This is a genomic window from Terribacillus saccharophilus, assembly GCF_002272075.1.
Taxonomy (GTDB): Bacteria; Bacillota; Bacilli; order Bacillales; family Amphibacillaceae; genus Terribacillus; species Terribacillus saccharophilus_A.
The window spans coordinates 1-56,643 of sequence record NZ_NPBJ01000016.1 but is presented as its reverse complement, the minus strand read 5'-3'; the positions used below and the strand labels follow the sequence as shown (position 1 = coordinate 56,643).

The following is a 56,643-nucleotide window of genomic DNA, read 5'->3' as shown; positions in this document are numbered from 1 at the left end:
TGTTTTATCGAATGCTACAGCTTTTACTCGTCCGAGTGTTTCCAGATGCGAACCACCTTTGACTAATATCCCGTTTCTTGCTCCTTTCGAGATAGCTGATAAGGTTGCTGGCATGACCGATGCTACCAGTGCACATGGAGAGGCGACGACAAGCAGGATCATGGCACGGTAAAATGACTCGGTAAATGACCAATTTGTTATAAAAGGTGGAACCAGGATGACGAGCAGAACTAACAGCAAAACAGTTTTGACATAGGGGCCTTCGAATCGCTCTATGAAATGCTGTGCGGGTGATTTTTGTTCCTGAGCCGTTTGCACCATCGTGATGATGCGTTGGAACAATGTTTCATCTGAGGGCTTTGTGACACGTATTTCCAATACTGCACTGCTATTGACAGTGCTGGCGAAAACTTCATGTCCTTCTGTTTTTGTTACTGGTATACCTTCTCCGGTAATGGCACTTTCGTCAATGCTTGTCGTTCCTTTTAAAATGATTCCATCAGCCGGAATACGTTGTCCAGGCAGTACGAGTATACGATCATCGACTTGAAGCTGATCAATAGAAATTCTCTCTTTCCTACCAGCGATTAATCTGGTTGCTTCATCTGGCTGTAGGGTTAGCAGTGCACGTAATTCCTGACTACTTCTATTCTCTGTATAAGTTTCTAAAGCACCAGAAAGGGCGAAAATGAAAATAAGCAAGGCACCTTCCAGCCAATGGCCGATAAAGCTTGCCCCTATAGCCGCGAAAATCATCAGCATCTCTACATTAAGTTTCCGTTCCGTAATAGTTTCTGTAATACCTTCCTTCGCTTTAAAGAATCCTCCGATGAGATATGCTGCAGTATAAAGAAAAGGTGCAGCTTCTGTTCCGTGGAAAGTGAAATAGGTGATGAGAATAAGGGCACCACTAACTAAAGCAGCAATTAGTTCTAAATGTTTTTTCATATGTTTATACCCTCCCTAGAAATATATATGTAGCTTGTTTATAATTATTATAATTTAATAGTAATTTCACTATATTCTATTGCTAGATTAAAATCAATATAAAAAAATAATAAATTTTATATAGATATATAACAGTTTAGAATTAAAAGTGAAACAGTTCAGAAAAATATTGAAATAGTGGAGATTACCTGTTATCTTTTAGGATATATTAAAATAAAACAAGGGGAGAGTGTGTGACTTCGTGAAGAAAAGATTAGGTATTATATGTAGTTTATTTGTAATTGTGCTTCTTTTGGGAGCTTGTGGAACAAATGGTGACAGCAACTCTGAAAGCGCTGGCAATGATAAGACGTGGGAAAAGATTCAGGAGTCAGGTAAACTCGTTGTTGGTACATCTGGTACATTATTTGCAGCTTCTTATTATCCTGATGGTTCTGATGAGCTTACAGGATATGACGTGGAAGTAGTTAGGGAAATTGCAAAGCGTCTGGATTTGGAAGTGGAATTTAAGACTTCCGACTTCAATAACATGCTTGCTTCTGTACAAAACGGAAGAATTGATGTAGCAGCAAATGATATTGAGATTACTGATGAAAGAAAAGAGCAATTCGCTTTCTCGGAGCCGTATAAGTATTCCTATACATCCATGATCGTACGGAAAGATGATTTGTCTGGTATTCACAGCTTGACGGATTTAAAAGGAAAACGTGCTGGAGGAGAAGCTTCAACAAATCACAGTAAGGTTGCAGAGCAGCTTGGAGCAGAGGTTGTGACATATAGCAATGCAACAAATGATGTGTACTTGCGTGATGTGGATAATGGAAGGACAGACCTAATCATTAATGACTTTTATTTGCAGTCTTTGGCATTGCAGGCTTTTCCTGATTTCAACATCATGATTCACCCGGATTTCAAATTTGACCAAATTGAACAAGGTGCGATTCTTTCGAAAGATGCCCCAGAGCTTAAAAAACAAATGGACAAGGCTCTTGACGAAATGCGGGAAGATGGTACATTGTCTAAGTTGTCAGAGGAATTCTATGGCGGAGCGGATGTTTCACAGAAGCCAGATGAAGAATTACCAACAGTAGATGAATTGCTGGAACAAGAAGGCAATAAGTGATTCGAAAAAGGAGAAACATTATAATGAAGAAACGATTACTTGTATTTTGCAGCTTGCTGGCTGTGCTTGTTTTAAGTGCTTGCGGTTCTTCTAACGATGATAGTGCTGAGCAAGCATCGGAAGATAAAGTATGGGAAGCTATTCAAGACTCCGGAAAAATTACAGTTGGAACGTCTGGAACTTTGTATCCGGCAAGCTATTATCCGGAAGGTTCGGATGACATTACTGGATATGATGTAGAGGTAATCAAAGAAATCGCGAAACGTCTGGATTTGGAAGTGGAATTCAAGACTTCTGATTTTAATAACATGCTCGCTTCGGTCCAAAACGGACGAGTTGATCTTGCTGCCAATGATATTGGTGTGACGGATGAGCGGAAGGGAAAATTCGCGTATAGTGAACCGTACAAGTATTCCTACACAACAATGATTGTCCGTAAAGATGACCTTTCCGGCATCAATTCATTAGAGGATTTGAAAGGTAAAAAGGCTGGCGGTGAGGCAACGACTGGCTATAGTGAAATTGCTGAGGAATTAGGTGCTGAAGTAGTAGCGTATGGGAATACAACAAATGATGTTTATTTACGTGATGTCGATAATGGACGTACAGATTTAATCATCAATGATTATTATCTTCAATCCTTGGCGCTGCAAGCATTCTCGGACTTCAATATAACGATCCATCCTGATTTTAAATTCGATGAAACAGCCAATGCTGCAATTATGCCGAAGGAAGCAACGGAGTTAAAGAAACAAGTGGACAAGGTTCTGAGTGAAATGAGGGAAGACGGTACGTTGACGAAGCTATCCGAGGAATTCTTCGGTGGTGCAGATGTTTCAAAGCAGCCGGATGAGGATATTCCAACAGTGGATGAGGTATTGGAACAACAGCAGGAAGAAGAGAAATGATACCATTTGAGCTGGTGGATATCGGCAAATTTTTTGATGCGGAATTAGCTTGGGAGAACCTTCCTTTCATACTTGAAGGATTGCCAATGACGATAGCAGTTGCTTTCGCTGGTATGGCTATGGGACTGCTTCTCGGGTTTTTCCTTGCGATTGGTCGAAGTTCGAGATTCTTTCTCCTTCGATGGCCTGCACGGTTTTATATTTCCTTTATGCGCGGGACGCCGATATTGGTGTTTTTGTTCATCCTGTATCAAGGATTACCAGTTGTACAGATTAGGCTGGATGCTTTTACCTGTGCTGTTCTTGCTTTCGGATTGAATAGTGCGGCTTATATTGCCGAGGTAAACAGAGGGGCGCTGAACAGTATTGCTTATGGCCAATGGGAGTCCTCCTATGCGCTTGGTCTTAACTACTGGCAGACATTGACTCGGGTCATTGTCCCGCAAGCAGCGCGAGTAGCAATGCCGCCGCTTACAAATGTATTCCTTGATTTGGTGAAAGCAACGAGTCTGGCAGCAGTCATTACGGTGCCGGAAATGTTCCAAAAGGCGCAGATTGTAGCTGGCCGTACTTTTGACTCCATGACAATGTACATTACGGTGGCGCTTGTATATTGGCCGCTTTGTATTATTATTTCTTATTTCCAGGAACGTCTGGAGAAGCGATTCTCCCGATACATCAATTAAAAAGGGATGTGCCCAGTGGGCGCATCCCTTTTTACTGTTCCGCTACAACAGCATGTTTGGTGAAAATCGCGTGAACGAGCAGTGTTGCAAAGATACCAGCGAAAATGACCGTCATGATGAAAAAGAAACTGAGATGTGGCATTTTCTCGATAAATACCCCACTGATGTAAGGTCCGCCAAGACTCCCGATACTAAAGGTTATACTGCAAAGCAAATTGCCTGTCGGAAGCAAATGCCTAGGAGTTAAATCTGTCATATAGCTTATCCCAAGCGAGAAGGTGGACCCTAAGGACATACCAGCTGCAAATAAACAGATGAACAGGGCAATATAATGCTGTTCTGTAAATGCGGCAGTTCCAAAAAAGACTGTCCCAAGAAGTATTACCGTCAAAAGTGTGTACTTCCGTCCAAATTTATCGCTGAGCATACCAAGCGGTATCTGAAAAACGATTCCGCCAATGGCGAATCCGGTAAGCAAGATGGATACTTCCGACACACCGATGTCCTGGCGTAAGCCATAGATAGGAAAGCTTCCGTTCAAAGAAGATTCCAAGAAGCCATAGCCAAGCGGCGGCAGGAAAGCGACCCATGCATATTTCAAGGTCGAGCCGAACCGCTTCAGAAGTCCTTGCTGCTGTGCGGATTGTGTGTTTTCTTCCGTTGGAAACTCATTCCGCAGCTGGAAAAGAGTGACCCAAGCGATCAAACAAAGAGCACCAGATAAAATGAATGGCAAAGATTCTGAAACTTTAACAAGTGAAGTCATAAGCGGACCGACAGCAAAGCCAATTCCAAAGAAAAGTCCATAAATCGAAATATTCCGACCTCGTACTTTTTCAGGCGATGATGATGTAATCCATGTCTGTGTGCCGAAATGAAGGGCATTGTCACCAATACCAATCAACAGACGCAGAACAAACCAGAACCAAAATGACTTCCATAATGGAAAAGCGAGAAGTGCTACGACGACGATTAGCCCACCTGCCATAATGACTGGCCGATAACCGAATTTACGCAACGGAGCTTCCATGAATGGCGATACAAGTAAGATACCGATGTAGATGGCAACTGCATTAAGACCATTCATAGATGAGGAAAGGCCATCCTGTTCGAATATGATGGCAATCAGCGGAAGCAGCAGCCCTTGGCTAAAACCGGAGACTGCGACAATACTGACTAAAATCCAAAAACTGTACGCATTTCTCATATGTCTATTACCCCTGTATGTAAGATGATTTCCCAATCCTACTGTATAGTTTTTCCTTGTTTTGGTCAATCGGACTGATTAGGTTAGAAAATTATACAAGAGGGAATACAATGCATAAAGAATTCGCAAGGGGATGAGGAAATTGAAGCTGACAATGAAGCAGCATGGATTTCGTATCGAACTACCACATCAAACTTTGGATATAGACGGAAATGAGCTATTCGGTATCCGGCCTTATCAGCTAATGGTTTCCTCGATAGCAGGCTGCAGTGCGTCTGTTTTTCGTAAAATCATGGATAAACAGCGGCTGGAAATTGATGATATGGAAGTGTCAGCAGAAGTAGAGCGGGATGAAATGGCAGCAAACCGTATTTCTAGGATCACGTTGACTTTCGTTGTACGCGGTTTTCATCTGGACAAAGAGCAGTTGGAGAAGAACCTCCAGCTTGCACACAACAACTGTTCAATGGTGCAAACAGTTAAAGATAGTATCGAGATCGAAGAAAGATTGGAAGTAATTCATTTGAACCATTATTAAATGTATAGGATAGCCCCTGACTTCAGATACTAGGAAAAAATCTGAAAGGCGGGGCTTTTCTTTATGAAATATGCTAGAATCCTCATAGCAATCATGGCACTGGCTTTGCTGACTCTTCCTTTCTCCATAGCCGGGAAAGCTGAGAATGTACAGAAGAAAGATACGGAAATACCAAATCATGTATTGAATATTTCGAAGGAAAATACTTATCCGAACTCAAACAAGGATCAAATTGTACTAGAACCTAGTGAGCTTGTCAGAGAACTAACGGAAGACAGTGCTATTGTCATCCAGAATCCAGAACTGATTCGAATACTCAATGAATCGACGCTGAAACCATCTCCACTTGCGATTGGGTACCGAGGCATGATTTATATGGGGCATTGGCCGCTCGAATACCAGTCTGCAGAAACAAATATCAACTGGCAGTATCAAAAAGTGAATACGAACCAGCTAAGCAATGCAGGTGGAGAATCGGCGAAACAAATGAATTATGAACAGCAGGAAGAGCGCTACGTGAAAGGCGGGCTTACAGCTGAAATCGATAACCCTAGAGATATCAAGCTGATGATGCTGCAGCAGGCTCAGAAGAACACAAAGCTTCCGCTTTCCTTCCAAACAGTAATAGGAAAAGGCACGAATAAGGAAAATGCATACGGTGTGCCTTTGAATAAATCCGGTATTCTTACTGCGTACGCACCGGCAGTTAATGAAAAAGGTACAATCACTTTCGGGGAAGTTTATCTTGAGTTAAAAGGATCAAGAAAGCAGATTGTTGTTAAAAATGTTACCAAACAGGGAATTGGAGCTTGGATTCCGATTCAAGATCATCTGTCTTTCACCTTCAACGTACAATAACGAACAGTGCTGTGGTATACTGGAGCCAGATAATGCGGTAAAGGGGTTTTATCTTTGGCAACGAGTAAAGTTGATGATTTGAAGCAGCGTCTGTCTGCATTCATGGATTATTTGGATAGTATCGAACCGGAAGAGACTTCTTTAGAGGAAATTGATGAAATGCTCCGGATGCTCGATGAAATGGAAAATAAACTAAAATAAGACCGTGCTGATGCGCGGTCTTTTCTATTTTTTACACCGCATAGGTGACGTCGATTTGGCACAATCTATCCGTAAGGAGAGTGTGCCATATGCGATGGAAATCAATAATGCTGCTGTTATGTCTGCTGCTGGTCACACCATCGTTTGCATCTGCAGAAAGCCCCGTCAGCTATGGGTGGGGATTTGTTAAGAGCAAGGATGGCAGTATACCTGAAATCGGCAAATACGGGCAGCTTTTGAATGAATATCACAGCTATTATCTAGATGATTCTGGTGAGAAAACAGTATATATCACATTTGATAACGGCTATGAACAAGGTTATACAGGAGATATCCTGGATGTATTGAAGAAGCACGATGTCCCAGCTGCTTTCTTTATTACAGGTCACTATGTATCATCAGCGCCTGATCTGGTTAAAAGGATGGTCGACGAAGGACATATTGTCGGTAATCACTCATATCATCACCCAGATCTGACGAAGGTTTCTAAAGAAAAGATGCAGCGGGAGCTTGAGATGCTGGAGGATGCTGTGGCGGATTTGACGGATCAGGACGATATGCACTATTTGCGGGCACCCCGCGGTACTTTTAGTGCCCGTTCACTGAAATGGTCTGAAGATCTTGGCTATACAAATGTATTCTGGTCACTTGCCTATGCAGATTGGAAAACTGGCGAACAGAAAGGCTGGCAGTACGCATATGATCAAGTGATGGCCCAAATGCATCCAGGAGCAGTTGTCTTACTGCATTCTGTATCCGAGGATAATGCTATTGCATTGGAAAAACTGATCATTGAATTGAAGAAGCAAGGGTACTCCTTCCGTACGCTGGATGACTTGGTCAAACAAGATATCCTACCGAAAGCCATTACGCAATTTTAAGCTGATCTAAATAGGATCAGCTTTTTTATTTTGTTTGGATGATAGCATGAACAATTTCCATGAAGTAGTCATGCCATGTTTTTTTAGATGTGTCCTTCATCGTTTTCCCCTTTCTGCAAATAACTGCGCAGCCATGCCACTTCAGCTAAGGCTTTTTGGTCAAAGCGTACATCACCGGGTTTGTTACCTTCTGCCAAGACATAATGTTGAAAAGGAATGCCAAGAAAGTCGAATATCTGATGAAACTGTAAGATCAAAGGTAAGCCTTTGATGCGTGGTCGATCACCGCCGACTGCTAATATGATTGCTTCCCTTGGTTTTTGATTTATGAAAGCAGGCTGTCTGAAAACATGACTAAGTCGATCGAGAAGCACTTTTAGCTTTCCTGGTATACCGAACCAATAAATCGGTGCAGCAATAACGATTACATCGTGCTCTAGCAGAAAATCCAGTAAGATCTGTGTACTCTCATCAAGCGATGCTGGTATAGGCTCATGACGGAAATCTTCAAAGTCTGTCAGAGATAATTCTGTAATATCAAGTATTTTGTGTGCCGTACCTTTTATAAGTATGTCAGCAAGTTTTCTGCTGTTGCTTTTTGTACGGCTACTGCCAAGTATCAATCCGATGGACAAGCAACCACGCCCTTTCCAATATTTATATAAAAAGTGTATACTGCACTCATACATAGGAAAAGCTGAATAATTTGATTATTATGATCGGAAAAAGCGATTTAGGGAGTGTGTGCTTTGCAAATAAACAATTTGAAGACCTTTGCTGTAGCGGCAGAAACACTTAATTTCACCAAGACAGCTCAACTGCTCGATTACGCTCAGTCGAGTGTGACCGCACAAATTAAAGCGCTGGAAAAGGAATATGGTGTAGACTTATTTCAGCGTCTTGGAAAGAGGATTTATTTGACCGAAGCGGGAATGAAAATGCAGAGCTATGCTAAGAGAATGCTGGCTTTGCATGAGGAAATGCGACAGGAATTTGAAGAGGAGCAAGAGGAGAAAGGTACACTTCTAATCGGCGCATGTGAGAGTCAATGCATCTACCGATTGCCTGAGCTCCTTCGCTTTATTCGCAATCAGTATCCGCAGGTACAGGTCATACTGAAACCTGTTCCATCTAGTAAAACCTCGGAAAAGATGCTCCAAGAAGGTGAGTTGGATTTAGCCTTTATTATGGAGCGGGACGACCAGCATAATGGTTTATTGGAGGCAGTCTCTCTATTTCAAGAGAAAATCGTTCTGATAAGCTCCCCAAGCCATTCGCTTGCAGTTCACCCTTCCAATAGCCTGGCGGAGGTGATGCAGCATCCTTTGATCTTGACGGAGAAAGGCTGTGCTTATCGAACGGAATTGGAACAGGCATTACAAAATCAGAGTTTGCATCCAGAAAATATAATTGAATTCGGCAGTATAGAAGCCATCAAACAATGCGTAATGGCTGGTTTAGGTTTATCGTATTTGCCTCTCATGACAGTGGAGAAAGAATTGCAAACAGGTGAATTGAGCGCTGTACATCTGGATGAACCGATCACCCAGCCTACTACGAAGCTCCTTTGGCATAAGAATAAGCGCTTGTCGAAAGTGATGCATGATGTAATTGATTTTGCAATAAAACAAATAGGATAGGAGATGCTACTGATGTGGGAAAAACAGCTTACAGGAACACATACATACGATTATCATTATTTGATGAAAAGATGGAGTATGGATCAGCTGAATGTTGTTGATACAGAAGAGCATTTGATGAAGCTTCCTGTTGTATTAGGGGATGGTTCGCAGCATATTGTCGTGCTCCAGTTCAGCGGAAAAATCACATCCCCTGTTGTTAAAGTGTCTTCTGCAGATTCTTCAAGGCAGGAGGACATACTAACTTGGGTGGAAAACTGGCTCCAATGGGATATTGATCTTGCAGGGGTAGCCGCTCATTTTGTCGGTTCTGATTTGGAGCGGCTTTTTTATGCACATGCAGGAACGCCTATCGTAAAAGATACTGATTTATATTATTGTTTGATGAAAACAATCATCCATCAGCAACTGAATTTGAAGTTTGCTTACACACTAACAAATCGTTTCGTGGAAGCATTCGGAACTAAAGAGGATGATATCTGGTTTTATCCCTCACCGGAGAGAATTGCTTCCCTCGAGTATGACGACTTAAGAAAGATGCAGTTTTCGCAGAGAAAAGCTGAATATGTCATTGATACAAGCCGCCTTATGATAGAAGGAAAGCTAGATCTCGCACAGCTTGCTGCTTTATCTAATGAGGAAATAGCTGCAGAGCTAACGAAGATTCGGGGGCTTGGAAGCTGGTCTGCGCAAAACTGGATGTTGTTTGGGTTGGGACGTGCTGATTTATTACCAGCTGCTGATATCGGGGTACAAAATGCGCTAAAATTCTATGACGAACTCGCAGAAAAGCCTACGCCATCAGCAATACATACGCGGGGAGAAGGATGGGCTCCTTACCGCAGTTATGCGACTATGACGCTTTGGAGAAGTATTGAGACCTGATACTAATATCAAGTTTTATAATTTGGTAACAATTATTGCTGGGAAGTCGTGCTTTCGTCTGCTATAATTAGTGCATTAGTTAAAACAGGCAGCCATTTAGGAGGCGTAAGTATGGAAAGAAAAGATTTGATTGCACCAGAGCAGTACAATATCGTTGATGAAATGGAGCGTTATGTTACAGATGAAGAACGTAAAGCGCTCATTTGGATGGACGAGGCGGGTAATAAGAAGGAAGTAACGTATAAAACGTTATTTCAGGATGTAAACCGCACAGGTAATGTTCTGAAAGAACTGGGCTTGGAAAAAGGAGATGCAATACTTGTAATGGTACCGCGTGTCGTTGAGGCGTATCATATCTATGCAGCAGCCTTGAAGCTTGGACTTGTGATCATCCCTAGCTCCGAAATGCTGAAGACGAAGGATTTGCAATACCGTATCGATCACGGAAAAGTAAAGAGTATTATCAGTTTCTATAAATTTACTGAGCAATTCGAAGAGATTGAGAATCAAGATAGCTTAATCAAACTTGCAGTTGGTGGTACGGTCGAGGGCTGGAAAGATCTCGGGGAGCTCAAAGAGACAGCTTCAGCTGAACTGGAAACGGTAGAGACATCTAGAGAAGATATTGCATTAATGTCCTATACAAGTGGTACGACAGGTAATCCGAAAGGTGTAGTCCACACACATGGCTGGGGATATGCACACCTACGGACAGCTGCAGAAAACTGGCTGTCTGCTTCCAAAGGAGATATCGTATGGGCAACAGCTGCACCAGGCTGGCAGAAATGGGTATGGAGTCCATTCCTTTCTGTTTTAGGAACTGGTGCAACAGGCTTCGTATACATGGGTCGATTTGATGCTAAAACTTATCTTTCTCTACTAGAGGATTATAAGATTAATGTACTTTGCTGTACCCCGACAGAATATCGTCTCATGGCAAAAGTAACTGATCTTGGAAGCTACAACCTGAGTGCTTTGCATAGTGCAGTATCAGCCGGTGAACCATTGAACCGTGAAGTAATCGATGTCTTCCAGAAACATTTCAATATCATTGTACGTGATGGCTATGGACAGACAGAGAGCACATTGCTGCTTGGTATCATGAAAGGTATGGAGCCAAGACCAGGTTCTATGGGAAAACCGACTCCAGGTAATGAAGTGGTTGTAATTGATGAGGATGGTAATCGCGTTAAAACAGGTGAAGTTGGTGACATCGCCTTGAAACTCGACAGTCCTGCATTGTTTAAGACATATTTCCGTGAACCTGAACGCCGTCAGCAAGCCGAACGCAACGGCTACTTTGTTACTGGTGACCAAGCTTCTGTTGATGAAGATGGCTACTTCTGGTTCGAAGGCCGCAGTGATGATATCATTATCAGCTCTGGTTATACAATCGGGCCATTCGAAGTAGAGGATGCTCTAGTAAAACATCCGGCTGTAGCAGAATGTGCTGTTGTAGCAAGCCCGGATGAAATCCGCGGTAATGTTGTTAAAGCATTCGTCATCCTGCGTGAAGGTGTAGATGAGAACGAACCAAATCTTGTGAAGGAATTGCAGACGCATGTAAAGAACACAACTGCGCCTTACAAGTATCCTCGTAAGATTGAGTTCGTCAAAGATTTGCCGAAGACTTCTTCCGGTAAAATCAGACGTGTCGAACTGCGTAATCAAGAAAAACGAAATGCAAAATAATTAGAAGCATCGCCTTAATTAAGGCGATGCTTCTTTTGTTTTTCTTTCTTATTAGTTTTAAATACCTTTTCTAAAAAAAAATAAGAAATGAAAGCATAACACTTGAAAGTCAAAGAAGGTCAGACTATAATAAAGTCACAAGGTCAAAGATAGTCAAAGTCAAAATGTGACGCTTGACCAAATAAACTAATCTAACCTATTGGGGAGGTAATTGTATTATGAAATGCCAACATTGTGGTGAACGAGAAGCTAACGTGAACTTGTTAATGCAATTCAATAACCAAAAACAGCAATTACAGCTCTGCCATACTTGCTATAATGAAATGAAAAATATGTCAAAAAACCCTGCCGGTTTCGCTTCCAATGGCGGAACGATGGATGACTTCTTTAAAAATATGTTCGGCGGAGCACAATCCGGCTTCCAGGCTGGTGCAAACAACCAAGCACAGGCTGGCGGCAATGGCCGAGGACGCGGAGGATTGCTTGACTCACTTGGTAAGAACCTGACAGATGGCGCGCGTGCTGGTCTAATTGATCCAGTCATTGGCCGTGAACAAGAGGTCAAACGTGTTATTGAGACGCTGAACCGACGCAATAAGAATAACCCAGTTCTAATCGGGGAACCAGGGGTAGGTAAAACAGCAATTGCAGAGGGTCTAGCTTTACAGATTGTCGAAGGCAATGTTCCTGTGAAGCTGCAAAACAAAGAAATTTACTTGCTTGATGTTGCTTCACTAGTTGCGAACACTGGTGTGCGCGGTCAGTTCGAGGAAAAGATGAAACAGCTTATTTCCGAATTGCAGCAGCGTAAGAATGTCATTCTGTTCGTGGATGAGATTCATTTACTAGTCGGTGCTGGTACTGCGGAAGGTTCCCAAATGGATGCAGGTAATATCTTGAAACCTGCACTTGCTCGCGGTGAGTTGCAGCTGATTGGTGCAACAACCTTGAAAGAGTACCGTCAAATCGAGAAAGACGCTGCACTTGAACGCCGTTTCCAGCCGGTTATCGTAAAAGAACCGACAGCAGAGCAGGCATTGGATATCTTAAAAGGATTGCAGGAGAGATACGAAGCGTATCATCAAGTCTCTTATACAGAAGATGCCGTCAAAGCGAGCGTGAGCTTGTCTCAACGTTATATTCAGGACCGCTTCTTGCCGGATAAGGCGATTGATTTGCTCGATGAAGCTGGATCCCGTATCAACCTGCTTACGGTAACGACTGATGAAGATGCAATTCAAACTCGTCTTGCCCAAATTGCGAAAGAGAAAGAAGAGGCAGCAGGACGTGAGGATTATGAACGTGCTGCATACCTTCGTCAGGAAGAAATACAGTTGGAACAAAAGCTCGAGGAACCAAAAAACGAAGATAAAGCCAAAGTGACGGTTGAGGTCATTCAGCAGATTGTGGAAGAGAAAACGGGGATTCCTGTGACGAAGATTCAATCTGAGGAACAGAATAAGATGAAAAACTTAGCAGCTAACCTGTCCAACAAGGTTATCGGACAACAACAGGCAGTTGATCGGGTTGCCAAAGCCATCCGCCGCAGCAGAGCTGGATTAAAATCCAAACAGCGCCCAATTGGTTCCTTCCTCTTCGTCGGACCGACTGGTGTTGGTAAGACAGAACTTACCCGTGCGTTGGCGGAAGAAATGTTCGGCACACGCGAATCCTTCATCCGTTTGGATATGAGTGAGTACATGGAACGTCATTCTGTTGCGAAACTGATCGGTTCTCCTCCAGGATACGTTGGACACGAAGAAGCAGGTCAGCTTACAGAGCGTGTACGCCGTAATCCTTATACGATCGTCCTATTGGATGAGATTGAGAAAGCACATCCGGATGTACAGCATATGTTCCTGCAAATTATGGAAGACGGTCATTTGACTGACAGCCAAGGCCGTAAAGTAAGCTTTAAGGAAACCGTCATTATCATGACAAGTAACGCTGGAACAGGAGATAAACAGATTTCTGTCGGCTTTACGAATTCCAGCAATGAAGCTGTATCCGTTATTGAAAAGCTAGGCGCTTACTTCAAACCAGAATTCTTGAACCGTTTTGACTCTATCATCAGCTTTGATGCATTGAAAGAGGAAGACTTGGTACAAATCGTTGAGCTTATGCTTACTGAGTTGACGAAAAACATGGAAGAAGAAGGCTACCAGCTTGAAGTAACAGAAGCTGCGAAGCACTTCCTTGCGAAAAAAGGATATGATCCTCGATTTGGTGCACGTCCATTGCGCCGTGTCATCCAAGATCAAGTAGAGGATAAAATCACTGATTATATCCTTGAGGAAGAGAATGTAAGCAGTATGGTAGTAGATTTGGTTGACGAACAAATTACTGTAGTAAGTAAATAATAAAAAAGAGACTCATGCTCTTGGGCATGAGTCTCTTTTTTATGCAGTATGCTGGGAACTGCTAGTACGGATGAAAAGCCAGCTTATTATATAGGAAATGATCGCGATTGCGCATATCAATCCGAATGCAGGTAGTACAGCTAAGTCCTGCATCCATGTGAGCAAGTCGATTAGACGCTCACGGCTGGCTAGAGTAATAGTTACTCCGATTAAAACAATGCCTCCTAGTATCGCCCCTCCAAGAAATCCAAATTTATATACGACGATCCCCAGTAAAAGTCCAGCAGCAAAGAAAGATAATAGGAAAGCAAAATCTAGCGGTAAACTATACAGAATACTTTTCAGATCGGTGCTCGCACCGATCGGGCGGAGGATTTGGATATTTGTTATATTGGCTGCCTGAATTACAGCGTTGAATACCAATTGCACAGCGACAAGGAAAATGACCATGACGGAACTGATTAATAATATAAAGATACCGACAGCCGTATGATAACTTTTTCTGGTGATGCCTCTTTTTATAGCGAATGGGAGGCTTTCTTGAATTGTTTTGAAGCCGAATATGATCATGAAGATATAAGCCGGTACTGTAATGGTAATATACATCTTATCCACGACGGCAAAAGCAAGAATGGATAAGATAGTGATGCTGAACAGCAGGATAGAGCAAAAAATGGTAACTGTACGTCTGCTATCGACAACAAAGAAATAGAGTAAAGCCTGTATTTGTTTCATCATGCGCGAGCACCTCTTTTTTCTGTTAGATGAACCATCATATCTTGCAGCGGGACTCCCGAAACTGCCAGGTCCCCAGTTAAGGCAGGTGCTTCTGTAGATAGAAAGTATGCTTGTGACGTTCCAGCAAAACTAGTTTCTTTGATGACTTGTTTACCGTTTGTAAAAGTTTTGACCTGTGCTGCTGGCCCAGAGATGCAAAAACTTTGAGCTCTAAGTTCGTCTGCACTTTTATGCAGGAGGATACTGCCTTTATCAAAGATGATTACTTCTTCAAATAAATTACTGACTTCATCAATTAAATGAGTGGATAGTATGATTATTCTAGGGTCGCTCTGGAATTCTTCGAGCAGTACTTCGTAGAAATAAGCGCGAGATGCTGCATCCAGTCCAATATAAGGTTCATCCAGCATCGTAACAGGTGCTTTGCTTGCCAGTCCGACAATGATACCGAGAGCAGATTCCATGCCCTTTGAGAGGCTTTTTACGCGGAGTTTTTTATTTAGGTCGAATCCATCCAGAAGGTCAGCAGCGAGATCCTTATCCCAATTGGAATAGAGCATTGATGCGAATTTCAGCACTTGGTGAACAGTTAAATCCTTTTTGAAGTTATCTGCTTCTTTGATCAAACAGATATTTTCTGTAACAGCGCGGTTATCGAAAGGTTTCATACCATTTACGTGTAATTCTCCGCCAGACGGCTTGTCGTAACCAGCTAGAAGCTGCATGAAGGTAGTTTTACCAGCACCGTTTCTGCCAAGCAGACCATAGATTTTTGGCTCTGTAATTTGTAGGTCGATTCCTTTCAAAGCTGTGGCAGTTTTGTATTCTTTAATCAGTTTATCAGCTATAATCGTCATTTTTACTCTTCCTCCTTGAGCATACGGATAATTTCTTCCTTGGGGATATGGAGCTTACTAGCTTCTTGTTTCATTGGAACGATATATGCATTGAAAAACTGCTGTTTCCTCTTTTCAAGCAGAATGTCATGAGCTGTTTCTGTGACGAACATACCGACGCCTCTTTTCTTGAATAATATACCTTCGTCTACAAGCTGATTGATTCCTTTTCCTGCTGTGGCCGGATTTATCTTGTGGTGTTGAGCAAATTCATTGGTGGAGGGCACCCGTTCTCCAATTTGAATGGAGCCGTTGAGGATGGCGTCTTCTAGTTGTTCTTTGATCTGGATAAAGATCGGCTTTGAATCATCAAGCATACATATGCTCCTTTAAAGTTCTAGGGTAGTTGGTTCATTACTCATGTAACTAACTATATAACCAGGAGAAAGGGAAGTCAACCAGAATTTGGAGAAAATAAAAAAACAGTGCAAATGCCTGCACTGTTCGTCAACTCAACTTATTTAATTGGTCAATCCCATTTGAGGAAATGGATAATAGCGGAACTTTACTTCTCCGATGACTGTGCTTTGCGGGATTAAGCCGAACATCCTGCTGTCCTTGCTGTTTCTGCGATTATCTCCCATGACGAACAGGTACCCATCCGGAATAGTATCTTCTCCTATAACATCACGAAGCTTGAAGTTATTTGTAAATAACGCATCTTCCTGCATAGCGTTTTTCATTTCTTTCAGGTAGGGTTCTGCATGTTTCTTGCCATTTACATAAAGGACATCATTTTTGTATTCGATCTTGTCTCCGGGAACCCCGATTACCCGCTTTACATAGCTTGCATCCTGATCTGGAGCGTGGAAAACAACTTCATCGAAACGATCGATGTTACCGACGCGGCTAATGAGGATCTTGTTTTGATCTTCTAAAGTTGGAGCCATTGATTCACCATAGACGGTACTAGGGAAATAAAAATAAGAGCGAAAAATGAATAGGGCGATTATAGCGATACCTATCGGCAGCAGCACGGCTAAGAGCGTGCGTCTAGCTTTCAGGGAAAGCACCTCCTTTTGTACTAGTGTAACATATGCGAAGAGCACATAGAAAAAACCGGAGTTATCTTAACTCCGGTTTTACAAACAGTTTATACTGATAAGGAATTTTTGGATTTAGCGGCAAATGCTGTCTTTGCCAAATAGTTATAGTAGCCATCTGTGTAAGGATGGATGGAACCTTCCTGCCAAGGTTTTTCTTCTCCGCAGAAATGGACAATCGATGGTGTTTCCCTTACTGTCCGAAGCACTCGTTCTTCCTTGAGTGATTTCGCTTTATATTCTTTCAGGATGACATGTGTCTGGGCATTCCATTTCGGATGAAGCATGAGCCAATCATTCCATAGGATGGCGTTTAGGGCATCCTGATCATGCCAAGCTAGCTTATCCGGGTTTTCGTTGATGAATGTCAGCACCTTATTCGTAATATTACTGTCACGCCAAGCCTTCATATCAATTAGGATCAGACCGGAGTTAAAATAACGATCTTCTTTTGTGATTCCCATTTTCTCCAGTCGGCGGTGTTCCCCATAGTCTCCGACAGCTGCAACAATATTGCCTTCCATATCGGTCTCGAAAAGTTTTTTGACATCATCCAGTACCAGCATATCGCAATCAACATACAGCGTCCGTTCAATAGCTGGATCCATCATTTCAGGTATGGATATACGATAGTAAGCCGCTTTTGAAATATGGCGGCTGGCAATTGCACCTCCGTAAGCATCCAAATTTACATCTAGGAAATCAAGCGGTGTATTGTAGGCAGCTGCAGTTTCCTTCAGCAGCTGTTTCTTCTCTTGGCTAATTCCTCCATCGATGATTGAAATAACAAAATCCTTAGGGTTTGAAGTGTTTTCAAGTAAAGAACTCAATGTCATACCCAAGTGCTGTGCGTAGTTGTCATCTGTCGATGATACAATATGCATTTTCTTCTCCATTGTTCTTCTCATCTCCTTACTGCATATATAGCCGGTTGGAGATGAGACTAAACACATGTAATGCAATTGTAATTAATTTGATATGAAATAATTATTCTTTGGCCTCATCATCATTTTTCTTGCTGTTTTCTTTCGCTTCCCAATCTTCCAAAAGCATGCCGTAAACATTGTGATTCACATAACCATAAACAAGCTTTTCTGCTTGACGAATTGTTCCTTCAAGAGTGAAGTTGAGTTTTTCCGGAATTCTTCTGCTTCGTACATTTCCGATGGCTGAACGGATTTCCACCCGGTTCAATCGAAGTTCAAGGAAGGCATAGTCCAAGGATTTACTTACTGCTTTTTGCATCAGGCCAAGACCAGTGTACTCTTCTCCCAGCCAATACCCTAAGCTAGTAGATCGATTCTGCCAGTCAATCTTATGAAAGCCGATTACTCCGGCTAAAGCGCCCTGATACCAGATGCCTGCTGTAAATCCGTTATTTGATGCGAACTGATCCAGCGTATGCTGGATGAATTGTCTGCTGTGCTCGACGGACGTGTTCTGATCTACCCAAGGCAGCCATTGCCGCAAGTGCTCACGGGAACTGTCGATCAGCTGATACAGCTTGTCGCTGTCCTGTGGTTCCAAAAGCTTCAAATAAGTGGCTGAGTCAATGCGATGTGTAAACATGATTCGTCGCTCCTTTCAATTGATATTAGTATAGCATGTCCGATCGATTGTTAAAATTAGGAGACAAGTATTGGTGCATACGAACTGTAAGCGGACTGCATCCTATGAAAAAGGGGGCGGAACGCAATGAAGAAACACATGATTTTTATATGTATTTGCCTGATGCTTTGCTTCCCGATGCATACAGCAGCTGAAAGCGGGAGCGGCATTTGGGACTATATTTTTTCGCAGACCGACGAAGCAGGGAAGCTGCAGGTGCATTTTCTTGATGTCGGTCAAGGTGACAGCATGCTAATACAAACACCATCACATTATAATATTCTCGTAGACGGAGGAGACGGAGAGTCAGGGGAGAAGGTGATATCGGAGCTTTCTGCCAGGGGAGTAGAGAAATTGGATCTGTTAGTAGCTACTCATCCGGATATCGACCATATCGGGGGACTTCTGCCGGTACTGGAGAAATTCAAGGTGAAGCAAGTACTGGATAGCGGTAAGCTGTATACAACGAGGACGTATCAGCGCTATACCGAGATTCTGGCGGAAAAAGAAATCCCGGTTACCATCGCCAAGGAAGGTTCCTATATAACGGTTGACCCGCTTCTGTCTATTCAAGTATTAAATGCTAATCATCCAAAAGCAACGAACAATCAGGCCTCGATCGTTTTGCGGCTGACATATCGTACGGTCGATTTTCTGCTTATGAGTGACGCTGAATCACAGCAGGAGTATACGATGAAACATAATTATGAAGTGGAATCGGAGGTCTATAAGGTAGCACATCATGGTTCCCGGACAAGCAACACATTCGCTTTCCTGAAGAAAGTGAAGCCTGATTATGCAGTTGTTTCCTATGGAAGAGATAATCAATTAGGGCATCCGACGAAAGAGGTCGTACGTAATCTGCAAAAAGCAGGAGCTGTGCTTTATGCAACAGCTAAGGGCGGCACAATCAGTATTGAAACGAATGGACTTTCCTGTCAGATTAGCAGCGAGAAGCCTAATCCAATCTTCCGTAAAAAATAAAAAAGCGAATCCAATTTGGATCCGCTTTTTCGTATTAGTTTGTTTGATCTGCAAGCTTCACGAGTGTGTTCGCAAGCGGTCTCTTGTTTTCTTCATCAGCAGCTAGCCACAGCTGTTTGAGTAAATACTCCTCACGGTTGCGAGGTTCCTCTTTATCCGCTAAATAATCAGCTACACGCTGAGCGGCTTTTGTCAAAGCTTCTTCACTTAGGCCGAGGCGTTCACCTTGTTTCACTTTATTTCCTAAATAATCTTGGAAGTTCTGGAAATTGTTCAGAATATCGTTCTTATCTTCTTGGGATAGGTTTTCCACAGCATTCTGTGCGCGATCTTCATGTGCCATTTTCATTACCTCCTCTTGTTGAGTTAGTAATGTATTCCCAATTTGCACATTGACAAACAATATATCGATAAAATATATCATATGTACTAGATTAAGAAGATATTACTCCGCATATGTCTTTCGGAAACCATAAAATGGACGGAATTTCTTCTGTTCATAATACGATTTCGATGTACTTGTCGCCAGCATCTCCATTCGCGTCGAAGGGAAGAGATCATGTGCAGCTTGAAGCAGCTTGCCGCCAACCCCTTGTCCGCGCAGCTTTCCATCGACGAGCAGCTCAGCAACGAGAAGGGTGATGACTTGGTCTGTGATACAACGAATATAGCCGCATATTTCACCGTTATGCAATGCAACAAGAGCAGGGGACGATCCTTTCATAGCTTGATCGAAACGAGAAGGATCAGCTGCAAGGGTAGTCCAGCTCTCATCTTTCAGCAAGTCGGTGATTGCAGCCAAATCTTCTGTCTCGTATGGGCGTATCGTCACCATCATTCTTCCTCCTTTTTCGTCCCTTTTGGCATAGTGCCGAAGACAATGCCCAACATACATCCTACAGCCAGTCCAACAGTAGGGCTCTGAAAAGCGATTCCAAAAAGAATGGCAGTGATGATGCCTACTGTAAATGCCAATGGATAACGGAAAGGTTTCTTATCTTTAGATTGCTTCAATTCATATCCCACCTTGTCTTTGTAATACAAGTATAGCATGGATGATGGCTGACTTTGGAAGGAATAAACATTGCGTATCATGTGAGATTTTGTTACATTAAACTGTATGTGTATACTGAAGTAATGGAGGTTCAATATGCAGGGTTTAAACGATTTTATGAGCACGATTGGTGATGGAATCACTAAAATCGTGACAACTTCTAGTGATTTATTATGGTCAAGTCTACTTATTATTCTATTAATCGGTCTCGGAATCTACTTTACAATCCGACTTGGTTTTGTGCAATTCCGGATGATACCGGAAATGATCCGTCTGCTTGGTGAAAGTGGTAAAGGTAGAAAGACAGGGGTAAGTTCCTTTCAGGCTTTTTGTATTAGTACGGCAGCGAGGGTTGGTACAGGTAACCTGGCTGGTGTAGCACTTGCAATCACTTTGGGAGGACCGGGAGCGGTCTTTTGGATGTGGCTGATTGCTTTAATTGGTTCTGCTTCTGCATTTGTGGAAAGTACGCTTGCACAGATTTATAAAACAAAAGAAGGCAGTACTTTTCGAGGCGGTCCAGCTTATTATATGCAGAAAGCATTGCGTGCGCGTTGGTTAGGCATCATTTTTGCGGTTCTTATTACGATTACATTCGGTCTTGCATTTAATTCTGTTCAGGCGAATACAATCACAAATGCATTCGAAAGTTCCTTTGGACTAAATAAAAACATAATGACAATTATTTTGTGTCTCATAACAGCTGTCATTATATTTGGCGGCGTCAAATTAGTCGCTAGATTATCAGAAATTATTGTTCCTGTTATGGCTGGAGCTTATATTTTGATTGCGCTTGTCGTTATAATAATGAATATAAAAGAACTTCCTGATGTGTTTGCACTCATTTTCACAGATGCTTGGGACGGAACGAAACAGTTGGCAGGAGGAGCTATAGGTGCTGCCATGCTGCAAGGGATTAAGCGAGGCTTATACTCCAATGAAGCAGGTATGGGTAGTGCACCTAATGCAGCTGCATCTGCCACTGTCTCACACCCAGCAAAACAAGGATTAATACAGGCAATGGGGGTATTCGTCGATACGCTGATGATCTGTAGTTCCACTGCATTTATCATTTTGCTTTCAGGTTTGTATAAGTCCTCTGAAAGTGATGGAATCGTATTAACTCAGGAAGCACTTCAGTCCAGTGTTGGTCAATGGGCAGGCACATTCCTAGCTGTTATCGTTCTGTTATTCGCATTCAGTTCTGTTATTAGTAACTATTATTATGGGGAATCGAATATCGAATTTATCAAACGTAGTAAAGTTTGGATATTTATTTATCGCTTGGCAGTTGTTGCAATGGTAGCATTCGGTTCACTAGCTAGCCTGGATTTTGTTTGGACACTAGCTGATTTATTCATGGGCTTGATGGCTATTTTGAACTTGATTGTTATTGCACTCTTGAGTAATACTGCTGTTAAGGCTTTACGCGACTATAAGCGTCAGCGTAAAGAAGGTAAAGATCCAGTATTCTATGCAGATAGCATTGAGGGTCTTCGCAATATTGACGCTTGGCCTAAAAAAGGTGAATCAACCGAATGAAGATAAACAGCCCATCATGAAAGGGCTGTTTTTTCTTATATCTAACTTCCAAACACTTAAAATAGTTAAGTAATTGGATTCGGTATATGGAAAAGGACTACAATAGACGTAAGCTAATTTTTGACAAGGAGATGTTGGTATGAAAAATAGATCCTTGCTATCTCTTGTATTCGGTACTATCAGCCTGTTCTTTTCCTTGTATGGAATCTTTTTTGGTATCATCGGGTTTGTCCTTGCCATACAAATAATTAGAAAAGACACTAATCCAGAGACCGGACGTAAAATGGCAGTAGGGGGCCTGGTTACCAGTGTCATCGGAGCCGGCTATCAGATAGTAGCTATACTTATTCTTCTCCTGACTGCCTGAACAGAAGCAAAAAGAATGCAGCATATCGCTGCATTCTTTTTTTGTAACTTTATTCAATTCCTCGCCGTATAACAGGTATCTTACTTTCTGGAGGAAATTGATGAACGCATTGTTAATATATGCCCATCCGAACCATGCATCACTTAACTATGCCTTTTTTGAGGCAGTGCAGGAAGGTATCAAACATAATCCTGCCATCAATGAAGTGGACACAATTGATCTGTATGAAGAGGACTTCAATCCAGCTTTGGTTTTCCATGAAAAAAAGCGCCGCCGAGATATGCATATTGATCCGGATTATGAAATGTATCGCGAGAAAATTAAGCGAGCTGATTTGCTTGTGTTCATTTATCCTATCTTCTGGGGAAGGCCGCCGGCTATGCTGCTTGGATTCATCGATCAGAATTTCTCAGCCAACTTTGCTTATCGGCACGAAGGTCTGCTGCCGGAGGGATTGCTGAAAGGCAAGCAGGCAGTTTGTGTTTCCACAATGAAAGGCCCTGGGTTTTACAGTCGATTCTATTTAGGAAATGCACATAAGATATTGATGAAACGAGCGTTGTTTAAATTTGTAGGAATCAGCAAAGTGAAAATCTTCGAATTCGGCGGCATGGAGAAAAAGAACGGAAAACAGAAAAAATATCTAAGCCGTGTTCGAGCGTACTTTCGCAAGCTAGCTAAATAGGCAGTTGTTCCAATTCATAGTATTTATTTCTCACATCCTGTATCTCATTAGCGGCTAGACTGCGGCTGATTTGTTCCAGCAAGGAAGCAAATGTGTGATCATCGATACGCTCAGCTTGCTGAGCTATTCGGGCAGATCCTGCTTCCAAAACTCCTTCGGAAACATTGCCGATTTGATAAATTCGGAAGTATTTCTGAATCTCTCGGATGGCAGTTTCTTTATATGTCACTTGCCATTCATCATAAGTTGGCATAATTCATACAACCTTTCTATTCAACAAGAAGCTATGTCCTGTTATACTGTCTATGGTATCATGCGACTTGGAAGGGAAGAAAGCAAATGTTACGGAAAATAAACGCTCTGCTCGCTATCATAGTCATTGCACTCGGCATCTATCGATATATCGACCAGGATTATGAAGTGAATCCTCAGCTAATGCTGCCGCTTTTGTCTATTATGTTTCTATTATTCTCAATTGAGTCTATTTTAAATAAGAAAAAGCTGATGACGGGAGTTTATTTGATTGTCTTCGTTATTGCAGCAAGTGCAACTGTCATGATTTTTACACAGACTTAAAAGTCTTCTCCTTATAGGAGAAGACTTTTTTGTTTATCATTGACAGGGAGAGTGTATTTTACATATAATACAATTAACAATTAACATAATGTTAATTAAAAGGAGATTAACATATTGAAGTCGAATAAAGAAGAGAAACCTTATGATGTTAGTCGATATCGTACCCCTGATGGTTATACGTCGGATATAGCTGTATTCACCATTACTTCTGAAAAGACCAAAGCATATGCACCGCCAAAAATGGAGCTTAAGTTAATGCTAATCAAGCGTGCCCAGCAGGATACCGAAGGAAATTTGAACATCGAACCAGGTAAATGGGCATTGCCAGGAGGATTTGTAACACCGGAAGAAACAGCTATGGAGGCTGCCAGTCGGGAATTGGAAGAGGAGACGGGAATAGCAGGAATACATCTGAAACACTTTGGTGTATACGATGAGCCAGGACGTGATCCACGTGGGTGGATCATCTCGAATGCACATTATGCCATTGTCCCGGAACACAGATTATTTGAGAGAAAAGCGCATGATGATGCCGCAGAAGTGGAATTGTTCCCTGTACAAGATCTAGAGCAGCATCTTTTAGCATTCGATCATGCCAGTATCATCCGCCATGCTATAACTCATATAACACGAGATTTACTGCAAACTACAGTAGCAAAGCAATTCTTGCCAGAGCTGTTCACTTACTCGGAATTGCAGGCAGTTTTGCTGACCATAACGGATGACAAATCAATTCAAAATGAGCAAGCTTTTGCACGAAAAATTAAAACATTGCCTTTCATCGAAGCAGTTGAAGGGCAGAAGACACAGCGAACATCCAAGCTGCCAACTCAGCTTTATCGGTTCATTGATGCAGAAGTGAAACAATCGATTTATACAGCTCGTCATTAATCCAGAGGAGGATGAAAGATGAAAGCATTAATAAATATCGATTATACGAATGATTTTGTAGCAGAAGATGGGGCACTGACTTGCGGAGTGCCGGGACGGGAGATCGAGGAACGACTTACAGCGATTACATCTGAATTCATTGAGAACGGTGACTATGTTGTTTTTGCGATCGATAAGCATGAGGAAAAGGATGCCTATCATCCAGAAACTAAGCTGTATCCGCCGCACAATATAGATGGGACAGAGGGTCGTGCACTTTATGGCAAGCTGTCGGATGCATATGAGTCTGCGAAGCATGAATTGAATGTCTATTATATGGATAAAACAAGATACAGTGCTTTTGCAGGGACCGATTTGCTGCAGCGGCTGAATGAGAGGGGTATCAAGGAGATTCATGCTGTTGGTGTAGCGACAGATATTTGTGTTTTCCATACACTGGTCGATGCCTATAATTATGGATTCAAAATCGTTGTTCACTCAGATGCTGTTGCAAGTTTCAATCAAGAGGGGCATGCATACGCCCTGCATCACTTTAAAAGCGCCTTAGGAGCAGAGATTACAGAAGGAGGAGCGGAACGATGACACATTATCAGGATGATAGCACGGCATTGCACACGGATCTTTATCAAATCAATATGGCCCAGACGTATTGGAAGGATGGAAAGCATAATCGCAAAGCTGTATTCGAACTGTTTTTCCGCAAACAGCCATTCGGTAATGGGTTTGCTGTTTTCGCTGGCTTGGAACGAGTAATTGATTATTTGAAAGAGTTCCGTTTCTCGGATTCTGATTTAGGCTATCTGGAGCAGGAGCTTGGATATGAGAAGGAGTTCATCGCCTACTTACGAGACCTGCGCTTTACTGGAGATTTATACAGCATGCAGGAAGGGGAACTTGTTTTCGGAACCGAGCCGATCATCCGGGTGGAAGCGCCACTTGCTGAAGCGCAGCTGATAGAAACGGCTTTGCTTAATATCGTGAATTATCAAACGCTCATCGCTACGAAAGCAGCTCGTATCATGCATGTATTAGATGAAGGAGATACAGCAATGGAATTCGGCTCCAGACGGGCACAGGAGATGGATGCAGCTATTTGGGGAACAAGAGCGGCATTTATCGGCGGCTTTCATGCCACGTCCAATGTTCGGGCAGGCAAAAAGTTCGGCATACCGGTAGCTGGGACACATGCGCATGCGCTAGTGCAAGCCTATCGTGATGAGTATGAAGCATTTCGGAAATATGCAGAAACTCATATGAATTGCACATTTCTTGTTGATACGTACGATACACTGAAGTCCGGCGTGCCAAATGCGATTAGAGTAGCTAAAGAAATGGGCGATAGAATACGGTTCAATGCCATTCGTCTGGACAGCGGAGACTTGGCCTACTTATCCAAGCGAGCACGGGAGATGCTCGATGAAGCAGGATTTACAGAAACGAAGATCACCGCATCCAATGATTTGGATGAAGAAACTATTGGTGCTCTGAAAGCTCAAGGAGCGAAAATCGACAATTGGGGTATCGGAACAAAACTTATTACAGCATATGATCAGCCAGCATTAGGAGCGGTATATAAAATAGTTTCCATTGAGGATGATAATGGAGATATGGCCGATACAATTAAAATCAGTGCCAATCCTGAAAAAGTTTCTACACCAGGACTTAAACGCGTTTATCGGATCATCAACCGAGCTAGTCAGAAATCAGAAGGAGATTACATTGCGCTAGCCAATGAGAACCCGGAGGAAGAAGAACGACTCAAAATGTTCCACCCAACTTATCCGTACATTAGTAAATTTGTAACGGATTTTGAAGCGAAGGAGCTGCAGCAGCCAGTTTTTCAAAAGGGCGAACTCGTCTACAAGCTACCAACCTTGGATGAAACACGAAACTATGTCACACATAGCCTCACCTTCCTGTGGGATGAATATAAAAGGACACATAATCCAGAAGCATACCCTGTCGATCTAAGTACAGCCTGTTGGAATAATAAAATGGAATTGATCGAGCGCATCAAATCACAGCTGGAGGAGAAATAGCATGGGGAAAATCGGAATCTATGGCTCCTCATTTGATCCGGTCACAAATGTCCATTTATGGACGGCCGGCACGGTCGCCCATCGGTGCAAGCTGGATAAAGTCATTTTTCTGCCTTGCTCCAGCAAACGAAAGGACAAACAGCTTCATACGACTGACGAGCATCGCTGGCAGATGGTGCAGATGGCTATACAAGACAATGACTGTTATGTTGCCGATGATTATGAGATGAAGCAGGAAGCTTGGAATGTTTACACGGAACAGACGTTAACTCATTTCAAGGAAGTTTATCCCGATGATGAGGTCTATTTCATCATGGGAGCTGATTTATTAGAGGATATTGGAGCTGGAAAATGGGGCAACAGTGAAGCACTTGTACGAGATAACCGGTTTATAGTGATGGCCCGCAACGATATTGATATGCTGAAGGTAATCAGCCATTCGCCATTGCTGCGCAATCACGATGACGGTCAAACCTTCCATCTGATTGATAAAGGACTGGCGATGGAGATCAGCTCTACTTATATCCGTGATGAATTTGCTGTTGGAGGGGAGCCGAGATATTTGCTGCCGGAGAGCTGTTACCAGTATATTAAGGAGCACCAGTTATACAATTAATATTGTATAGCTGAATAAGATAGGCCCCATTGTAGTCTAAGAGTGTAATAAAAAGACACCTTCTTATGAAAGTGTCTGCTGTTACTATTGTTGACCTTGATGACAATATATGCAGGATTAAAATGGGAGTCATTGATGTATCAGCAGTAACAGTGCGCGTACTTGATCGACGATATATCTATTTAGGTGTTTTACTTAGTTCACTATTCCTCCTATTGCATAAAGTAAAAATGAACCTAAGTATTTACCTATGTTCATGATAAGGGATTCTTGAGAATGAATCTGATTGTGAATCCCTTATCTCATTTCTAAATCGGAGAGTATATGCCATTACATCCTTGCCCCTAACTAAAAACTATTTTGACCCAGTAGTAGAGTAGGAACAAAGCAACTATGGTGGAAATAGGGATGACAATAATCGATACTTTGAGATAGTCCATCCACTTCAATTTAATATCATGTTGTTTCAGGATGTATAACCAGATCAGTGAAGCCAGCGTTCCGATTGGCAACAGTAGAGATCCAATGTCGCTGCCGATGATACTTGCTAAATAAATTGTCTTTAAAGTGATTGGGTCAAGTCCCATTTCAGTCATCGTAAATGTTCCGATCATCAAGGCTGGATGATTATTGAAGAAGTTAGATAGAATGGAAACCAGACCACCCATGGCAAAGCTTGCATACATCAATCCTTGGCCGACAATCGGTTCACTATATTTAACAAGCAGTTCTGTTAGTCCGATGTTATGCAATCCGTAAATGATGACGTACATGGAAAAGGCGAAAACGAGTATATGCCATGGTGTTTTTTTGATAATGTCGATTGGGTTTGTACGCAAGTAATACCAGCGCCATGCAAGCAACGCAAGAGAACCGAGAACTGCTACGATTGAAATTGGGATGGCCAGATAAGAGGCAACAAATAGTAGGCATCGCATCAAGAACACAAACAACAATAATATAAGCATGAATCTTGATCGTTTTTGTTTAGTGTCTGTAAATATCTTTCTGCCTTTTATCGGTTTGAAGTGTTGTGTGAAAAAGTTTTCCTCGATATCCTTTACAGATTCCGGTAATGATTTAGGCAATCTTTTCTTCACAACGATGAACATTAGCCAAGACATGAACAGTAATGCTAGTGTCGCCGGAACAAACATCATAGCAGTGTGCATGTAAAGTGACATATCAATTATTTCCAGGGCAATCAAATTAACGAGGTTGCTCACTCCAATCGGTGCACTTGAGGCAGTAGCGATAAGGGCACCACTCAATAAATATGGAATTTGCTGATGTGTCGGTAAGCGGAGATTCCTAAGTAGTAAAATTAGGATTGGTGTTGTAATTAAGATACTTCCATCGTTATTGAATAAGAGTGTCATTAAGAAGCATAAGAGTTGAATGTACCAATATAACCGATACCCCGAACCTCGAGCTAAATTAGCTAACTTTGCAGCGACCCAGTGAAAGAAACCGAAACTCTCCAATATAACCGCCATGACGATTGTGGCCATGATCGTAATAGCGGCGCCTCCAATCTTATCCATTATATCTGCCGCATCAGGACCTGAAACTATTCCTGTCAATAAAATTATCGCGGCACCTACTGCTGCTGGGACAGCTTCATTAAGTCCCCGCGGCCTCCAAAAGATGACCAGCATAGTAGCTAGGAATGTGAATACGGTAATTCCTATTTCTAATGTCATCTTGCACAACTCCTTTCTCCTTCCTTTTTTTATCGGAAGTTTGAACCTCCCCCGACCTGTTTTTTACATGTATATTCAAATTCGGATAGAAGGACTAGATTTTTATACCTAAATTGTCGAAATGTATGTTTGTCTGCTAGAGTGATTTGTCTAGAAAGAAAAATGGAAGGCACTGTCCATGTACGTTTACAGGGGGTCTTTCTAAAGGAACTATGGAGATGTAAAGCAAAGGGTAAATAGAAACGTAGGTTCTTATGCTAGATCTCTTATAAATGAATAAGTATAGAAGTGTAAAAGGTAGATAGAAGGAAGGAAATGAGGTTAGAGGAACCTTATAGTTAAGACTGAAGCACGAGCTTAAAAATGCAGTAACTATTTCTTTTTAAATAAGAAAAAACCCTTAAAAATAAGGGTTTTTGAAAGATGGAGCATAGCGGGCTCGAACCGCTGACCTCTTCGCTGCCAGCGAAGCGCTCTCCCAGCTGAGCTAATGCCCCGTATTTGATTTATCGTCACAAAAGTATTATAGCGCTTCTTTCCTTTACTGGCAACATTTTTTCATAAGCACGATTATCGGACTCTACCGGCTGCTATGATATAATCTATTTAACAAAAGTCGATTTGGAGGACGATGCAGTGCGGTTTGTGAGTATAGATTTTGAGACGGCGAATCGATATTGGTCAAGTGCTTGTTCGGTAGGTGTTGCTGTAGCGGATGAGACGGGTGTGATTGATGAATGGTATACCTTGATCAATCCATTGATGGAATTCGAAGAACAGAATATCCACGTGCATGGGATCCTTCCACGAGATGTGGAAGATGCGCCGACGTTCAAGGAAATCTGGCCAAAGCTAAGCGGTTATCTGGCAGGTAATGTTGTCATCGCACATAACGCGAGTTTTGATATGGGTGTCATTCGAAAAGCGGTGGCACGTTTCGGATTGGAAATGCCGGATTTTGATTATCTATGTACGCGGATTATCGGCAAGAAGGTATGGCCGGATATGGAGAACCATCGGCTGAATACGTTAGCTGCCAGCAAGGAGATCACGTTCGAGCACCATAATGCCATGGAGGATGCGCGAGTTGCCGCAAATATCTTTCTGCATGCGATGGCGGATTCTGGAGTACAGAGTATTGAGGAACTGACCAATGTGTTGAAGGTCAATCGGAAAAGCATCCATGATACAAGCTCATCTGGCAGCAGATCAAGATACGGGGATATCAAGCCACAGACGGATCAATTTGATCCAGCCCACCCGTTCTACCGGAAACAGGTGATGTTCACGGGGACGATGAAGAGTTTGAAGCGAAAGGATGCCATCCAAAGACTAGTCAATGTAGGCGGCGTGCACACAGATAAAATGGACAAGTCTACCCGCTATCTTGTTGTCGGAGCTAGAGATTATGATAAATTCGCTGCCGGCAAGAAAACGAGTAAACTCGTTCAAGCGGAGCGGATGATTGAGTATGGACGTCCGCTGCGGATCATCTCAGAAGAAAAATTCCTATCATTGGTGTAAGGAGTTCTCGGTACGAGAACTCCTCTTTTTATGGAGGGGACACGATGTATGAACTAAAGGAAACCGATCTGACTAAAGAGGCGTATATACAATTACTGGAGAGATTATTTGATAGGTGTGATACAGTCAGTTTTGCCGAGCTTCCTAAGAAGATGATGGGGCAAAAGCAAACGCTGCATTGGCTGCTGCAAGAACTGGAGCCGTATTTGCAGGGAATTGTTTATGATAATGGTACAAAAGCTAACCTTTTCGATGCTAATGTATCGGTACCGAATTATTATTACCGTATTTGTCTGGATTCTAAGCAGTTGATAATGCAGGCAGCGGAAAATCTTTTCTATTGGCAGCAGCCAGAACTTCCAGAGGATCTGTCTTTTATGAGGAAGGAAGAAGAATATTTCGTGACGAATGCTCATGAAGGATATGCAATGCTTTTTGCAGATGATAAACAATTAATAGAACTTGGGGGAACATTATGGAGCAGAATCAAATAGAAACGAAGAAATTTGATTGGCGCTTATTTCTGGCGTTGGTCAAAGGTACTAAACCGCCTAAGGTGATTGTCATTGTCGCGTTGGTCATGAGTTTATTGACGACAGGAGTCGGATTCACAGTACCGTTGTTCACAAAGAATTTAGTGGATGGCTTCTCCGGGCAATCCATTACTGGCGTGCAAATTGCAATATTGGTTATCGCTTTTGTACTGCAGGCATTAGCTAGTGGATTGTCCATCTACTTGCTCGCGAAAATAGGCCATCATGTCGTGGCGAAGCTGCGCGAGAGGCTATGGGACAAGCTATTGCATCTGCCAATCAGGTTCCATCATGATAATGAGACAGGAGAGACGCTCAGCCGAGTGACGAATGACACAGCGGTTGTAAAAGAGCTAATCACGGATCATCTGACTAGTTTCGTTACAGGTATTATTTCCATAGTCGGGGCGATTATTATTCTGTTAGTTCTTGACTGGAAGATGACGATTGTCATGCTGCTTGCAGTTCCGATCGCAATTGGGATCATCATGATACTTGGCCGCAAGATGTATCGGGTATCAAAAATAATGCAGGAGGAGACAGCGAAGTTCACAGCAGTCCTGAACCAGGTGCTGCCGGAAATGAAGCTTGTCAAAGCCTCGAATGCAGAACATGTAGAAATGGAACGCGGTAACAAAGGTATACGCTCTTTATTTACGTACGGCTTGAAAGAAGCAAAGATTCAAGCGTTATTGTCGCCGCTCATGCTCTTCATCATGATGCTGCTACTTGTAACCATTATCGGTTACGGTGGTGTCCGTGTTGCATCCGGAGCATTATCCGCAGGTGACATGGTAGCGTTCATCTTGTATTTGTTCCAGATCATCATGCCAATGACGCAGCTATCCATGTTCTTTACCCATCTTCAGAAGGCAATGGGGGCAACGGAACGTATTTATGATGTACTTGGAGAAGGTACAGAGGATAGTGATAAAGGAGAACCGATACATCGCGTAGATGGAGATTTGCATATCAACCATGTAAGTTTTGCTTATCAAGCGGAACAGGTCTTGCATGATCTCAGTTTTACAGCTCCTGCTGGGAAGGTGACCGCGATTGCCGGCCCAAGCGGTGGGGGAAAATCCACACTATTTGGTTTACTAGAGCGCTATTACGAGCCAACTAGCGGTACAATCCAACTTGATAACACTCCTATACAGGATTTCAAACTGCATGATTGGCGGCGCCAAATCGGATATGTGGCACAAGAGACGGCGCTGTTATCCGGTACTATACGTGAAAATATCTGTTATGGTTTGGAAAGGGAAATATCTCAGGAAGAGCTGGAACGCGTATCAGAAATGGCTTATGCCAAGCAGTTCATAGAAGAGCTTCCTGATAGCTATGAAACAAAGGTTGGCGAGCGGGGAGTGAAGCTATCAGGCGGGCAACGGCAGCGTATTGCGATTGCAAGGGCGCTTTTACGTGATCCGCAGATCCTCATGCTGGATGAGGCGACTTCGAGTCTTGATAGCAGTTCAGAGATATACGTTCAGCAGGCATTACAGAATTTAATGCAAAATAGAACTACCTTCGTAATAGCTCACCGACTGTCGACAATTGTAGATGCTGATCAAATCGTATTTATCGAAAAAGGACGTATTACTGGCATCGGAACACATGAAGAGTTGTTTGAGAGTCATAATCTATACCGGGAATTCGCATCCCAACAGCAGCTGCTTGCGGGTAAAATGGAATAAATCAAGCCTTTCTTCGCATACTAGGCGAAAAGGGGGTTCTATCATGCCGAAGAAAAAGCCCAATAATGATCATCAATTCAAGGAAAACAAGAATCATGGCGAAAAACGGAATGGCCGATTGAGCCAGTTCAAGAATAATGTCAATGGACCAGGCCAAGCGGAAAACGAATATATTTCCGCTAAGGAAGACTAAAAAAGCTGCTGCCTCTAAATGTGAGGCAGCAGCTTTTTTCAATTCATCCAATTGACGAGGACGAATAAGATTGGTAAGACAACAATAAGCGAAGATGTCGCAACGATCCAATTTGAGTTGGCCAGCTCCATATCAAGATTGTAGAGCCTCGGCGGTACGAGAGATGCTACTGCAGGCGGCATAGCGGACATTATGAGTAGCACCTGTAATAATATACCGTCATATAAGTTGCCAAGTCCGAGTAAATAGGCACCACCGGTGATGACAAGCGGCACAGCCAGAAACTTGATTGGAATCAGCCAAATGCTCAAATTCCAGTATTTTTTCACTGATGCAATTCGCATACTGAAGCCGATCGGGATTAGGAGCAGGATGGATGCTAATGCAACAAGGGTTGAATTGCTTGCGCTCAGCCATTCAAATCTATCTATTGGCGATAGGTTCAGTGCAGCACCAACGACGATAGAGCAGAAGGTAATCATAATGAATGGATCTTTTATGATCCGCATCACACGTGACCCTGAGGCATTATCTTCAATTGTTCCGTATGATTTTGCGATTGGGTAGATGATTGTATAGTATGTGAATTCTTCAAGCAGACGGAACATGGCAGCATATACGACTGCCTGCTCGCCAATGAACAGCACACAGAAAAGCAATCCGAAGCTTCCGAGGTTGAGGAATGCTCCAGAAATGAACATGGATCCAATCTGGTCTCTCGGCAGCTTCTGCCATTTAGAGAAGAGCAAGGCCAGACCTGCACCTAGGAATATCGTTATAATCCCGAAGATAGGTAAGTAGATCAGTTTGACATTAGTAAGGTCAGCTGACCAGAAGGCACTAATTAAGATAATTGGATTCAGGACGAGCAGGACGACCCGAATCAGCGCATTCATGAAATAATTAAGCGAGAACCATTCCGGAAGCCGATATTTCTCGGCGATTATCCGGATGACCCTGCCGATGATAAGTCCGATCAGAATGATGGATATGGCATAGATGAAACTTCCGATAAGGCCGTTCCTCCTTTTAGCAAGATGCTACATGATGTATTCCCTGTTTTCTATTATATACAGCATTCCTAATTGTATCGATATTGCAGGGTATTGTCTAAAGAAATTGGTGAATTAGGCTTGTATAAAAAAACACCTGCCATATTAGGCAGGTGTTCCACAATCATTCTTCCTCTGTCTCCGAACGATTATTATAATCATAATCACTTGCCTTTACTGGCGTCCAGCCTTCCGGATCATAGAAGCGGAGCAGGTCACCATAAAGGATTTTATCGTTGAGACTTAGCATCTTAGCTAATTCCTCTTTTTCTTTTTTGATTTCTTCAATCTTGGCTTCATCTTCGACTATTTCTCCAGTCGCAGTATCGTAATACGTGTCGCCAAGTACGGTGTAATCCTTGCTGATGAAATCACCATTACGTAGGCCTACTACATCGTTATGCTCCTCTGATAGTAGATCTGTACCGAACTGGATATACTTAGATGAATCAATACCGAGCAAATGCTCAAGTGTCGGAAGGACATCAAGCTCGCCGCCGTACGTATGGTTTACTCCGCCTTCAAGACCTGGAGCCTTGATCATGAGCGGTACACGCTGCATTTGAGCATTTTGATAATCCGTCATTTCTTTTCCAGTAATCTCTTCCATAGCACGATTGTGGTTCGTAGAGATACCATAGTGGTCTCCGTAAAGCAGGATAACAGAGTTATCATACATTCCGGATTCCTTCAGGTCGTTGAAGAATTGTTCCAATGCTTCATCCAGGTAGCGTGCTGTCTGGAAGTAGTTATCGACAGTAGAGTCTCCGGTTGTTGCTTTATCGATCGTAGCGTCTTCTGGATCAAGTGTGAACGGATAATGGTTCGTCAGTGTGATCAAATGTGCATAGAATGGCTGATCAAGTGATTCAAGCAACGGCATGGACTCCTCGAAGAAAGGTTTATCCTTCAGACCGTAGTTGATCGAGTTTTCCATATTGTAATAAGTGGAATCAAAGAAATGATCGACTCCGAATTGCTTGTAAATTTCATCACGGTTCCAGAATGTCTTCTCGTCACCGTGGAATACAGCGCTCGTATAGCCTTGCTCCTGGTTCAGGATGGCAGGCGCTGCTTGATAAGTGTTAGTACCTTTTACAGAGAAAGCAGATCCTTGCGGAAGTCCGTATAGAGAGTTATCCATTAACAGCTCTGCGTCTGCGGTTTTACCCTGTTCTGTTTGGTGAAAGAAGTTATCGAAATAAGTTATTTGCTTATCATTCACAAGTGAATTCAGGAATGGTGTAACTTCTTCGCCATTCAATTTGTAATTGATCAGGAAGCTTTGGAAGCTTTCCAAATGAATTTTAATAACGTTCATGCCTTCTGCTTTTCCGAAGTATTTCGCATTCGGTTCAGCATAGTTTGCCTCAGTGAATTCTGTCACTTCGGATAAATCACTCGGACTTGCCATAACTCGCTGAGTAGAAGTCTTCGCATTTTGTATCGCATCATAAATTGTATAGTTGTAAGGTCCAAGATATTTCACCAAGTACGTGCGGTCGAATGTGCGCTGCAGAAGCTGCGGGCGATCGACTTCAGCTAGTCCAAGGTTGACTGCGAATAGAGCTACACCGGAGATGATGACCATGGCTGTCTTCCGGAAAGCAAGACGCTCGATATTCCAGTTCTTTCTTGTGTAAATATACAAGACGATCAGCAAGATGATGTCTAGGAAGTAGATGAAGTCATAACCTTGCATCAGTCCAAAGATACTGCCGCCCATACCGGAACTTAAATTATCTGTTTGCTTTAATGTTGGCAGGGTAATGAAATCATTAAAGAATCGGTAGTACAGAACATTGGCGTAAAGCAAGAAGCTCATGATGAAATCAATGACTAAAAGCCAAATCCCCATTCGTCTGCCTTTTGCTAGGAATGCAAGTCCCAGAAATACAATGCTCGCACTAAGCGGGTTTATTACTAACAGGAATTCCTGCATGCCATTTGTTATGTCCAGGTTAAATTCCTGTTTATAGGAAAAATACGTCTTGGCCCATAAGAAAATAACGGCCAGCGCAAAAAATCCTTTCTTTGAAGCCAGGAGCTTCTTCATTATCTTTCACCTCTTCATTTTCTTATCAGGCGTCATATTGAGTTGAACAACGACATAGATTCTATCAATTTATAATCTAAAAAACAACTAAGTCCCAAAACAAAATTGGGCTCATAATCTATAAATATAACAGATTCCTACGAAAAAGCAAAATGGGAAATTTATCCCGAAAAAAAAGAGTGCAATTTGCACTCTTTTTACAATGCACCTGCTGCACCGGTTGTCTGGGTTTCGATCGGCTGCTGATGTTTCCATTGCTTATATGCCGCTACATCCTGTTGGATCTGCTTAAAAGTGAAGGCGATGAGCGCAACGTCATCAAGCAGTCCTCCTGGAATAAAATCAGGTACAAAATCAATTGGACTTAGGAAATAGAGGAAGGTTGCTGCAATCATCAGCAGCGATTTTTTAGGCAGGTGGGTGTACGCACCTTTGCGCCAGTCGCGGAGCATGTCCACCATCAACTGCAAATCTGACCAGATCTCCGCGAGTTTACCTTTATTATCCGTTGCTTTAGTTGATACATTTGCAAGGAGCTCCTTCGATTTTTCCTTATCCTGTAGCAATGCTTTTGCCTTTGGAGTGTAAGCATGCCGTTTCTCCAGGAGCTGTTTTAGGTTCCATTTCATAAGGTGTGCCTCCTTGTTTGCTTCTAGTTTCTATTATGAGGAACAATTCCCTGTCATGCAAGGAAGGGGCTTCAGTCAATTTTTTTCACGAGCACCCGGTATCGTTCCGGCAGCGTATCTTTTGCCTTCACATGCTGCATGAAGGATTCTGCTTCTTCATATGTGTCAAAAGTGTATACTTCTCCGTCCTTTCCGACGAATTCAAGCTTCACTTGGTTTGAGTCGATTGCAATGACTTTAAACATAGTGCTCTCCTTTCGAATGCTGACAGCACCATTTGGCCGCTGGCAGAAAGAGCTGAGGTATCAGGTTTTTCCAGCTCAGATGACTCAAGATGATGTTATTTAAAAATGAAATTAAAAAATAGTTCACCTATCTATTATAAAGAAAGTAAGCAGAGAGAGGAAGCGAGAACTCAAAAATGGGGAAAAGCAGGCAGCGGGGGCTGCCTGCTTTTCTGTTGTTGTTAGAAATAAGTGTGGTGAGACGAACGAAATATGTGGGAGGTAATGCTGTTAGAAAACATATTTTATCGTTCTCAGTTATATAAACGTGCGCCAATATGGAATGGTTTCATTTTTTTTAAGAAAAGTTTCGAGAGGTTTAGGTTCAACAGGCAAAAGGTATAGTCTTTCAACTAACAGGATAAAGGAGATTGGTACCATGCAAGCAGTCACGTTCCAAGGTAAGGAAAATATCGAAGTCAAGTCAGTAGAAGCTCCTTCGATCGAGAAATCGACCGATATGATCGTACGTATTACAGCTACTGGTATCTGCGGTTCTGATCTGCATTTGTATCATGGTGGAATTACGCCGGAGAAGGATTATATCATTGGTCACGAACCGATGGGTATTGTAGAAGAAGTGGGACCTGATGTAAAAAACCTGAAAAAAGGAGACCGTGTTGTCATCCCATTCAATATTGGCTGCGGCGAATGCTATTATTGTAACCACCAGATGGAAAGTCAATGTGATAACTCGAATGGCAATCCGCATACTGATGCTGGAGGATTATTCGGGTTTGCAGATCAGTTCGGTGACTATCCTGGAGGGCAAGCGGAGTATCTGCGTGTACCATTTGCTGATTTCACCTCCTTCAAAGTACCTGAATCAAGTGAACTGAAGGATGAAAGTGTTGTATTCCTATCCGATGTTATTCCAACAGCTTATTGGAGTGTAGAAAACAGCGGAGTCAAAAAAGGGGATACTGTCATCATCTTGGGTGCAGGTCCAATTGGCCAGATGGCGCAGAAGTTTGCTTGGCTGAAAGGTGCAGAGCGCGTTATTGCAGTAGATAATGTACCGCATCGACTGGCGCATGCTAAACGAATAAATAATGTAGAAACATATGACTTTACCAATAATCCTGAAATTGGTTCCTTGCTTCATAGCGATACAAATGGCGGAGCTGATGTTGTAATTGATTGTGTCGGTATGGATGGAACAGTCCCGGAAGGTGTAACATTCGGTTCTGAGCATGACAACCAGTTCGGAACAATTCAGCCAATCATTACAGCTAGTGAAGCGGTTGGTAAATTCGGAACTGTTCAGCTGACGGGCGTATATGGAACAGAAGCAAATGGATTCCCAATTGGTGATTTCTTCACGCGGAACGTGACTCTTACAATGGGACAGGCTCCGGTTATCCATCTGATGCCGAAGCTATATCAGATGGTAGAGGAAGGTGTATTCGATCCTACGGATATCATCACACACACAATGAAAATTAGTGAAGCAAAAGAAGCGTACAAAATATTCGATGAAAAGTCGGATAATAACATCAAAGTACTATTGAAGCCATAAAAAACAGGAGCTGCGAGATGCAGCTCCTGTTTTAGTTTGTTTTGGTAGTTTCCTCATATAGATGTGATCTCTTTTTGAACCAATGGAAGGTATGCGTGACGATGACCTTCAGAATCGCATATCCTGGAACGGCTAAGATAACGCCAACTACGCCGAATAGATTTCCGGCAGTTAGGATAACGAATATGATTGTAATTGGGTGTACGCGAATGTTTCGGCCCATAATCTGCGGAGTAATCAGCTTTCCTTCTACTAACTGAACGACGGTCCAGACAATGATCAGCTTCAGGAGCATGAACGGCGATGTAACAATCGCAATAATGATCGCAGGTGTAATGGCTATCGCTGGTCCAAGATAAGGAACTACACTAGTGAACGCCGCGATGACAGCAAGTACTGGTGCGTAATCAAGACCAATAATCATATAACCGATATACAGCAGGATACCAATGACAAAGCTGACAATTATCTGACCGCGTATGTAGGAACTGATCTGATGGTTCATCTCGGACATTACTTCGTAAGTTTGGCTGCGAAAGCGTACTGGAAGCAATTTTAAAATATAGACTGGCAGTTTCTTGCCATCCTTCAGTAAATAGAAGAGGATGAAAGGCACTGTTACAATAGCTATGATTACTTCTGTTACTGCGCCGACAAAGCTCGTCAAGTTAGTGAACAAATTATTCAGCATGCTTGTTCCGCGAGTCTGTAACTCATTCAGAATTTGATTGAAATCAAAATTGCCTGATTGCTGAATCTGATTGACGATATTGCTGCCTGTTATAGATTGGACCACGTCAATGCCTTGCTCAAAATAGTCGGTACTATTTTCAATCAAGCTTAATGTCTGTTCCTTCAGTACAGGAATAACTAAGCTGATAAGAATTGTCAGTAGTCCAATAATTACAAGGTAGAGGACGATGATGGAATAAATGCGTTTAACACGCTTTTTCTCTAGGTAATTGACGATCGGCACTGTCAAATAATAGACAATACCTGATAATATGATGGGCAATATAATTGTTTTCACGATGACGACAATTGGCGTGAAAATAAATGATACTCGTGAATAGATGAGTACATTCAGCCCGATGATGAAAAGAATCAGCATCGCGATGACAAATTTATTATTTAGGAAAAATTTGCTGAATTTCCCCGGTTTGGTACGTTGTAAGTCTGGCATGGCAATCCTCTCCTCTTTGGCCCGCTGTTCCGTAATTCTATCGTTCCTTCTATCGTTCTATCATTATAGCCTAATATAAAGGCGAATAACCGTTATGTTTATTTTAATCTTATGCAATGAATTAATCTACTTAAGTACTCGATGTAAAGCAAGATTAAGTGTTAATAATTTAATTGGATAAGTTATTAACAACATTATCAACAGTAACATCTTTGTGAATTAAACTAAAAATAGACTTATGCACATTATCCACAACCTTAAGTTGGATAATTGTGCACAAGTCAGTTGGTACTGACATAATGTCAGTATACATCAAGCAGATGATTATAAAGCTTGTTCCAGCGCTTCGGATAAGGCAGGGAATCGGAATTGGTACCCACTGTCGAGCGCTTTTTTTGGATAGACACATTGTCCTTCGAGAACTAACGTGCTCATTTCACCCAAAGCTTTCTGTATGACTGGAGCTGGTGCTGCAGTCCAATAAGGGCGATGCAGAGTCTTGGCTAGTGTCTTGCTGAAATCCTTATTCCGCCGCGGAGAGGGTGCAGTGACATTGAGTGGTCCTTTGATGGAATCCTGTTCGATTGCATAAGCAATCAACCCTGCTGCATCTTGGACATGTATCCAGGAAAGCCATTGCTCGCCGCTGCCTATCTTCCCGCCTGCGAAATAACGGAAAGGCAGCTGCATGAGCGGAAGTGCTCCTTTATCACCCAAAACAATGCCAAAGCGTGCAAGGACCGTCCGGATTCCGAGCCTTTTTGCTTGCTTAGCGGTTTCTTCCCACTCATATGTCACGTCTGCCAGAAAATCCTGTCCACGCTTTGTTGTATCTTCGGTGAAAGCGTCTTGTTCGCTTGTACCGTAATAGCCGACAGCAGAACCGCTAACAAAGACTTTTGGCTTCTTCGACATTTTCCCGATCATATCAACAAGTGTTTCCGTAGCTTCCATACGGCTGCTTCTGATATCTTCCTTTTTTTCCTTCGTCCACTTGCCGAATAGGCTGGTTCCGGCCAGGTTGACGACTGCATCAATCTCCGGAAGCTCAGAAAGCGGGTCAAATCCTTTTTTCAGCCAGCCAATATACGTGACTTGTTTCGTATCCAGTTTCTTCTCTGGTGAACGAGTAAGGATATACACATGATGTCCTTCCTCAATCAGTGTCTCTGCCAGCTGCTTTCCCACGAAACCTGTTCCGCCGCTAATGACGATATTCATGATTGATTCCTCCTTTTGTATTAGGTAAGCTTACAATTTTGTATGGTGTCATTTCGTGTTAAAATAGAGACACAGAGGTGTCGAATATGGTTAAAATCACGAAAATCACGACCCAAAAAAACAATATCGGGCGCTATAATATCTTTCTCGACAACGGTAAAGGCGAAAAGTTTGGCTTCGGCCTCGATGAAGATGTCCTGATTACAAGCGGTATCACTAAAGGACAGGAAATCTCCGAGGAAGCTTTGCAGTCCATTATCGAAAAAGATGCTGCACATAAGTGTTTTACCCTTGCTTTACAGTATTTAAGCTACCGGATGCGTTCCAAAAAAGAAATAAAAACGTATTTGATGAAGAAAGAGCAGAATCCGACACATGTCGAAGAGACGCTGACTAGGCTAGAGGAACAGGGATACACCGATGATGCCTCTTTTGCCGGCGCTTTTGTTCGGACGAAGGTAAATACGACAAGCAAAGGTCCGCTCGTCATCCGGAAGGAATTGCAGGAAAAAGGTATTACCGGGCCAGCGGCAGATCAAGCGATGACATTTTACACATTCGAAAAAGAGCTGGAGAAAGCTGTCAAGCTTGCCGGTTCGAAGCTCCAGACAAAAGCAAAGAAATCTCATCAAGAGAAAATCCAGCTTGCACAGCAGCAGCTGCTTTCGAAAGGCTTTTCAAGTGCTGCTGCCAAGGAAGCGGTGTCCTTGGCACTCTCGGATTCCGATCAGGATACAGATGCAGAGCTTGAAGCAGTCCGGTATCAGGGAGACAAGCTTTTGCGAAAATATGCGCAAAAAGCGGAAGGCTATGAGCTTAATCAGAAAATTAAGATGGCACTTTATCGAAAGGGCTTCCCGATGGAACTGATTCAGAAGTATATTGAGGAAGCTAAAGAAAAAGACCTTTACTAACGGAAAGCAGGTGCGAAAATGCAATTACGTTATAGTGACTTGACAGTGGAGCAATTGAAGGAAGAAATGAAACAGCTGAAGATTCAGCAGCAGAAGGCAGAGCAAATGGGGAACTTCAGTGAATATCAAATTTTGGAGCGAAAACGGCAGATGGCCAAAGCTTATACGATGAATCCGGATGAGTTCAAGCCAGGTGCGACATACCAAATCAAGGGTGATAGGTCGCATGTTTTTACGATTGATTATCTAAACGGAGTTTTTGCCTGGGGCTATCGACGCCAGGGCAGTGAAAAAGGACAAGAGCTGGAAGCCTTGCCGATCAGTGTGCTCGGCAGGGTGACTATGTAATTGCCTCGGCTGGAAAGCCGAGGTATATTTTATCTGCGGTTTTTCTTTACTGCTTGAGTACGGATAATGATATCAGTCTGTGTTTGCTGTGTTTCTCCATTCACCTGGTTATTCGCATGTTTCGCTGTAGTGCGAGGGGACTGAATAACGGAATTGATGGTGCCTGTTTTAGAAAAACGATCAAACTTGGACATTTTATCTGCCTCCTCGAGCAAGGGTTGGATGCCCCGCAGTACTTCTAGCTTGTGCTTAATTTTCACGAATATGTTGGGATTTTGATGGAAGGGAAGAAAGATGAATGGAAAATAAATTCCGTGAGCTTGCTGCACTTTTGCAGCAGCAGAACGAACGATTGACAATAGATGAGGCTCGGACATGGGTTGAGATTCTTTGGGAGGATTTCGAAGCAACGCGTGCAAAGGCCGGTCGTAAGTATCAAGGACAGGAAATGACAGAGGCAATTGTGCGTCAGTGGATCCAGCATTATGGCCCAAGACTAGATGAGTTCCTCGACAGTAATCCGAAGTACCATCATCTATTCATGGAACGAAGACAACAATAAAAAAACCTGGAGAAAAAATCTCCAGGTTTTATAATGCAGACGGATTGTCATCTGTAATCAGTTTTCGCTGCAGCTTCTGTTCGGAGAAAATCCACCCGGTATAGGAGCTCATCACTTGATTATTATCATCGATTTGAACGACTGCTTTGAATGGATAATGCTGTGCACTATTATGGTAGCGAAGATCAATCAGCCGTAATTCGGTGAAATCATCATACATGTTTACTTCCCATGTAAAAACGGGGGAGAAGCTGAGAAAGGCTGCAATATTCTTGTCTTCTCTGGCAACTTCTATCAGTTCATTATCTGGCAAGGGCTTCCGTTCGAATTCATCAATGATGCGAAGCTGCCAATTCTCTACTTTCCCGACATAAAAACGATCAGGGGCAGTAATGGCAACACGCCAAAATGCTTGTTTCATTGTCGGTGAAGTAGCGATGATTTGAGCATCAGGTATTTTTTCTTTCACTTGTTTGATAATTCGTCGCTTATCCAAGTAACGCTTCACATAGTACAGGACAAGGATCGCGTAGATAACGGCGAAAGTAAGACCAGGCTCCATGCCGATCAGCCAAAGAACGATACCGATCACATGCATCGTGAAGATGAAAGGATCGAATGTGTTAATGAAGCCGTAAGCGACCCAGCGCCGGGTGAACGGCCTGTATGCCTGTGTGCCGTAAGCGTTGAATACATCGACAAATACGTGCAGCACAACAGCTCCGAATGTCCAAAGCCATAGATGCAGGAAGTTGATTTCTGGTACTAACACGTACAGCAGCAGGGAAATCGCTAGTCCCCACAATATGACAGCGGGCATGCTATGCGTAATTCCCCGGTGGTTTCGTAAATAAGAAGCATTGTTGCGTAATTTCAGTACTGTATCAAAGTCGGGTGCCTGTGAACCAAGGATCGTGCCAGCAAGTACTGCATTGAACAATACAGGATCTTGGTGAACAGCAGGATCGAGTGTGGCAAGCCCGCCTAGGGCTATTCCCATTACGATATGGGTACCAGTGTCCATCTTAATGTCCTCCTTCTGATGAAACCAAACCACCTAATACTTTTAATATTGTAACACGGAGCGTGAGTTAATTTGCAATTAGACGATCTACATGTTAAGTTTCAACATTTTTCTATAGATTTATTTCAAGATGATTTAATTAATTGGTTCCAGCAGGAAAAACGTGCACTGCCTTGGCGCGAAAATCAGGACCCCTACCGGATCTGGGTATCAGAAATCATGCTTCAGCAGACGAAGGTGGATACGGTAATACCCTACTTTCATCGTTTTATGGAACGATTTCCGACAATACAGTCATTGGCCGAAGCGGAGGAGCAGGATGTTCTAAAAGCGTGGGAAGGCTTAGGATACTATTCCCGAGCTCGGAATCTTCAAACCGCTGTACGTGAGGTGTCTGAGATATACGGCGGTAAAGTACCAGACAACGTGGAAGAGCTTGGTAAGCTCAAGGGCGTTGGACCGTATACAAAGGGTGCCATACTTAGCATCGCATACGGAATTCCGCAGCCAGCAGTCGATGGGAATGTAATGCGGGTCTTATCCAGAATTCTATTGATAACCGAAGATATCGCCAAGCCGAAAGCAAGAAAGATTTTTGAGGCAGCAGTCGAGGAAATGATTTCACAAAGAAATCCTTCTGCATTCAACCAAGGATTGATGGAACTCGGTGCACTGATCTGTACACCAAAAAAGCCGGCATGTTTATTATGTCCGGTGCAGTCGCATTGTACAGCATTCAAGCAAGGATTGCAGGAGGAGCTTCCGATTAAATCAAAAGGCAAGAAGCAGAAGACGATGCCATACCTTTCTGTTGTTGTGGAAAACGAGCAAGGAGAGGTACTTATTGAAAAAAGGCCTGAGGAGGGCTTATTAGCGAATCTGTGGCAATTTCCGATGGCAGATGCAACGGAAGTTTCCATGGAGCAGCTTGCGTATTGGTTCGGGCTTGAATATGGAATCGCTATCAAGCTAGAGGAGACTTTGCAGCCTGTCCGGCACATCTTTTCCCACATCATTTGGGAAGTGATTGTCTTGCGTGCAACAACAAAAGACAAAGTACCCGAGCAGGGCAGATTTGTTGCGCTGTCTGATATAGATGATTATCCATTTCCGGTTCCGCATCAGAAAATTCTGCAGCAAATTCGCATACCAGAATAAACCAATTTCTTTTTTGTCTTTTTTGGATAACAACGTCACATTCTGGAGAAAGTAATGTGGCGGAGGTGATAACGATGAACAAAAAGACACAATCTGGTACTGAAGTAAACCACGTAAAACAACAAAACCAGAAGTCCCGTCAAGGCGGTTCCAGCCAACAATACGGTACTGAGTTTGCTTCTGAAACAGACGTACAGCAGGTTCAACAACAGAACCAGCAGTCTCGTCAGAAAGCAACTGGCGGTTCCAGCCAACAATACGGTACTGAGTTTGCTTCTGAGACAGACGTACAGCAAGTTCAGCAGCAAAACCGACAGTCCCGCAAGTAAAAAGACGGACATCGTCCGAACTGTTACTTTCGTATGAACCGAGCCCTTCAGCACTTGCTGAAGGGCTCTTTTATCTTTGCTTGGACAACTATCAGCGTTTTTCATTTCCATTGTGTCTGAAATATCTTTATAATATAAAGAAACCATCTTACATAGGACAATAACAAAGGAAGGAAGATTCGCATGGCTGGCCCAGAGGCAGGAACGAAAATTCAGATACACAGCTTTAAGCATAATGGCCAGCTCCATCGGGTATGGGAAAGCAGCACAGTATTGAAGAGTACGGCAGATATCCTGATTGGTGCCAATGATCGGACGATGGTCACGGAAAGCGACGGACGGACGTGGATCACGCGCGAACCAGCCATTGTTTATTTTCATGCGAAGTACTGGTTCAATATTATCGGTATGCTGCGTACAGACGGCATTTATTATTATTGTAATATCAGCTCCCCGTATGTTTATGATGGGGAAGCGCTAAAGTATATCGATTATGATCTGGATATCAAAATCTACCCTGATATGACATTTACGCTGCTGGATGAAGATGAATTCAATGTACACAAGCGCCAAATGAATTATCCACCCGAAATCGAACGAATCCTGTGGAACCAGGTCGATATTCTGATCAGCTGGATCAGGCAAGGAAAAGGACCGTTTTCACCCGATTTCATCGATACATGGTATGAGCTGTTCCTAACCTACAGATAAATAACATAAGCTATGAATCCTTGCCGGAAGCGGCAGGGATTCATCATTGTGCACAACAGAGAGGTGATAGTGTTGAGCAGTACAAGACGGTATTTACAATTTGTAAAGCCGTATAAATGGAAAATTATTTTTACGATTCTGATTGGTATCGTTAAGTTCGCAATACCTTTATTGATTCCATTGATCTTAGGGTATGTAGTCGATCATGTTGTTAATGCAGATTTATCTACATCTGATAAAGTGAATCGGTTGATATGGTTGCTTGGCGGTTCCTTGATTGTCTTTCTCATCGTGCGTCCGCCTATTGAGTACTATCGGCAATATCTGGCACAATGGACAGGGAACCGGGTCCTCTATGATATCCGGAATCAGCTTTTTGATCACATCCAGCGCTTGAGTCTGCGCTATTATTCCCAAACAAAAACCGGGGAAATTATTTCTCGTGTCATCAACGACGTTGAACAGACAAAAAACTTCATTATGACAGGCCTGATGAATGTATGGCTTGATTTGGCTACGATTGTCATTGCGGTTGGTATCATGTTCACGATGGATGTGTCACTCACATTGGTCGCAATTGTCTTGTTCCCTGTATATGGTGTGGCAATCAAGTATTTCTATGAGCGTCTCCGCAGTCTGACAAGGCAGCGTTCGCAAGCTTTGGCAGAAGTGCAGGGGCATTTGCATGAACGGGTACAGGGTATTCCTGTTACACGAAGCTTTGCGCTTGAGGATTATGAACAAAAGCAGTTTGATACACAGAACCGTAATTTTCTAGAGAGCGCTATTCAGCATACGACCTGGAACGCCAAAACTTTTGCGGTAACAAATACGATTACGGACTTGGCGCCGCTGCTCGTTATTGGATATGCTGCATATGAAGTTATCCAGGGTAATTTGACATTAGGAACGATGGTTGCTTTTGCAGGCTTCATGGACCGTGTTTACAGCCCGCTCCGTCGACTAGTGAACTCTTCTACAACACTGACGCAAGCAGTCGCATCAATGGATCGAGTCTTCGAATTTATTGATGAGAAATATGATATTGAAGATAAGCCAGCAGCAGCGAAACTGACTAAGGTTGATGGACATGTGTCTTTTGAAAATGTTTCCTTTCGTTATGGTGAAGGTGAAGAGCTTGTGCTTAAGGATATCTCACTAGATGTGAAACAAGGTGAGACAATCGCCTTTGTCGGAATGAGCGGAGGCGGTAAATCAACAATCGTCAGTCTAATTCCGCGGTTTTATGATGTGACGGACGGACGAATAACCATTGACGGGACAGATATCCGGGATGTCCAGTCACGTTCCTTACGGGATAAAATTGGTATGGTGCTGCAGGATAATATCTTGTTCAGTGAGTCGGTCGAGATGAATATCAAACTAGGAAGACCTGAAGCAACACATGAAGAAGTTGTTGCTGCTGCTAAAGCAGCCAATGCCCATGACTTTATCGAGCATCTAACCGAAGGATACGAAACACTTGTAGGAGAGCGCGGCGTTAAGCTATCTGGAGGACAAAAACAACGAATTGCTATCGCGCGTATCTTCTTAAAGAATCCGCCGATACTCATCCTTGATGAAGCGACATCTGCACTTGATCTAGAGAGCGAACATCTGATCCAGGAAGCGCTGGAGAAGCTCGCATCAGATCGGACTACCTTTATCGTTGCCCATCGGCTGGCAACAATTACACATGCAGACCGAATCGTCGTCGTACAGGATGGACAGATTGTAGAGCAAGGATCGCATGTTGATCTGATGACACTTAAAGGTAATTACTTTAACCTTTACCAGATACAGCATCTGGATGAGGATTCAGGTACATTGAGTACAACTTAAAAAAAGGATAGATGGGCAGGTGGATTCCTGTTCATCTATCCTTTTTTTGTTAATTTGATATGTAACAGAATTCTATTATGATTGTAAATAAAATAACGAGAGCTTAGGAAAAAGGGGGAGGGTATTTTGAGAAAAGTTGAAGTGTTTTCACATAATGAAAACTGGAAGCTTATGTTCAGTGAAGAAGAAAGAAAGCTAAAAACTATTTTCGGAAATGAAATAGTGCACATTTATCATATCGGCAGTACATCCGTTCCGGAGTTAATAGCCAAACCAATCATTGATATCCTGCCGGTTGTTAGAGATATTCATATTGTTGATGTTCTGAATGATGAAATAGAAAATATAGGTTATGAATCCAAAGGAGAGAACGGAATACCTGGACGAAGATATTTTCAAAAAGGCGGAGATAAGCGTACGCATCACGTCCATATTTATCAGGTTGGAAGTTATGAAATAAAACGCCATCTGGCTTTTCGAGATTATTTACTATTTCATCCCGAGGTAAAGAAACGTTATGGACAGCTAAAGGAGAAATTAGTGGATAAATTTCCTTATGATATTGAATCATATATTAGTGGAAAAGAACAACTAGTGAAAGAAATAGAAGTGAAGGCATTGGAATGGTATAAAGGAGAAGAATAAATTTAAAATACTGCTAAAAGTTCCCCCCCCCTAGTTTAAGGCTAAGGGAAACCTGAAAGATGGCTTTCCGCAAATTACTATAACAGAGTCCTTAAGAAAATTAGCATATAAAGCAATAAAAAAAGTACATCACTCACAGGAGTAATGTACTTTATTCCTTCGGCATGACTACCGTAGAATCTTCGTTGTGGTATTTTAGGTAGCTGTTTAATAGTCGCTTCAGTCTGTCTAGTTCTCTGTGATATTCCATCAGACGAGAAGCGAGTGGAAGGAAGAGCATCTTCTCTTCAATTTCCTTGTTTTCGAATACGTGGATAAGCAGGTCGACGAGTGCCGGGATGTCCGGATCGAGCGTTTCGCGGAAATTGCTGTCTTCCTGCTGGTGCTTGATGCGTCCCATTGCGCTTAAGATTAGTTTTTCGTGCGACATGATTGCTTTATCGAGTTCTTCGACGAATGTATCACTTGAGCGTGTCGGAAGCTCAGTCATCTTATCGCCAAGGTCATAAACTTCTTGCAAAATACCGTGTGACTGCTTCAAGGTTGTGATCAGCTGACGAAAGACGACTAGCTTCCGAGCCTTCACGAGTTTTTGTTTTTTTGTGTATGTTCTTTCTTCTGTGAAACGGGTATAGATATCGTCTATTTTCTGGATTTCCGATTCGATCCGGGCTATCTCGTCCTTCAGTGCCGGCTGATCAGACCAACTGCGGGTCGCAACTCGGAGCCATTGCAGAATTTCGGTACTAAATTGATCGATTTTCTGCAGCAGAACGACTTCATACTTAGGAGGTAGAAAAACCAGATTCACGAAGAAAGCGGACAGAATTCCTAATGTCAGTGTCGAGAATCGCAGCAGTGCGAAAGGAAGGAAATCCATATCGCTCGTATTCTCCATTACTGAAACGAGTGATACGATCGCAATAACGCTTTCCCGTATTTTCAGGCTTACACATAGTCCAATTGTCAGGATGGCGGAAACGCCAATGATGATCGGTTCGGTTCCGAATGTATAGAACATTGTAATGGCAACAACCAGACCAACTACATTTCCTTTCACCTGATCCATGAGTCCGATATAGGATTGATAAACGGACTGCCGCATTGAAAAGGCAGCTCCGATTGCAGCGAATACCGGCGCTAAGCCAAGTAATGTTGCTGCATATAAGGCAAGTGTGATTGCCACGCCAGTTTTTAACATTCTGGCACCAAGTTTCATAGTCTTGGATCCTCCGTTCTTTCCTTGAAAAACTATTCTATATGATGTTACACGAATGCTCCTAGATAATAAAGTATTTACTGAAGAAAAATTTCAGACCAAAAAAAGGCATCAGCGAAAGTGCTGATGCCTTTAAGCATACCCTTATTTCATCTTTTCGAAGCTTGTTTTCACAGCTTCCAGTGTGCGATCGATGTCTTCTTCTGTATGAGCTGTCGTGATAAACCATGCTTCATATTTGGATGGAGCCAAGTTGATACCCTGTTCCAGCATAAGCTGGAAGAATTGAGCAAACTTTTCGCCGTCGGAGGCAGAAGCTTGTAAATAATTTTTTACTTTCTCATCGGTGAAGTATACGGCAAGCGCACCCTTCAAACGATTGACAGTAATTGTTACGCCAGCGTCTTTAGCATGCTGTAAGATACCAGCTTCCAATTTTACGCCGAGCTCTTCGAAGCGGTCATACACTCCTGGCTGCTGCAGCACTTCTAGGCAAGCGATACCTGCTGCCATACTGGCAGGGTTTCCGGCCATAGTCCCAGCTTGATAAGCAGGACCTAGTGGAGCTACCTGATCCATGATTTCTTTCTTACCGCCGTATGCACCGATCGGCAGACCGCCGCCTATAATTTTACCCATTGCTGTCAGATCAGGCTCAACACCGAGAAGTTGCTGGGCACTGCCATACGTGAAACGGAATGCAGTGATAACTTCATCGTAAATGACAAGTGCTCCCTTAGCGTGCGCATATTCATTCACTGTCTCGAGGAACCCTGGCTCCGGTGTTACGATACCGAAGTTTCCGACGATCGGTTCAACGAGGATACCGGCAATTTGGTCGCCCCATTTTTCCAAAGCATCGTACAATGCTTGCGGGTCATTGAATGGAACAGTGATCATGTCTGCTGCGATTGACGCTGGAACGCCAGCGGAGTCCGGTGTACCTAATGTAGATGGACCTGATCCTGCTTCTACTAGTACTGGATCGGAGTGGCCATGATAGCAGCCGGCAAACTTGATCAGTTTATTGCGGCCGGTATAAGCACGAGCAACTCGGATAGTCGTCATGACTGCCTCTGTACCAGAGTTAGTGAAACGAACTTTATGCAAGGAAGGAATAGCTTCCTTCAGCATTTGGGCAAATTGGTTTTCCAGTCGCGTCGGTGTTCCATATAATACACCGTTTTGGGCAGCCTTTGTAATGGCCTCTGTAATATGCGGATGTGCATGTCCAGTGATGATCGGGCCATATGCAGCCAAAAAGTCAATGTACTTGTTACCATCTACATCCCAGAAATAAGCTCCTTCTGCTTTTTCCATATAAACTGGCGAACCGCCCCCGACTGCTTTAAAAGAACGGGATGGGGAATTCACGCCCCCGACGATATGCTCCTGTGCTTCTTTATGTAATTGCTCTGATTTAGTCTTATTCATAATAGGTAAACCTCCGTAAATTTCTCTTATCAAGTATAGCATATGAGCTTCCAGCCATCGAAAAAAGCGTCTTGGTGCACATAGTCGGGACATGCCGCTCGTAAACTAATAACTATATATGAAAGCGGAGAAAGCCGTTTAGGAACGTAAGGATAAGAAAAGAAGCACAGAGGGGGTGTCCTTCCCGCGTAGGGATTCCTTGCTTATCCCCTAGTTCCTGACTTTTGCAGCTGGACCGGAGGGATGGACATGGTGTTTGTATTGGTGATTGTGATATTCTTTGCCCTGATTGGCTGTATGTATTCCTTTTTTAAACATGAGGTAAGAGCCTCTTCCATATTTTCTGTGGATTTGTTTTTATCTTTGTTATTTCTATATATAAGTGTCATGCTCGCTTTCGGCTTAATTTATTTCATTCTGTCAATCGAGGGCATCGTGCTTGCGGAAGGAGGCGACTTAATTGATTCGTCTCTTGCGGGTTCCTTGATGCACTCCATCTATTTCAGCGGCGTCACGTTACTCACTGTCGGCTACGGGGATATTCTGCCTATAGGAGTTGGGCGTTTCCTAGCGTTGATTGAAGCATTGATCGGATACCTTCTGCCGTCGGGACTTGTATTGAAAGTATGGCAGCACACGGTTGTAAGGCAGAAGATGAAGGGGGAAGGAGATTAGTTGTGCTCTTTGCTTAAATCGGATAGGCTAAGAATATATCAGAAACTTGAGGAGGCCTATTTATGACAACTGAAATTGGCAAAGCAGCACCTAGCTTCACCTTACCTGCGACTAACGGTGAAATCGTATCACTGCAGGACTTCAAAGGGAAAAACATCGTACTTTATTTCTATCCAAAAGATAATACACCTGGCTGTACGACAGAAGCATGCAGCTTCCGTGATAATCATGATAAATTCACTGATTTGAATGCAGTCATCATCGGAGTCAGCCCTGACCCAGTTGAAAGCCATGAGAAATTCATGAACAAATTCGACCTGCCATTCCTTTTGCTTGCAGATGTAGATCATGCAGTGGCAGAAGATTACGAATGCTGGAAGTTGAAAAAGAACTTTGGTAAAGAGTATTACGGAATTGAACGCTCTACTTTCATTATTGATAAAGAAGGAAATCTCCAGAAGGAATTCCGTAAAGTGAAAGTGGATGGCCATACAGAAGAAGCGCTGGAGTTCATCCGGGAAAATCTATAATAAAATCTGCGATCCAATGTACATACATTGGGTCGTTTTTTTGTTATTGTGGAAAATAAAGGGAGTTGATACTGTGAAAGATCCACGGCTTAATAAACTGGCCAAGCTGCTTTTGTCTCATAGTTTAAAGCTTGGTGAAAAAGAGAAGGTAATCATTAGTGCTGTTCCATCCAGTAAACCGCTTGTGAAAGAAATTATGAAAGAGGCATATGCGTTGGGGGTCATTCCGTTTATTGTTTGGCAAGAGGAAGAGACAAACCGGATAATGTTGGAGCATGCTCCAGATGAACAGTTCCGCTTACATGATAAATGGTTCCTAGAACTGTTTAAGAATGCCGATGCTTTTCTTGCCATCCAGGGAGAAGAAAATGATGCGGAGTTTGGCAGCGTCCCGAGTGACCAGTTCGTCAAGCATGGGAAACTGATGAAGACTTCTGATGATTATCTATACGAAAACCTCAAATGGGTCCTATTCGAATATCCGACACCAGGAGCAGCGCAGAAGGCAAAAATGAACTTTGATCAATTTTACGATTATGTACTCGATGTAAGCACGGCCGACTATGATGCAATGCATCAAGCCCAGCAGCCATTAAAGAATTTGATGGAGCTGACAGATCGGGTTCGTATTGTCGGTCCAGGAACAGATATTGTATTTTCTATAAAAGACATTCCTGCGGTCATTTGTGCAGGTACACATAATGTGCCGGATGGAGAAGTATACACTGCACCTGTAAAAGACAGTGTGAATGGTACGATTACATATAATACCCCAAGCCCTTACCAGGGTGTTGTTCACCAGAATGTATCCCTGACATTTAAAAATGGAAGAATTATCAAGGCCGTTTCCGATCAAACGGACAAACTGAATGAAGTGCTGGATACAGATGAAGGAGCTCGTTACATTGGTGAGTTCGCATTAGGTTTGAATCCTGTCATCAAGGAGCCAATGGGAAATATCCTCTTCGATGAAAAGATCTCTGGAAGTCTGCATTTCACACCAGGGGATTCCTATGATGAGACCGAAAACGGAAACAGCTCTTCTGTCCATTGGGATATGGTACTTATTCAGCGCCCGGAATACGGCGGTGGAGAGATTTATTTTGATGATGTACTTATCCGGAAGGACGGATTATTTGTGCTGGAAGAACTGAAAGGACTCAATCCGTGACAAGCGCATATACCGGAGGAGGATCGTGCGCATATAGTACATTATGAAACCTCCCCTACATGAAAATTGGCTCAGACGTTTATCGTCTGGGCTTTTTTTATGAAGGATGTCGCTTTTCGTGCGGAATGGAAAAGGGTTATAGTAGAAGAAGGCAAACAAACTTTCTTGGAGGGGATACATATGCAAGTATTAGTTGCGGTGAAATTAGATCAAAAAATGAAACAGCATTTCGAAAGCTCTTATCCAGGTGTGACATTCCACTTCAGTTCCTCAAAGGAAGAAACAGAGAAGCTGGTGAAGGATGCAGAAGTTTTGGTTACTGGCGGAAATGGAGCAGATGAAGCATCACTCCGTACAGCAGATAAATTGAAGTGGATCATGGTAATTTCAGCAGGAGTCGATTACCTGCCGCTGGATATTATCGCTGAGAAAGGTATCATGCTGACAAACGCAAATGGTATCCATCGTATCCAGATGGCGGAATATGCGATTTCGTCCATCCTTGCAGTTGCCCGTAACGAACGCGCGTTTCTGAAGAAGCAGGAAGAGCATGTATGGGATAAGGATATAATGATAGACGAAATCACAGCGAAAAAACTAGTCGTCGTCGGAGCTGGCGCGATTGGCCAGGAAGTGGCGCGTTTAGGGAAAGCGTTCCGTATGCATACAATCGGTGTAAGCCGCAGCGGATCTCCAAAAGACCATTTTGATGAAGTGTATAAACAGACTGATATCGAAACAGTTTTGCCTCATGCGGATTACCTGATTTCCATCCTTCCAAGTACGAAAGAAACGAAGTACTTCTATAAAGAGAATCATTTTGATCTTATGCCAAAGCATGCAGTGTTCCTTAACATGGGACGCGGAGATGCGGTAGCTATGGATGTTTTGCTGGATGCATTGAATAAAGAGAAAATAAAAGCAGCAGTATTGGATGTCTTCGAGGAAGAGCCGCTTTCGGAAGATCACCCATTCTGGGATCATGAACGAGTCATACTTACTCCGCATATGGCCGGTAAAACTCCTTATTACACAGAACGAGCAATGGATGTTTTTGAAAAGAACTTAGATATATACACAAATGAAGAAGCTGAGAAGCAGTATATAAATAAAATCGATTTAGACAGAGGATACTAATGAAGATTTATACCAAAACCGGAGATAAGGGAGAGACTTCTCTTATTTATGGATCACGAGTCCCGAAAGACCACCCCCGAGTTGAAGCTTATGGCACTTTGGATGAAGCTAATGCAGCAATCGGGACAGCTGTTAGTCTTTTTACTGCAGAAAACGATGCTTTTAAAGAATCATTGCAACGTGTACAGGCGCTGCTGTTCCATGCAGGAGCTGAACTCGCGACCCCAGCTGAAAAGGAAGTGCAATGGAAATTAAAGCCGAAGCACACAAATGATATAGAGGCTGAGATTGATCGGTGGACATCAGAGCTTCCGCTGCTGAAGCAATTTATTCTGCCAGGAGGCTGTCCCAGTGCAGCTGCCTTGCATCAGGCACGGACAATCGTGCGACGGTCCGAAAGATTGATTGTTTCCATGGCGGAGGGTAATCGCAACGATGAAGTATTGCGGTTTATCAATCGCTTGTCGGACTATCTTTTCGTTGCAGCTAGATATGCAATTCTTCTTCATGAGACAGAAGAGGTACTGCTCGTCCCGGATATTTGAAGGAAACGATGGTTTTTTATTGACAACATAAGGGAGACCCCTTTACAATTTAGAAGAAGTATAATGTAATAATAGTCATCGTTTAGACAAATGTTTTATTTACAAGTGAAAGCGAGGTGCATGACGGTGTCTGAACAGAGATTACAAGCAGCAGTGGAGCGATTAAAAGAATCTGGCGTCAGAATAACACCACAGCGTCATGCGGTGCTTGAGTTCTTGCTGAATTCCAAGATCCATCCTACCGCTGATGATATATATCGAGCGCTAGAGGATAAGTTTCCGAATATGAGCGTAGCGACGGTCTATAATAATCTTCGTGTGTTCCGTGAAAACGGGTTGGTGCGGGAGTTGACCTATGGAGATTCTTCCAGCCGATTCGATTGTGAGACAGAAGAACATTACCACTTGATTTGCGATCAATGTGGCAAGATTGTCGATTTCCATTACCCAAGCCTTTATGAAGTAGAGAAGCTCGCTGCCCAGGTTACAAACTTCGATGTGACCCATCATCGTTTGGAATTATACGGGACGTGCCCGGATTGTCAGCAAACAACCAAGCATTAACCTCAGCGGAATTCTTCTATAGATAGCAAAGCCTTTATCACACTGTGATGAAGGTTTTTCTTTTGTCAGGTAAAAAAGGATTTTGAAGAAATATGTTGAATAACTACTAAAATATATAGAATTACATTGCGGAGGGATCGCCTTGGAGAACATTCTTCGTCCGATTTATCAGGAACGTGCAAGTATGCCGAATACATTGGGTATCATCTTAGTGGAAAAGACGAGGCCGGTGAGCCCGACAACAGATAACTTCGATATGATTCTGTTAGTAATTGTCAAACACTCTGAAGAACCATGGTTTACGAAACACTATAGTTATGAAGGGAAAATAGCAGCAATGCATATTGTCGAAGAGACGCTCCTTCATTATTGGATTGATACTAGTACATATCGGCGGGCAGTCGAATGGATCTTCGAGGGGAAAGTGGTCTTTGATCGGAATGAGTATATCGAGAAACTGAAAATTGAACTGGCGAGTTTTCCTTATGAAAAGCGCAAGCTGAAAATGACAATTGAATTTGCGAAGCTTATTCGGTCTTATGCAGAAACGAAGGATCTCCATGACAGCGGGCAGTATCTTGATGCCTATACGCGGATGGTACGCTGTCTGCATTACTTGGCTCGGCTGTCTATAATTGAAAAAGGACATCATCCGGAAGTCACCGTTTGGAATCAGGTGCGTAGAATAGATTCGGAAGTATATAAACTTTGTGAGGAATTCATTCAAAGTAAGGAAGAAACAGATCAGCGTGTGCAGCTTATGCTCCTCGCAGTCAATGTCGCTATTAACGCCAGATCGCATTCTGCTGCTGAGCATCTTCTCCGTGTCATGCGTATAAAGGATGGAGCCTGGACCTTCGGGGAATTGAAAAACAGGCCGGAAGTGGAAGCATATGCGGCTGATTTGAGTGCGCTTCTCAATTATTTGGAGGAGAAAGAGATCATTGAAGCGGTGCTGACAGAAACAAAAGGCAAGGCTTTATATCATCGGGAGTATAGAATTAAAGAATTATGATAAAACATGTGAGAGGACGGCTGTTGGTAAAATTCATGCTTTCCTCTCAAAAATACCAATGTTGATGTGGTATTAGGACAGCTGCTATGGTAAGCTAATCTGGCTGTGTTCAGCATATCGGAATGAAATTGAGGTTTTTATAAAAAAACTGTTGACGATGATTTAGAATACATGTTATATTTATATGCGTCGCCAGGGAGCAACAACGGCTGACAAACAAGAAACAAAAAAACATGTTGACAACGAAAGTTGAAACG

At 42.8% G+C, this 56,643-nt stretch carries 64 protein-coding genes and 1 tRNA gene (1 of these 65 only partly in view); 40 read left to right on the top strand and 25 right to left on the bottom strand.

What is annotated here, in order from left to right:
* Positions 1-948, bottom strand: partial view of a heavy metal translocating P-type ATPase gene (locus tag CHH48_RS08540; protein WP_095218722.1) — the 5' portion only. The gene continues 888 nt to the left of window position 1, outside the view; the window shows 948 of its 1,836 coding nt (coding positions 1-948); it begins with the start codon at positions 946-948; its stop codon lies off the left edge, out of view.
* 241 nt (positions 949-1,189) lie between these two features.
* On the opposite strand from CHH48_RS08540, the gene CHH48_RS08535 reads away from it, so the two are divergent.
* Genes CHH48_RS08535 through CHH48_RS08525 form a run of 3 tightly spaced genes read left to right on the top strand, consistent with a single transcriptional unit; the run spans position 1,190 to position 3,665 of the window.
* Positions 1,190-2,071, top strand: a complete 882-nt coding sequence (locus tag CHH48_RS08535) for a transporter substrate-binding domain-containing protein (protein WP_095218721.1) — start codon at positions 1,190-1,192, stop codon at positions 2,069-2,071.
* A gap of 23 nt (positions 2,072-2,094) precedes the next feature.
* Positions 2,095-2,979 carry a transporter substrate-binding domain-containing protein gene (locus CHH48_RS08530; protein WP_095218720.1) on the top strand — a complete coding sequence of 295 codons (885 nt, stop codon included), beginning with the start codon at positions 2,095-2,097 and terminating at the stop codon, positions 2,977-2,979.
* The gene (locus CHH48_RS08525) at positions 2,976-3,665 is read left to right on the top strand and encodes an amino acid ABC transporter permease (RefSeq protein ID WP_095218719.1); all 690 of its coding nucleotides are present in this window, start codon (positions 2,976-2,978) and stop codon (positions 3,663-3,665) included. The genes CHH48_RS08530 and CHH48_RS08525 overlap by 4 nt, the downstream gene beginning before the upstream one ends.
* 31 nt (positions 3,666-3,696) lie before the next feature.
* Here CHH48_RS08525 and CHH48_RS08520 read toward each other — a convergent pair whose 3' ends face one another.
* Positions 3,697-4,872: an MFS transporter gene (locus CHH48_RS08520; RefSeq protein ID WP_095218718.1), complete on the bottom strand. Its 1,176-nt coding sequence runs from the start codon at positions 4,870-4,872 to the stop codon at positions 3,697-3,699.
* A 142-nt stretch (positions 4,873-5,014) separates the two neighbouring features.
* Here CHH48_RS08520 and CHH48_RS08515 point away from each other — a divergent pair, with 142 nt between their 5' ends.
* The 4 genes from CHH48_RS08515 (at position 5,015) to pdaA (ending at position 7,350) form a co-directional block, all read left to right on the top strand.
* Positions 5,015-5,410, top strand: a complete 396-nt coding sequence (locus CHH48_RS08515; RefSeq protein ID WP_095218717.1) for an OsmC family protein — start codon at positions 5,015-5,017, stop codon at positions 5,408-5,410.
* Between the two features lie 63 nt (positions 5,411-5,473).
* The gene (locus tag CHH48_RS08510; RefSeq protein WP_095218716.1) at positions 5,474-6,268 is read left to right on the top strand and encodes a YfkD famly protein; all 795 of its coding nucleotides are present in this window, start codon (positions 5,474-5,476) and stop codon (positions 6,266-6,268) included.
* Between the two features lie 54 nt (positions 6,269-6,322).
* Positions 6,323-6,469 (top strand): SE1561 family protein, encoded by a 147-nt coding sequence (locus CHH48_RS19490; protein WP_164072015.1) that lies wholly within the window; start codon positions 6,323-6,325, stop codon positions 6,467-6,469.
* Positions 6,470-6,558: 89 nt separating this feature from the next.
* The gene (pdaA, locus tag CHH48_RS08505) at positions 6,559-7,350 is read left to right on the top strand and encodes a delta-lactam-biosynthetic de-N-acetylase (protein WP_095218715.1); all 792 of its coding nucleotides are present in this window, start codon (positions 6,559-6,561) and stop codon (positions 7,348-7,350) included.
* An 83-nt stretch (positions 7,351-7,433) separates the two neighbouring features.
* On the opposite strand, the gene CHH48_RS08500 is transcribed toward pdaA, so the two are convergent.
* Positions 7,434-7,985 carry a flavodoxin family protein gene (locus tag CHH48_RS08500; RefSeq protein ID WP_176466408.1) on the bottom strand — a complete coding sequence of 184 codons (552 nt, stop codon included), beginning with the start codon at positions 7,983-7,985 and terminating at the stop codon, positions 7,434-7,436.
* Positions 7,986-8,099: 114 nt separating this feature from the next.
* Between CHH48_RS08500 and CHH48_RS08495 the strand changes: the two genes are divergently transcribed.
* From CHH48_RS08495 to CHH48_RS08480, 4 genes are all read left to right on the top strand, one after another.
* A complete protein-coding gene (locus CHH48_RS08495; RefSeq protein WP_176466409.1) occupies positions 8,100-8,990 on the top strand; it encodes a LysR family transcriptional regulator in 891 nt (296 codons plus the stop codon).
* Between the two features lie 12 nt (positions 8,991-9,002).
* Positions 9,003-9,875 carry a DNA-3-methyladenine glycosylase family protein gene (locus CHH48_RS08490; protein WP_095218712.1) on the top strand — a complete coding sequence of 291 codons (873 nt, stop codon included), beginning with the start codon at positions 9,003-9,005 and terminating at the stop codon, positions 9,873-9,875.
* A 111-nt stretch (positions 9,876-9,986) separates the two neighbouring features.
* The gene (gene mbcS / locus CHH48_RS08485; RefSeq protein ID WP_095218711.1) at positions 9,987-11,567 is read left to right on the top strand and encodes an acyl-CoA synthetase MbcS; all 1,581 of its coding nucleotides are present in this window, start codon (positions 9,987-9,989) and stop codon (positions 11,565-11,567) included.
* A 218-nt stretch (positions 11,568-11,785) separates the two neighbouring features.
* On the top strand, positions 11,786-13,927 hold the full coding sequence (locus tag CHH48_RS08480) for an ATP-dependent Clp protease ATP-binding subunit (RefSeq protein ID WP_095218710.1): 2,142 nt from the start codon (positions 11,786-11,788) through the stop codon (positions 13,925-13,927).
* Between the two features lie 39 nt (positions 13,928-13,966).
* Here CHH48_RS08480 and CHH48_RS08475 read toward each other — a convergent pair whose 3' ends face one another.
* The 6 genes from CHH48_RS08475 to CHH48_RS08450 form a co-directional block, all read right to left on the bottom strand.
* Positions 13,967-14,665 carry a hypothetical protein gene (locus tag CHH48_RS08475; protein WP_095218709.1) on the bottom strand — a complete coding sequence of 233 codons (699 nt, stop codon included), beginning with the start codon at positions 14,663-14,665 and terminating at the stop codon, positions 13,967-13,969.
* A complete protein-coding gene (locus CHH48_RS08470) occupies positions 14,662-15,522 on the bottom strand; it encodes an ABC transporter ATP-binding protein (RefSeq protein ID WP_095218708.1) in 861 nt (286 codons plus the stop codon). Before CHH48_RS08470 ends, CHH48_RS08475 begins: the two co-directional genes overlap by 4 nt.
* A 2-nt stretch (positions 15,523-15,524) precedes the next feature.
* Positions 15,525-15,878, bottom strand: a complete 354-nt coding sequence (locus CHH48_RS08465; protein WP_095218707.1) for a GntR family transcriptional regulator — start codon at positions 15,876-15,878, stop codon at positions 15,525-15,527.
* A 144-nt stretch (positions 15,879-16,022) separates the two neighbouring features.
* Positions 16,023-16,538, bottom strand: a complete 516-nt coding sequence (gene lepB, locus CHH48_RS08460) for a signal peptidase I (protein WP_245840353.1) — start codon at positions 16,536-16,538, stop codon at positions 16,023-16,025.
* 116 nt (positions 16,539-16,654) lie between these two features.
* On the bottom strand, positions 16,655-17,500 hold the full coding sequence (locus CHH48_RS08455) for a glycosyltransferase family 8 protein (RefSeq protein WP_245840349.1): 846 nt from the start codon (positions 17,498-17,500) through the stop codon (positions 16,655-16,657).
* A gap of 91 nt (positions 17,501-17,591) precedes the next feature.
* Entirely contained in the window at positions 17,592-18,173 is a 582-nt protein-coding gene (locus tag CHH48_RS08450; RefSeq protein ID WP_095218706.1) for a GNAT family N-acetyltransferase, read from the bottom strand.
* Positions 18,174-18,299: 126 nt separating this feature from the next.
* On the opposite strand from CHH48_RS08450, the gene CHH48_RS08445 reads away from it, so the two are divergent.
* Entirely contained in the window at positions 18,300-19,196 is an 897-nt protein-coding gene (locus CHH48_RS08445) for a ComEC/Rec2 family competence protein (protein ID WP_095218705.1), read from the top strand.
* 34 nt (positions 19,197-19,230) lie between these two features.
* On the opposite strand, the gene CHH48_RS08440 is transcribed toward CHH48_RS08445, so the two are convergent.
* From CHH48_RS08440 to CHH48_RS08430, 3 genes are all read right to left on the bottom strand, one after another.
* The gene (locus CHH48_RS08440) at positions 19,231-19,539 is read right to left on the bottom strand and encodes a DUF3243 domain-containing protein (protein WP_245609699.1); all 309 of its coding nucleotides are present in this window, start codon (positions 19,537-19,539) and stop codon (positions 19,231-19,233) included.
* 102 nt (positions 19,540-19,641) lie between these two features.
* Positions 19,642-20,031 (bottom strand): GNAT family N-acetyltransferase, encoded by a 390-nt coding sequence (locus tag CHH48_RS08435; RefSeq protein ID WP_245840350.1) that lies wholly within the window; start codon positions 20,029-20,031, stop codon positions 19,642-19,644.
* Positions 20,031-20,210: a hypothetical protein gene (locus CHH48_RS08430; protein WP_095218703.1), complete on the bottom strand. Its 180-nt coding sequence runs from the start codon at positions 20,208-20,210 to the stop codon at positions 20,031-20,033. The genes CHH48_RS08435 and CHH48_RS08430 overlap by 1 nt, the downstream gene beginning before the upstream one ends.
* Positions 20,211-20,346: 136 nt before the next feature.
* On the opposite strand from CHH48_RS08430, the gene CHH48_RS08425 reads away from it, so the two are divergent.
* The 3 genes from CHH48_RS08425 (at position 20,347) to CHH48_RS08415 (ending at position 22,844) form a co-directional block, all read left to right on the top strand.
* Positions 20,347-21,792, top strand: a complete 1,446-nt coding sequence (locus tag CHH48_RS08425; RefSeq protein ID WP_095218702.1) for an alanine/glycine:cation symporter family protein — start codon at positions 20,347-20,349, stop codon at positions 21,790-21,792.
* 139 nt (positions 21,793-21,931) lie between these two features.
* The gene (locus CHH48_RS08420; RefSeq protein ID WP_095218701.1) at positions 21,932-22,159 is read left to right on the top strand and encodes a hypothetical protein; all 228 of its coding nucleotides are present in this window, start codon (positions 21,932-21,934) and stop codon (positions 22,157-22,159) included.
* Positions 22,160-22,259: 100 nt separating this feature from the next.
* Positions 22,260-22,844 (top strand): NAD(P)H-dependent oxidoreductase, encoded by a 585-nt coding sequence (locus tag CHH48_RS08415; protein WP_095218700.1) that lies wholly within the window; start codon positions 22,260-22,262, stop codon positions 22,842-22,844.
* Here the strand turns inward: CHH48_RS08415 and CHH48_RS08410 are convergent.
* Entirely contained in the window at positions 22,837-23,097 is a 261-nt protein-coding gene (locus tag CHH48_RS08410; RefSeq protein ID WP_095218699.1) for a hypothetical protein, read from the bottom strand. The genes CHH48_RS08415 and CHH48_RS08410 overlap by 8 nt on opposite strands.
* 86 nt (positions 23,098-23,183) lie before the next feature.
* Between CHH48_RS08410 and CHH48_RS08405 the strand changes: the two genes are divergently transcribed.
* The 5 genes from CHH48_RS08405 to nadD all read left to right on the top strand — a co-directional run bounded on the left by CHH48_RS08405 (position 23,184) and on the right by nadD (position 26,966).
* Complete coding sequence (locus CHH48_RS08405) at positions 23,184-23,420, top strand: hypothetical protein (RefSeq protein WP_095218698.1); 237 nt, start codon at positions 23,184-23,186, stop codon at positions 23,418-23,420.
* Between the two features lie 114 nt (positions 23,421-23,534).
* A complete protein-coding gene (locus CHH48_RS08400) occupies positions 23,535-24,311 on the top strand; it encodes an NUDIX domain-containing protein (RefSeq protein ID WP_095218697.1) in 777 nt (258 codons plus the stop codon).
* A gap of 18 nt (positions 24,312-24,329) precedes the next feature.
* Positions 24,330-24,893 carry a cysteine hydrolase family protein gene (locus CHH48_RS08395; RefSeq protein ID WP_095218696.1) on the top strand — a complete coding sequence of 188 codons (564 nt, stop codon included), beginning with the start codon at positions 24,330-24,332 and terminating at the stop codon, positions 24,891-24,893.
* Complete coding sequence (locus CHH48_RS08390) at positions 24,890-26,350, top strand: nicotinate phosphoribosyltransferase (RefSeq protein ID WP_095218695.1); 1,461 nt, start codon at positions 24,890-24,892, stop codon at positions 26,348-26,350. The genes CHH48_RS08395 and CHH48_RS08390 overlap by 4 nt, the downstream gene beginning before the upstream one ends.
* 1 nt (position 26,351) lies before the next feature.
* On the top strand, positions 26,352-26,966 hold the full coding sequence (gene nadD / locus CHH48_RS08385; protein ID WP_095218694.1) for a nicotinate (nicotinamide) nucleotide adenylyltransferase: 615 nt from the start codon (positions 26,352-26,354) through the stop codon (positions 26,964-26,966).
* A 344-nt stretch (positions 26,967-27,310) separates the two neighbouring features.
* Here the strand turns inward: nadD and CHH48_RS08380 are convergent, their stop codons facing one another.
* The gene (locus CHH48_RS08380) at positions 27,311-28,669 is read right to left on the bottom strand and encodes an arsenic transporter (RefSeq protein WP_095218693.1); all 1,359 of its coding nucleotides are present in this window, start codon (positions 28,667-28,669) and stop codon (positions 27,311-27,313) included.
* A 424-nt stretch (positions 28,670-29,093) separates the two neighbouring features.
* Positions 29,094-29,166 (bottom strand) — tRNA-Ala (locus CHH48_RS08375).
* Positions 29,167-29,305: 139 nt separating this feature from the next.
* Between CHH48_RS08375 and CHH48_RS08370 the strand changes: the two genes are divergently transcribed.
* The 4 genes from CHH48_RS08370 to CHH48_RS19485 are packed head-to-tail and all read left to right on the top strand — an operon-like array spanning position 29,306 to position 32,619.
* Positions 29,306-30,193: an exonuclease domain-containing protein gene (locus CHH48_RS08370; RefSeq protein WP_176466410.1), complete on the top strand. Its 888-nt coding sequence runs from the start codon at positions 29,306-29,308 to the stop codon at positions 30,191-30,193.
* 44 nt (positions 30,194-30,237) lie between these two features.
* Positions 30,238-30,687, top strand: coding sequence for a hypothetical protein (locus CHH48_RS08365; RefSeq protein WP_095218691.1), 450 nt, complete (start codon positions 30,238-30,240; stop codon positions 30,685-30,687).
* Entirely contained in the window at positions 30,669-32,426 is a 1,758-nt protein-coding gene (locus CHH48_RS08360) for an ABC transporter ATP-binding protein (RefSeq protein WP_095218690.1), read from the top strand. Before CHH48_RS08365 ends, CHH48_RS08360 begins: the two co-directional genes overlap by 19 nt.
* 43 nt (positions 32,427-32,469) lie before the next feature.
* Positions 32,470-32,619: a hypothetical protein gene (locus CHH48_RS19485; RefSeq protein WP_164072018.1), complete on the top strand. Its 150-nt coding sequence runs from the start codon at positions 32,470-32,472 to the stop codon at positions 32,617-32,619.
* Positions 32,620-32,657: 38 nt separating this feature from the next.
* Here the strand turns inward: CHH48_RS19485 and CHH48_RS08355 are convergent, their stop codons facing one another.
* The 4 genes from CHH48_RS08355 to CHH48_RS19480 form a co-directional block, all read right to left on the bottom strand.
* Positions 32,658-33,515 carry an AEC family transporter gene (locus CHH48_RS08355; protein WP_095218689.1) on the bottom strand — a complete coding sequence of 286 codons (858 nt, stop codon included), beginning with the start codon at positions 33,513-33,515 and terminating at the stop codon, positions 32,658-32,660.
* Positions 33,516-33,795: 280 nt separating this feature from the next.
* Complete coding sequence (locus CHH48_RS08350) at positions 33,796-35,727, bottom strand: LTA synthase family protein (RefSeq protein WP_095218688.1); 1,932 nt, start codon at positions 35,725-35,727, stop codon at positions 33,796-33,798.
* Positions 35,728-35,924: 197 nt separating this feature from the next.
* A complete protein-coding gene (locus tag CHH48_RS08345; RefSeq protein WP_095218687.1) occupies positions 35,925-36,356 on the bottom strand; it encodes a YkvA family protein in 432 nt (143 codons plus the stop codon).
* A 71-nt stretch (positions 36,357-36,427) separates the two neighbouring features.
* On the bottom strand, positions 36,428-36,601 hold the full coding sequence (locus CHH48_RS19480) for a hypothetical protein (RefSeq protein WP_175074262.1): 174 nt from the start codon (positions 36,599-36,601) through the stop codon (positions 36,428-36,430).
* A 418-nt stretch (positions 36,602-37,019) separates the two neighbouring features.
* Here CHH48_RS19480 and CHH48_RS08340 point away from each other — a divergent pair, with 418 nt between their 5' ends.
* A complete protein-coding gene (locus tag CHH48_RS08340) occupies positions 37,020-38,159 on the top strand; it encodes an alcohol dehydrogenase catalytic domain-containing protein (protein ID WP_095218686.1) in 1,140 nt (379 codons plus the stop codon).
* 31 nt (positions 38,160-38,190) lie between these two features.
* On the opposite strand, the gene CHH48_RS08335 is transcribed toward CHH48_RS08340, so the two are convergent.
* Positions 38,191-39,342, bottom strand: coding sequence for an AI-2E family transporter (locus CHH48_RS08335; protein WP_095218685.1), 1,152 nt, complete (start codon positions 39,340-39,342; stop codon positions 38,191-38,193).
* A 324-nt stretch (positions 39,343-39,666) separates the two neighbouring features.
* The gene (locus CHH48_RS08330) at positions 39,667-40,563 is read right to left on the bottom strand and encodes a TIGR01777 family oxidoreductase (protein WP_095218684.1); all 897 of its coding nucleotides are present in this window, start codon (positions 40,561-40,563) and stop codon (positions 39,667-39,669) included.
* 86 nt (positions 40,564-40,649) lie between these two features.
* Between CHH48_RS08330 and recX the strand changes: the two genes are divergently transcribed.
* Together recX and CHH48_RS08320 are read left to right on the top strand one after the other, a co-directional pair.
* Complete coding sequence (recX, locus tag CHH48_RS08325; protein WP_095218683.1) at positions 40,650-41,477, top strand: recombination regulator RecX; 828 nt, start codon at positions 40,650-40,652, stop codon at positions 41,475-41,477.
* A gap of 18 nt (positions 41,478-41,495) precedes the next feature.
* Entirely contained in the window at positions 41,496-41,825 is a 330-nt protein-coding gene (locus CHH48_RS08320; protein WP_095218682.1) for a YfhH family protein, read from the top strand.
* 29 nt (positions 41,826-41,854) lie between these two features.
* Here CHH48_RS08320 and CHH48_RS19315 read toward each other — a convergent pair whose 3' ends face one another.
* A complete protein-coding gene (locus CHH48_RS19315; RefSeq protein ID WP_095230634.1) occupies positions 41,855-42,019 on the bottom strand; it encodes a YpzG family protein in 165 nt (54 codons plus the stop codon).
* Between the two features lie 104 nt (positions 42,020-42,123).
* On the opposite strand from CHH48_RS19315, the gene CHH48_RS08310 reads away from it, so the two are divergent.
* Positions 42,124-42,387, top strand: coding sequence for a YfhJ family protein (locus CHH48_RS08310; protein WP_095218680.1), 264 nt, complete (start codon positions 42,124-42,126; stop codon positions 42,385-42,387).
* Positions 42,388-42,415: 28 nt separating this feature from the next.
* On the opposite strand, the gene CHH48_RS08305 is transcribed toward CHH48_RS08310, so the two are convergent.
* Positions 42,416-43,411 carry a metal-dependent hydrolase gene (locus CHH48_RS08305; RefSeq protein WP_095218679.1) on the bottom strand — a complete coding sequence of 332 codons (996 nt, stop codon included), beginning with the start codon at positions 43,409-43,411 and terminating at the stop codon, positions 42,416-42,418.
* Positions 43,412-43,483: 72 nt separating this feature from the next.
* Between CHH48_RS08305 and mutY the strand changes: the two genes are divergently transcribed.
* The 5 genes from mutY (at position 43,484) to CHH48_RS08280 (ending at position 48,096) form a co-directional block, all read left to right on the top strand.
* Positions 43,484-44,569 carry an A/G-specific adenine glycosylase gene (gene mutY, locus CHH48_RS08300; RefSeq protein ID WP_176466411.1) on the top strand — a complete coding sequence of 362 codons (1,086 nt, stop codon included), beginning with the start codon at positions 43,484-43,486 and terminating at the stop codon, positions 44,567-44,569.
* 74 nt (positions 44,570-44,643) lie between these two features.
* Positions 44,644-44,898, top strand: coding sequence for a gamma-type small acid-soluble spore protein (locus CHH48_RS08295; RefSeq protein WP_095218678.1), 255 nt, complete (start codon positions 44,644-44,646; stop codon positions 44,896-44,898).
* A 183-nt stretch (positions 44,899-45,081) separates the two neighbouring features.
* Positions 45,082-45,609, top strand: coding sequence for a nucleoside tri-diphosphate phosphatase (ntdP, locus tag CHH48_RS08290; protein WP_095218677.1), 528 nt, complete (start codon positions 45,082-45,084; stop codon positions 45,607-45,609).
* Between the two features lie 72 nt (positions 45,610-45,681).
* The gene (locus CHH48_RS08285) at positions 45,682-47,451 is read left to right on the top strand and encodes an ABC transporter ATP-binding protein (protein ID WP_095218676.1); all 1,770 of its coding nucleotides are present in this window, start codon (positions 45,682-45,684) and stop codon (positions 47,449-47,451) included.
* A 126-nt stretch (positions 47,452-47,577) separates the two neighbouring features.
* Complete coding sequence (locus tag CHH48_RS08280) at positions 47,578-48,096, top strand: GrpB family protein (RefSeq protein WP_095218675.1); 519 nt, start codon at positions 47,578-47,580, stop codon at positions 48,094-48,096.
* Between the two features lie 151 nt (positions 48,097-48,247).
* Here the strand turns inward: CHH48_RS08280 and CHH48_RS08275 are convergent, their stop codons facing one another.
* Together CHH48_RS08275 and CHH48_RS08270 are read right to left on the bottom strand one after the other, a co-directional pair.
* Complete coding sequence (locus CHH48_RS08275) at positions 48,248-49,315, bottom strand: FUSC family protein (RefSeq protein WP_095218674.1); 1,068 nt, start codon at positions 49,313-49,315, stop codon at positions 48,248-48,250.
* 144 nt (positions 49,316-49,459) lie between these two features.
* A complete protein-coding gene (locus CHH48_RS08270; RefSeq protein WP_095218673.1) occupies positions 49,460-50,749 on the bottom strand; it encodes a glutamate-1-semialdehyde 2,1-aminomutase in 1,290 nt (429 codons plus the stop codon).
* A gap of 249 nt (positions 50,750-50,998) precedes the next feature.
* Between CHH48_RS08270 and CHH48_RS08265 the strand changes: the two genes are divergently transcribed.
* From CHH48_RS08265 to CHH48_RS08235, 7 genes are all read left to right on the top strand, one after another.
* Positions 50,999-51,424 (top strand): ion channel, encoded by a 426-nt coding sequence (locus CHH48_RS08265; RefSeq protein ID WP_245840351.1) that lies wholly within the window; start codon positions 50,999-51,001, stop codon positions 51,422-51,424.
* 62 nt (positions 51,425-51,486) lie between these two features.
* The gene (bcp, locus tag CHH48_RS08260; protein ID WP_038558824.1) at positions 51,487-51,954 is read left to right on the top strand and encodes a thioredoxin-dependent thiol peroxidase; all 468 of its coding nucleotides are present in this window, start codon (positions 51,487-51,489) and stop codon (positions 51,952-51,954) included.
* Between the two features lie 73 nt (positions 51,955-52,027).
* Positions 52,028-53,125 carry an aminopeptidase gene (locus tag CHH48_RS08255; RefSeq protein WP_095218671.1) on the top strand — a complete coding sequence of 366 codons (1,098 nt, stop codon included), beginning with the start codon at positions 52,028-52,030 and terminating at the stop codon, positions 53,123-53,125.
* A gap of 180 nt (positions 53,126-53,305) precedes the next feature.
* Positions 53,306-54,262 (top strand): D-2-hydroxyacid dehydrogenase, encoded by a 957-nt coding sequence (locus tag CHH48_RS08250; protein ID WP_176466413.1) that lies wholly within the window; start codon positions 53,306-53,308, stop codon positions 54,260-54,262.
* Positions 54,262-54,807, top strand: coding sequence for a cob(I)yrinic acid a,c-diamide adenosyltransferase (locus CHH48_RS08245; protein WP_095218669.1), 546 nt, complete (start codon positions 54,262-54,264; stop codon positions 54,805-54,807). Before CHH48_RS08250 ends, CHH48_RS08245 begins: the two co-directional genes overlap by 1 nt.
* 120 nt (positions 54,808-54,927) lie before the next feature.
* Positions 54,928-55,371 carry a peroxide-responsive transcriptional repressor PerR gene (perR, locus tag CHH48_RS08240; protein WP_095218668.1) on the top strand — a complete coding sequence of 148 codons (444 nt, stop codon included), beginning with the start codon at positions 54,928-54,930 and terminating at the stop codon, positions 55,369-55,371.
* A gap of 142 nt (positions 55,372-55,513) precedes the next feature.
* Positions 55,514-56,386: a nucleotidyltransferase-like protein gene (locus CHH48_RS08235; protein ID WP_095218667.1), complete on the top strand. Its 873-nt coding sequence runs from the start codon at positions 55,514-55,516 to the stop codon at positions 56,384-56,386.
* Positions 56,387-56,643 lie beyond the last annotated feature (257 nt).

Excerpts from the sequence above, each read along its gene's own strand:
- CHH48_RS08530 (WP_095218720.1), top strand. The coding sequence starts at position 2,095 with ATGAAGAAACGATTACTTGTATTTTGCAGCTTGCTGGCTGTGCTTGTT.
- CHH48_RS08525 (WP_095218719.1), top strand. The coding sequence starts at position 2,976 with ATGATACCATTTGAGCTGGTGGATATCGGCAAATTTTTTGATGCGGAA.
- CHH48_RS08520 (WP_095218718.1), bottom strand. The coding sequence starts at position 4,872 with ATGAGAAATGCGTACAGTTTTTGGATTTTAGTCAGTATTGTCGCAGTC.
- CHH48_RS08510 (WP_095218716.1), top strand. The coding sequence starts at position 5,474 with ATGAAATATGCTAGAATCCTCATAGCAATCATGGCACTGGCTTTGCTG.
- pdaA (WP_095218715.1), top strand. The coding sequence starts at position 6,559 with ATGCGATGGAAATCAATAATGCTGCTGTTATGTCTGCTGCTGGTCACA.
- CHH48_RS08490 (WP_095218712.1), top strand. The coding sequence starts at position 9,003 with ATGTGGGAAAAACAGCTTACAGGAACACATACATACGATTATCATTAT.
- mbcS (WP_095218711.1), top strand. The coding sequence starts at position 9,987 with ATGGAAAGAAAAGATTTGATTGCACCAGAGCAGTACAATATCGTTGAT.
- CHH48_RS08480 (WP_095218710.1), top strand. The coding sequence starts at position 11,786 with ATGAAATGCCAACATTGTGGTGAACGAGAAGCTAACGTGAACTTGTTA.
- CHH48_RS08475 (WP_095218709.1), bottom strand. The coding sequence starts at position 14,665 with ATGATGAAACAAATACAGGCTTTACTCTATTTCTTTGTTGTCGATAGC.
- CHH48_RS08470 (WP_095218708.1), bottom strand. The coding sequence starts at position 15,522 with ATGACGATTATAGCTGATAAACTGATTAAAGAATACAAAACTGCCACA.
- CHH48_RS08465 (WP_095218707.1), bottom strand. The coding sequence starts at position 15,878 with ATGCTTGATGATTCAAAGCCGATCTTTATCCAGATCAAAGAACAACTA.
- CHH48_RS08455 (WP_245840349.1), bottom strand. The coding sequence starts at position 17,500 with ATGGAGAAGAAAATGCATATTGTATCATCGACAGATGACAACTACGCA.
- CHH48_RS08450 (WP_095218706.1), bottom strand. The coding sequence starts at position 18,173 with ATGTTTACACATCGCATTGACTCAGCCACTTATTTGAAGCTTTTGGAA.
- CHH48_RS08445 (WP_095218705.1), top strand. The coding sequence starts at position 18,300 with ATGAAGAAACACATGATTTTTATATGTATTTGCCTGATGCTTTGCTTC.
- CHH48_RS08440 (WP_245609699.1), bottom strand. The coding sequence starts at position 19,539 with ATGGCACATGAAGATCGCGCACAGAATGCTGTGGAAAACCTATCCCAA.
- CHH48_RS08435 (WP_245840350.1), bottom strand. The coding sequence starts at position 20,031 with ATGGTGACGATACGCCCATACGAGACAGAAGATTTGGCTGCAATCACC.
- CHH48_RS08425 (WP_095218702.1), top strand. The coding sequence starts at position 20,347 with ATGCAGGGTTTAAACGATTTTATGAGCACGATTGGTGATGGAATCACT.
- CHH48_RS08420 (WP_095218701.1), top strand. The coding sequence starts at position 21,932 with ATGAAAAATAGATCCTTGCTATCTCTTGTATTCGGTACTATCAGCCTG.
- CHH48_RS08415 (WP_095218700.1), top strand. The coding sequence starts at position 22,260 with ATGAACGCATTGTTAATATATGCCCATCCGAACCATGCATCACTTAAC.
- CHH48_RS08410 (WP_095218699.1), bottom strand. The coding sequence starts at position 23,097 with ATGCCAACTTATGATGAATGGCAAGTGACATATAAAGAAACTGCCATC.
- CHH48_RS08405 (WP_095218698.1), top strand. The coding sequence starts at position 23,184 with ATGTTACGGAAAATAAACGCTCTGCTCGCTATCATAGTCATTGCACTC.
- CHH48_RS08395 (WP_095218696.1), top strand. The coding sequence starts at position 24,330 with ATGAAAGCATTAATAAATATCGATTATACGAATGATTTTGTAGCAGAA.
- CHH48_RS08390 (WP_095218695.1), top strand. The coding sequence starts at position 24,890 with ATGACACATTATCAGGATGATAGCACGGCATTGCACACGGATCTTTAT.
- nadD (WP_095218694.1), top strand. The coding sequence starts at position 26,352 with ATGGGGAAAATCGGAATCTATGGCTCCTCATTTGATCCGGTCACAAAT.
- CHH48_RS08380 (WP_095218693.1), bottom strand. The coding sequence starts at position 28,669 with ATGACATTAGAAATAGGAATTACCGTATTCACATTCCTAGCTACTATG.
- CHH48_RS08365 (WP_095218691.1), top strand. The coding sequence starts at position 30,238 with ATGTATGAACTAAAGGAAACCGATCTGACTAAAGAGGCGTATATACAA.
- CHH48_RS08360 (WP_095218690.1), top strand. The coding sequence starts at position 30,669 with ATGGAGCAGAATCAAATAGAAACGAAGAAATTTGATTGGCGCTTATTT.
- CHH48_RS19485 (WP_164072018.1), top strand. The coding sequence starts at position 32,470 with ATGCCGAAGAAAAAGCCCAATAATGATCATCAATTCAAGGAAAACAAG.
- CHH48_RS08355 (WP_095218689.1), bottom strand. The coding sequence starts at position 33,515 with ATGAATGCGCTGATTCGGGTCGTCCTGCTCGTCCTGAATCCAATTATC.
- CHH48_RS08350 (WP_095218688.1), bottom strand. The coding sequence starts at position 35,727 with ATGAAGAAGCTCCTGGCTTCAAAGAAAGGATTTTTTGCGCTGGCCGTT.
- CHH48_RS08345 (WP_095218687.1), bottom strand. The coding sequence starts at position 36,356 with ATGAAATGGAACCTAAAACAGCTCCTGGAGAAACGGCATGCTTACACT.
- CHH48_RS19480 (WP_175074262.1), bottom strand. The coding sequence starts at position 36,601 with ATGTTTAAAGTCATTGCAATCGACTCAAACCAAGTGAAGCTTGAATTC.
- CHH48_RS08340 (WP_095218686.1), top strand. The coding sequence starts at position 37,020 with ATGCAAGCAGTCACGTTCCAAGGTAAGGAAAATATCGAAGTCAAGTCA.
- CHH48_RS08335 (WP_095218685.1), bottom strand. The coding sequence starts at position 39,342 with ATGCCAGACTTACAACGTACCAAACCGGGGAAATTCAGCAAATTTTTC.
- CHH48_RS08330 (WP_095218684.1), bottom strand. The coding sequence starts at position 40,563 with ATGAATATCGTCATTAGCGGCGGAACAGGTTTCGTGGGAAAGCAGCTG.
- recX (WP_095218683.1), top strand. The coding sequence starts at position 40,650 with ATGGTTAAAATCACGAAAATCACGACCCAAAAAAACAATATCGGGCGC.
- CHH48_RS08320 (WP_095218682.1), top strand. The coding sequence starts at position 41,496 with ATGCAATTACGTTATAGTGACTTGACAGTGGAGCAATTGAAGGAAGAA.
- CHH48_RS19315 (WP_095230634.1), bottom strand. The coding sequence starts at position 42,019 with ATGTCCAAGTTTGATCGTTTTTCTAAAACAGGCACCATCAATTCCGTT.
- CHH48_RS08310 (WP_095218680.1), top strand. The coding sequence starts at position 42,124 with ATGGAAAATAAATTCCGTGAGCTTGCTGCACTTTTGCAGCAGCAGAAC.
- CHH48_RS08305 (WP_095218679.1), bottom strand. The coding sequence starts at position 43,411 with ATGGACACTGGTACCCATATCGTAATGGGAATAGCCCTAGGCGGGCTT.
- CHH48_RS08295 (WP_095218678.1), top strand. The coding sequence starts at position 44,644 with ATGAACAAAAAGACACAATCTGGTACTGAAGTAAACCACGTAAAACAA.
- ntdP (WP_095218677.1), top strand. The coding sequence starts at position 45,082 with ATGGCTGGCCCAGAGGCAGGAACGAAAATTCAGATACACAGCTTTAAG.
- CHH48_RS08275 (WP_095218674.1), bottom strand. The coding sequence starts at position 49,315 with ATGAAACTTGGTGCCAGAATGTTAAAAACTGGCGTGGCAATCACACTT.
- CHH48_RS08270 (WP_095218673.1), bottom strand. The coding sequence starts at position 50,749 with ATGAATAAGACTAAATCAGAGCAATTACATAAAGAAGCACAGGAGCAT.
- CHH48_RS08265 (WP_245840351.1), top strand. The coding sequence starts at position 50,999 with ATGGTGTTTGTATTGGTGATTGTGATATTCTTTGCCCTGATTGGCTGT.
- bcp (WP_038558824.1), top strand. The coding sequence starts at position 51,487 with ATGACAACTGAAATTGGCAAAGCAGCACCTAGCTTCACCTTACCTGCG.
- CHH48_RS08250 (WP_176466413.1), top strand. The coding sequence starts at position 53,306 with ATGCAAGTATTAGTTGCGGTGAAATTAGATCAAAAAATGAAACAGCAT.
- CHH48_RS08245 (WP_095218669.1), top strand. The coding sequence starts at position 54,262 with ATGAAGATTTATACCAAAACCGGAGATAAGGGAGAGACTTCTCTTATT.
- perR (WP_095218668.1), top strand. The coding sequence starts at position 54,928 with ATGACGGTGTCTGAACAGAGATTACAAGCAGCAGTGGAGCGATTAAAA.